A 57671-nucleotide genomic window follows, 5' to 3' on the forward strand; every position below is an offset into this window, starting at 1 on the left:
CATAGCTACGGCTATGCTCCCTCCGTTGTGCCTCGCATAGCACCTGCCCAAGTAGCCAGAAATATGTGATTCCATATGGCCAGCTACTTATGGGAAAAATTTTTCCTTCATTAGTTCTTTTTTCAAAAAATAAGGTAAATCAAAAGAAGATATTGTTCGTTTATCAAACACATCATCCAGACGCCTCTTGCACAAACTTTCCAGACTGAGAGGGGTTTCCCGGGGGTTGTAGCCAAATTTCTGGGTGACTGTGTGGATAACATCCGGTGCCTGGCTTCTTTCTGGACAGGCACCGTAGTAGAGCAGTTCAAAAGCAATTTCCCAGAAGCCTCTTTGGTTGGCCCAGAACAGAGGAGTACCATCTCCAACTGCATGACTATGAACATCCGCCTTATGCCGCAACAACAACAGCACTACCCGGTAATTTCCTGCAAGAGCCGCCCTCGTCAAAGGCGTAAAATAACCAGAGGTATGACCATGAACATCCGCCTTATGCTGCAACAATAACTGCACCACCTTGTCATGTCTTGCATAAGCCGCCTGATATAAAGGAGTACCAAGGGCAGAGGAATAACTATTAGCATCCGCCTTATGCTGCAACAATAATTCCACCACCTTGCCATGTCCTGCATAAGCCGCCCGATATAAAGGAGTACCACGGGCAGAGGAATGACTATTAGCATCCGCCTTATGCTGCAACAATAATTCCACCACCTGGTCATGTCCTGCATCCGCCGCCTGAGTCAAAGGAGTCCAATCACCAGAGGTATGACTATGAACATCCGCCTTATGTTGCAACAATAACTGCACCACCTTGTAATGTCCTGCCGCTGCAGCCCGCGTCAAGGGGGCACCATTACCCTTGGCACGACTATGAACGTCCGCCTGATGCTGCAACAATAACTGCACTACCTGGTCATGCCCTGCCGACGCCGCCATCGTTAAGGGCGTAAGTTCCCCGCAGGTATGGCTGTGAACATCGGCACCGGATTGCAACAGCAGTTTAACAAGTTCAATTTGTCCGAAATCAGCCGCTGTGGCCAGAAGGCTGGGGATAGGGCCACTACTTGGGGCATTGCAATCAGGATCAGCACCGGCTTGCAACAGAAGTTTCGCTAACTCAATATATCCCCGATTGATTGCCCCTCGCAGTGGTGAATAGATACTGAATCTACTGCCGTTAACATTATCCGCATTATACTTCAACAACAATTTTACGGTTTCGATGTCACCATTATCAACAGCTATTCTAAGAAGACCACGCTCGTTTGCCGGGCCTTGCCACTGTGCGCCATGTTCCAGCAACAGCTCCACCACCTCGACATGGCTATAATAGACAGCTGCGATCAGGGCACCCGACCTGTAATAGCCGCCGTAAAAACAATTAACGTTGGCTCCATGACTCACCAGTAGTCGGGCAATCTCAATATCTCCCTTGCTCGCTGCCCTGCACAGTGGCGGCCACCATCCAGAATCATTACTATCAGCGTCGGCTCCCATAGTCAGCAACAGTCGAACGCTTTCGATATGGCCATTTTTGGTAGCCTGAGTCAGTGGCGTTACGCCTCGGCGGGCAAAGCTGTTAATATCCGCCCCATGGGCCAGCAACAGGCTTATCGCCCTGACCTGCCCCATTCTGGCAGCCTGGGTCAGGGGAGTCCGCCAGCCAGTGGTATTGCCGTTAATATCCGCCTGGTAATCAAGCAACAGCTGCATTAGCTCAATGTTACCCCGGGCCGCCGCCGTGGCCAGTGGCGTCATGCCTTTGGCATCCCAGTGGTCAGCATCTGCCCCGGACTTCAGCAGTAACCTCGCAATGTCCACTGACCCATGCATGACGGCCCGGGTTAATGGGGTAAACCCCTCTCTGCCGGGGAATCTGCGGGCTTTACGCTGCTTCCGCAAGCCTTCGTTGCGGCCATCAACCTCGGTGCCATTTTGCAGCAGCCATGCCACCATCTTGATATCCCCGCACTCAACTGCGCAATTCAGCGGGACCCTGCTGGTAGCGCCGGTGCAGTGTACGTCTGCATCACTGCTGTCGCCGGTTCCGGCAGCCAGGCCGTCCGTCTTGACGGCGGTTTGTACGTTCACAGAGCGATTGTGACCATAGGGGGGTTGTAACCCGGTGCTGCCGAAGGAGCCCGAATTGTCGGGGCCAGGACTACGGGGAATCTGGTTGACATATATGGGTGAAGCAGTGTCGTCTATATTATCCGAAGTTCCTGAGGTTCCAGCAGCACCGGCTTGTAGCAAGGCTGGGTAACCACCGGCATTAAGTGGTTGCATGGTAACTTGTCATCTGTCCTGATTGGTGTCAGGTTGCTTAGAACAATCACCATGGAAATAAGTTCCGGCTTGTTACCCGAAGTCGGGGTGGGGGTTAGCCCTGACGTGTCAGAAAACAGGATTTCATTTAGTCACCTACTTATTTATTATTGGACATCGACCTGCTGATGAAGGACAGACTCATTTGGATTCGGCAACGATTAGCTGAGAAATTTCTGAATCATTTTGCTTTTTAGCCAGATTGATAACTTCACTATCAATTTTGATGTCAGGGTGTAAAAGTAAACACCTGATACAATCTGGTACGCCTGCAATTACTGCCAGCATCAAAGCCGTATAGCCATCGTTTTTTTGTGCATTGATCGACTTCTCACCCTGTTCAATCAACACCTGAACGCAGTTGACATCCCCGTTTCTTACTGACGACATTAATGGTGTCAAGCCATGCTCTTCAGGCAGGTCTGATTTAATTCCCGGGTGTTTCAGAAGCACCTTCAGACAGTCCAATCGCCCATTACTTGCTGCGTAGAATATTGCCGTCCGACCTGCATTCGATTGCGCATTCGGGTCGATTTCCTTCTGTGTCAGAAGCTCTTCCAGACACTGCGTTTGCCCTTTTTCTGCAGCATGCATGAGTGCAGTTTTGCCATTATTATCCCTCTCGTCCACCTTAAGTACATTCATTGCCAGAATTGCTTTGAGGCAATCAATCTGGCCATTTTTTACGGCCACCATTGCCAGTGTTAACCCTTTTGTATTACGAACATGGATCAATGCTTTGGCAAAATTCAGCAGTTCAGTCAGTAATGTCAAATTACCACTGCTTGTTGCATTCAGGATCTGTTGAAATTTTTGCCATGGTTGACGCTCTGCTAAATTATTGGCCTCCGCAATCTGCAATGCGGTTTTAAAGTACAAACTTCTTGCATTGATGTCTATATTGGGTTGTTTGAGTAATAACGTGGCACAACGTTCATCCTTTCCTTCTGCCGCCAGCATCAAAGCCGTATGGAATGCCTTCTGTCGTGCATTGATCGACGAAGGATCATGCAGAAGCAACGCCTCCACACAGTCTCCATGACCGTTTTTTGCTGCCAGCATTAATGCCGTCCAGCCACGACTGTCAGTCAGGTTTGCGTCAATTCCCGGTATTTTCAGAAGCGCCAGCAAACAGTCCGTATTACCGTTTGTTGCTGCGTACATTAATGCGGTATAACCGGTCATGCTCCACTCATTCGGTTTGATGTTTTTATGTGTCAAAAGTAATCTCAGGCTGTCCGTATGCCCGTTTTTTGCAGCCAGCATGAGTGCAGTAACACCCCAATTGGCATAACCATTCACATCAATACTTTCGTGCGCCAGCAGTAGTTTCAGTGACTCCTCGTCCCCATTTTTTGCAGCCATGATGAGAGCCGACTCGTATTTATTGCTCCGCTTGTTAACGTCAATTCCTTCCTGTTCCAGAAGTAGTTCCAGGCACTCCGTTTGCCCATTTTCTACAGCAAGCATGAGTGCAGTTTCGCCGTCATTATCTGTCTCGTTCACGTCAATGATTTTTTTCTCCAGAATTGCTTTCAGGCAATAAATATTGCCATGTTTTGCGGCCAGCATTACCAGCGTTGTCCCAAATCCATTACGCAGATGAATCCATGCAGTGTTATCTTTTTTATTGGTTGTATTGCTGCCGCTATCGAATTTCTGGAATAAAAACGAGACGCAGCGTTCATTCCCTCCAATGACCGCCAGCATCAACGCTGTATAGCCTGCCTTGTTTTTTTCATCGATCGACGACGCACCATGGTCAAACAATTTCTCTACGCAGTCCCCATGGCCGTATCTCGCTGCCACCAATAATGGCGTCCAGTGCTTCTTGTTACGCAGGCCTACATTAATTTTTTGCTCTGTCAAAAGTGCTGTCAGGCACTCCAATCGCCCATTTGATGCAGCCAGAATAAGTGCGGTATCGCCATTCTTGTCCTGCAAGTTCACTTTAATTCCTTTCTTTGTCAGAAGTAGTCTCAGGTGCTCTGTTTTTCCATATTTTGCAGCTATCATTAACAGCGTTTGACCATTTGTATTTTTTGAGTTGAAGTCAATAACAGGGTGTTTACAGAGTATTTTAAATTTTTCTGAGTCAGACCGTACCGCTGAAAACAAGAATTTCTTGAATTCAGTTTTAATAAACCTGGTTGAACTCTTGTGTAAACCATGTTTTAGTAAAAAGTCAATGATGCCAGCCTGTTTCAGTTTAAATGCCCGGTGTAATAAGTCGGTGAAGAAAATATTGGCATGCTTTTTAAGAGATCCCACAGGCAGATGCGGTAAAAAGCCGGTTGACCCTGCTGCATCATCGTTCAGGGCATTAATGATTTTTTCTAACATAATCTCCTTTATTTGAGGGTCAGATTTAACCGTTTCGTTCCATTTTTCCGATGCAGTTTTATCAAGGAAAAACTCAAAAAAGTCACTTGGTTTGTTGGCGTTGTTCAAAGCATATTGAAAAAGATTGAAACGTGCTTCATTGGGTAATTTATCAAAATCAACTGTTTTTAAATGACTCAGAGTCAATGTTTGATGGTTATCCCAATCCAGGCTGCAGTTGGCATTCTGTATGAGAGGAGTCTCTGATTCAAAGACCCAAAAATAAAGATTATCCTTCGAGCCAATGTAGGAAGATGGTGCTTCATCTGTATCTGTAACTGTATCTTTACGTTTCTTCGAAAAAAACCGGGAAGAAACTTCGTCATTTTTCTTGCCGATCATAGTGAGTACGTTCGCACTAGGAGTATGATTCAAATAATTATCGATTAACCATACCTGAAATCGCTCCCGACTCTTTGAAAATTCATGGCTCCCATTATCGTAGGTTTTGATGATTGTACCCAGGCTAAGCCCGCTTTTATCACTGGTTTTGAACCTGAGATTTATTGGGGTTATAAAATCCTCTTTAATTCCATCAGTGATTTCATGCTTAAATTCTGAGCTGAGAACAGGACGGGTTAGCCAGTCTTCTTTATTTCGCTTTTTTAAAGAGGATAATAAGTCCTGGTAAAACACATCTGTCAGTTTATTGAGTATTTTGAACTCTGGCATCAGGGATGGCAGGATAAGTTCAAGTCGTCCAATCATATCTGTCAAATCATCGATCTTTACATTGTGACCATAATCTTTAAGGGGGGGCAAATCAAACTGATTACAGAATAAATTGTAAAGTACACTGTGCGTGTGTACTTCTTCCCCTATTAAAAATGCATTCTTATTACCGGCACGCTCTTTTATCAGAAATGATTTGATGCAATAATCCAGTAACCCGTGTCGAATCTGCAATAGCACCTTTTGTGGGTCGCGGGAGTTCTCGATGCTGGTAAATGCACTTTGAATGCGGGCACCATTGCCCCCAAGGCAATTGTCTATCCCTTCGAGAAACTCATAAAATAAAGTGCAAAAACTGTCTCTGTTGAAAGACAATTTATCAGCATCATCAGGATTTTTCGCTTCCAGCTCAAGAAATCGTTCAGTTCGATGAATGATATTATGGAGATAATAACGAGTATCCTTGAATGATATGAGGCTGTCAGGTTTTTTATCGTCATCATTCAGATCATTTGAAATCTTTGTGTGAAAGGTATCAATTTTCTCATCAAATTCATTGCTGATTATACGCTCTGTCAAAGACTTCAGTTTGATAATATCATCCATAAACTGAGTTTTCATTTTGAGGTATATGGTAGGTTCATTCGTTTTAACTTCTTTCAGCTCGCTGAAATCTCCATCAGGGAAGGCAATGTAATCATTTGTTTGCTTATTCAGTTTTTCAGTACTTTCTGAGATTATTAATGGTCTCTGAAATAAAATAGGGTGACGCGGTGATATCATTTGTTATTTCCTGTTGATTATTTAATGTAACAGTTCAGTCCTGACAAAGCGTAATTGCATCTTATATCAAATTGACTTTAGAGTTAATAAAGAATAAAAAAACAGCACGAAGTTGATAAAAGGGTGTTGATAAAAAGGGTAATGGTGATCTTCCACTGCGCGGAGCTTAATTATAAGCGATTTTTTCAATGAGTTGTCATTTAATAGAATTATTTCCACGCTCCCAAAGCTGAATGTTATCATCGGAAAATGATCTTATGCCAGCTTTTCAGCTATCTAATTTTCAGCTACCTAAGTAGTTGGCCAGAAAATATGATTTCATTTGGTTAACTGCTTATAACGGATGTCTCACTGTATGTACTCAGATAAAGTCGTTATTGTTACAGGTGCCAGTCAGGGTATTGGCAACGCCATTGCCAGAGCTTACAGGGAGCAGGGGGCAACTGTGGTTGGCTTCGACCTGCACCAACCGGCAACGGGTGATATGGATTTCTACAGCGTTGACCTGGGAAAACCGGAGATGATTGAAGCAGCCTTTGACACCATTGCTCGCCAATATGGCACTGCACATATCCTGATTAATAATGGTGCCATAAGCCAGTTTAATAAGCCGGTGGCTGAGCTTACTGCTGCCGAGTTCTCCAGGGTGATTGATGTTAATCTGAATGGCAGCTTTAACTGTGCCAGAGAGTTTATCAGGCACCATAGTAATAAAAAGTATGGTCGTATTATCAATATTGCGTCTACCCGCTGGCACCAGAATGAACCGGGCTGGGAGGCCTATGGCGCGTCTAAAGGCGGCCTGGTGTCGCTGACCAATACGCTGGCCGTATCACTGGCACAAACGCCAATTACCGTGAATGCCATCAGCCCAGGCTGGATTCAAACTGAAGATTATGATCAGCTGACCGGGCAGGATCACCGCCAGCATCCATCGGGGAGAGTGGGTAAGCCACGGGATATTGTTAACACCTGTCTGTTTCTGACCCATGAAGAGAATGACTTTATCAACGGTGCCAATATCGTGGTTGATGGTGGTATGACAAAGAAAATGATCTATCTGTAATGGCTCCTGGACTCCGGCAAAAGCAGGGGTTCAGTTTGTGCCAAAAGAGCCTGCCAGACAGGCTCCCCTAAACATCAAGACTGACTGTTGATGATTCTGGCAATATCGGCAGCAGGGCGATAGCCCGGAATAACCTGACCGTTTTCCAGCACCATGGCCGGAGTGCCGTTAATGCCCATCTGGACACCGAGGTTGTAGTGGTTATCAATGACAGTACTGCACGCTGCCTTATCACCTTGAATTTCTGCACTGATGGACTTGCCGGTTTTCAGGTCGGTTAATGCCTGTTTACGGTCTGCTGAACACCAGGCATTGGTCATCTTGCCATGCACTGGCGATTGCTGGCCACCCCGGGGGAAGGCAAGATAGCGCAGTTCAATACCCAGCGCATTCAGCTGGTCGACTTCCCGGTGCAGTTTGCGGCAGTAGCCACAGTCGACATCCGTGAAGGCATACACAACACCTTTGGTTTCACCTGTCGGTGCAAAAATCACCATATCTTCTTTGTTCAGGGATTTCAGCAGCCTGGCGTTTTGCTGGCTTTTCACCTCTTCCGTCAGGTTAACCAGCTGGTTACCGCGAACTTCCAACAGATCGCCTTTAATAAAATACTGCCCGTTTTCGCTGCTGTAGATCACAAAGCCACCTTTGAGTATCACTTTGTAGATGCCGGGCATCGGGCTTTTGGTGATCGACTCAATGGGAACGGCGGCATCAAGTTTTTTCAGCTGACGTTCAATCAGGGTCTCGGGGCCCTGAACGGCACTGTCCTTGCCGGAAGCCTCTGCATGGACGGCCACAGACCAGCCAGCGCTTGTGGTCATCATGGCCGTTAACAGAAGCGCAGAGAATTTAGACATACTGATTCCTTTATAGATTCACAAGATAAGCCCGTACATCTCAGGGGCTATCGGCAAGCCGTTCCAGCATTGGAGAGAAGCGCTGGTTAAAACAAGATAGTCTAGCGTTATTTCTTCCTGTTGTATCGCCTGGACACGGTTATCGGGTGGAGAGTTCTAAAAAATAGTGAACAAACGGTCAGATTACCCCCTGGGATGATGCTCTCGGTGCAGTTCTGACAGCCTGTGGTTGGCAATATGGGTATAGATCTGGGTGGTGGACAGATCGCTATGGCCAAGCAGCAGCTGGACCACTCGAAGATCTGCACCATGGTTCAGAAGGTGAGTGGCAAAAGCATGTCGCAGGACATGGGGGGAAACGTCGGTGGTGATACCAGCAATCGTATTGTAACGCTTGATCCGATGCCAGAAGGTCTGCCGGGTCATTGGAAGTCCCTGACGACCCGGAAACAGGGTTCGGCTGTCATACTGGTTCAGCAGATCACCTCTTGCCTGTCGTATATATTGCTGCAGCCATTCAATAGCATTCTGGCCCATGGGGACCAGCCGTTCCTTCCGGCCTTTACCGATAATACGGAGCACTCCCTGTCTGAGATTAATATTGTCCATCTTCAGGTTGACCAGTTCTGAGATTCTCAGGCCGCAGGCATAGAGGATCTCAAGCATGGCACGATCACGAAGACCAATGGCGGTATCGGTATCCGGGCTGCTGAGCAGTGACTCTACCTCTTCTTCTGACAATGTTTTTGGCAATGCCTTGCCCTGGCGGGGCATGTCAATATTGGCCGTAATGTCAGTGGTGATCTGTTCAGATTGCAGCAGGTAACGGTAGAAGGCTCTCAGGCTGGAGATTTGCCGGGCAGTTGATCGTGGGTGATAACCCTGCTCATAACGCCAGCCCAGAAACCGGCGAAGGTCCTCCTCGCTGGCTGAGAGTAATAGCTTGCCGACGTTTTGTGTGTGCTTTTGCAGCCACTCAGAGAAGAGCAGCAGGTCCCGTTGGTAAGCTTCACGGGTATTTTTGCTGAGCCCTCGTTCAAGCCAGAGGTGTTGTAAAAATGCCTGTATTTCCAGAGAAGCGGGGGTTGGCATGGCAATCAATAGATCCAATATTGCACGATAGTGTAGATAATATCAGTTCTCTTTGCACAGCACCTTAACCAGGAGGCTGCCCGAGCGCAGCTAAGGAGTTGTCTGGAAATAACTTCCCTATTTTCATTGCCTGACTCCGTTCGGACTGAGTGCTGAGCTTGACGAAGTATCGAAGTTCGGTGGCACGACCCTCCGATACTTCGTCAAGCTCAGCACTCAGGGTGAACGGAAATCGGGAACTTATTCAAAGACATAATACCAATACCGTTCGTGCTGAAGCCTGTCGGAGGACCCATAGGGCCTAAGGGCGTACACTCCGGACTCTGATAGATCGTGCCAAGCACCCTTCGACTTCGCTCAGGGTGAACGGAGATTGTACACATAAACTTATTGAAACCATGTACTATCTCCTGCATCGATGCAGTCGTGCGATGTTTTAACGCTTGTCTTATTTTTCCTGTTTTATATTATGATTTTTCTTCCATACTTTTTTGATCCTTCTTCCTTTATATTTATATTCAGCGATGCCTCAAAATCTTCTAACTGCTGGTGATAGACAGACTCAACTGGATTCAGGCTTATGAGTAACCAATAGCTGATAACTTTCCGAATCATTTTTCTGTTTAGCCAGATCCAGTACTTTACTATCAATTTTGATGTCAGGGTGTAAAAGTAAACACCTGATACAACCTGATTCGCCTGCAAATACTGCCAGCATCAAAGCCGTGTAGCCGTCATTCTTTTGTGCATTGATTGACGGCTCACCCTGTTCAACCAACAGCTTAACGCAGTCGACATAACCGTTTCTTGCTGACGACATTAATGGTGTCCAGCCATCCTTGTCAGTCAGGTTTGCTTTAATTCCCGGTTGTTTCAGAAGCGCCTTCAGACAGTCCGTTCGCCCATATCTTGCTGCATGCACTATTGCGGTCCAACCGGCATTGCACTGCGCATTCGGATCAATTTTTTCCTGTTTAAGAAGCTCTTCAAGACACTTCGTTTGCCCATTTTCTGCAGCATGCATGAGAGCAGTTTTGCCGATATTATCCCTCTCGTTTACGTTAATGACGTTCGTCGCCAGAATTGCTTTGAGGCAATCAATCTGGCCATTTTTTGCGGCCATCATTGCCAGTGTTAACCCTTGTTTATTAAGAACATGGATCAATACTCCGGCAACATTCAGCAGTTCAGTCAGAGATGTCAAATTACCACTGATTACTGCATCCAGGATCTGTTGAAATTGTTGCCATGGTTGACACTGTGCTACATTACAGGACTGCGCATACTGCCATGCGGTTTTACCGTAATTATCTGTTATGTTGATGTCTATATTCGGTTGTTTGAGTAATAACGAGGCACAACGTTCATCCCCTCCATTTGCTGCCAGAATCAAAGCCGTAGCGCCATCTTTTTTTTGTGCATTGAGCGACGAAGGGTCATGTGCAAGCAACGCCTCAACACAGTCCCCATGACCGTTTCTTGCTGCCGACATTAATGGCGTCCAGCCATCAATGTCAGGCAGGTTTGCGTCAATTCCCTGTTTTTCCAAAAGTGCCAACAAACAGTCCGTTTTCCCGTTTCTTGCTGCGTACATTAATGCGGTCCAACCTGTACTGCCCCGCGCGTTCACTTTGATGTCTTTATGTTTCAAAAGTTCTATCAGGCTATCCGTATGCCCGAGTTGTGCAGCCAGCATGAGTGCAGTAGCTCTATGTTTGCCCCGAAAATTCACATCAATTTTTTGGTGTGCCAGAAGCAGTTCCAGGCACTTCGTTCGCCCATGATCTGCAGCCAGAATGAGAGCAGTCTTGAGTTTGTTTTCCTGCTTGTTAACGTCAATTCCTTCCTGTGCCAGAAGTAGTTCCAGGCACTCCGTTTGCCCAAATGCCGCAGCCAGCATGAGTGCAGTTTGGCCGTTATTTTCTACCTCGTCCACGTCAATGATTTTTTTCTCCAGAATTGCTTTCAGGCAATAAATATTGCCATATTTTGCGGCCAGCATTGCCAGCGTTAACCCAAAAATATTACGCAGATGAATCCATGCAGTGTTATCGTTTTTATTGGTTGTATTGATGCCACTATCGGATTTTTGAAATAATAACGAGACACAACGTTCATCCCCTGCAATTACCGCCATCATCAACGCCGTATAGCCTTCCTTGTTTTGTTCGTTGATCGACGACGCATCATGGTCAAGCAATGCCTTTACACAGTCCCCATGACCGCCTCTTGCTGCCGCCATTAGTGGCGTCCAGCTATTCTTGATACGCAGGTCTACATTAATTTTTTGCTGTTTCAGAAGCACCTTCAGACAATCAGTTCGCCCGTATCTTGCAGCGAGCTTTAATGCGGTCCAACCGTCATTGGTCTCCATATTCAGTTTGATATCGTCATGTGTCAGAAGTGCCATCAGACACTGGATTTGCCCATTTTCTGCAGCCAGAGAGAGTGCGGTATTACCACTCTTGTCTTGCAAATTCACTTTAATACCTTTCTTTGTCAGAAATAGTTTCAGGTGCTCTGTTTTGCCATATTTTGCCGCTATCATTAACAGCGTTTGACCTTGTTCATTTTTTGAGGTGAAGTCAATAACAGGGTGTTTGCAGAGCATTTCAAATTTTTCTGAGTCAAACTGTAATGTTGAAAACACGACTTTCTGGAATTCAGCTTTAATAAACTTGGTTGAACACTTGTGCAAACCATGTTTTAGTAAAAAGTCAACGATACCAGCCTGTTTCAGTTTAAATGCCCGGTGTAATAAGTCGGTGAAGAAATTACTGGTATGCCCTTTAAGAGATCCCGCAGGCAGATGCGGTAAAAATCCGGTTGACCCTGCTGCATCATCGTTCAGGGTATTAATAATTTTTTCTAACATGATCTCCTTTATTTGAGGGTCAGATTTAACCATTTCGTCCCATTTTTCAGATGCGGTTTTATCAAGGAAAAACTCCAAAAAGTCACCTGGTTTAATGGTGTTGTTCAAAGCATATTGAAAAAGATTGAAACGTACTTCATTAGGGAAGTTATTAAAATCAACTGTTTTTAAGTAACTCAGAGTCAGTGTTTGATGGTTATCCCAGTCCAGGCTGCAGTTGCCACCCTGCATAAGAGGAGTCTCTGTTTTAAAGACCCAGAAATAAAGATTATCCTTCGAGCCAATGTAGGAAGGTGGTGCTTTATCTTTATCTTTATCTTTATCTTTCTTCGAAAAAAACCGGGAAGAAGCTGCGTCATTTTTCTTGCCAACCATAGTGAGTACGTTCGCGGTAGGAGTGTGATTCAAATAATTATCGATTAACCATACCTGAAATCGCTCCCGACTCTCTGAAAATTCATAGCTCCCATCATCGCAGGGTTTGATGATTGTCCATAGATCAAGCCTGTTTTTATTATTGGTTTTGAACCGAAGATTGATTGGGGTTATGAAATCCTCTTTAATCCCATCGGTGACTTCATTCTTAAATTCTGAGAAAGAAACAGGACGGGTTAGCCAGTGTTCTTTATTTCGCTTTTTTAAAGAGGATACTAAGTCCTGGTAAAATACATCTGTCAGTTTATTAAGTATTTCGAACTCCGGCATCAGGGATGGCAGGATAATTTCAAGTCGATCAATCATTCCTGGATTATTATTGAGATTTACATGGTGACCGAAATCTTTAAGGGGTTCCAAACCAAACTGTTCACAGATTAAATTGTAAAGTTCACTGTGCGTGTGTACTTCATTCCCTAATCCAAATTCATCCTTATCACTGGCACGCTCTTTTATCAGAAATAATTTAATGCCATAATCCAGTAACCCGTGACGAATCTGCAACAGCACCTTTTGTGGGTCGCGGGAGTTCTCGATGCTGGTAAATCCACTTTGAAGGCGGGTACCATTGCCCCCAAGACAATTGTCTATCCCTGAAAGAATCTCATGAAACAAAGTGCAAAAACTGTCTCTATTTAAAGACCATTTATCAGCATCATCAGGATTTTTCGCTTCCAGCTCAAGAAACCGCTCAGTTCGATGAATGATTTTATGGAGATAATAACGAGTATCCTTGAATGTTATCAGGCTGTGAGGTTTTTTATCATCATATTTCAGATCATCTGAAATCTTTGTGTAAAAGGTATCAATTTGATTATTATATTCATTGCTGATTAAACGCTGTGTCAAAGTCTTCAGCTTGCCAATGTCAGTCAGAAACTGGGTTTTCATTTTGATGTAGCTGACAGGTTGATCCCTTTTAATTTCTGCCAGTGTTCTAACATCTCCATTAGGGAAAGCAACGTAATCATTTATTTCCTCATCCAGGTTTTGAGTGCTTTCGGACAATAATGGCCTCTGGAATAAAACAGGGTGATATTTTGGTATCATTTATTCTTTACTCTTGATTATTTAATGTGACTATTCAGTCCCAATAAAGAGTGATTGTATCTTATCAAAAAGTTATATGGTTAGCTACTTGCTGGTTATGATGCAAAATCATAACATGTTGGCGTAATCCAGGCGCGCTGATAATGCACCATATCCGAGATTTACGGGTTTTTGAGAATGTACAAATTAAACCCATTTTATATCGATTGATTCAGGGTATTGGTTATGGAAACGTACATTGGAAAAATTAGCAGGCACCATAAAAGGGGGCTGAATGCTATTATCGAAAAATGATTTTATGCCAGCTTTTCACTGTTGTGCCAGGAGAGCCTGCCAGGCGGGCTCCCCCATACATCAAGACTGGCTGTCGATGATTCTGGGAATATCGGCAGCAGGGGTTGGCATGGCAATCAATAGATCCAATATTGTACGATAGTGTAGATAGTATCAGTTCTCTTTGCACAGCACCTTAACCAAGAGGCTGCCCGAGCGCTGCTAAGCGTTGATACCAATACCGTTCGTGCTGAAGCCTGTCGAAGGACCCTTAGGGCCTAAAGACGGAAACTCCGGACTCTGATAGATCGTGCAAAGCACCCTTCGACTTCGCTCAGGGTGAACGGAGATTGTACACGTCAAACTTTTTGAAACCATGTACTATCTCCTGCATCCATGCAGCCGTGCGGCGTTTTAACTCTAGTCTTATTTTTTCTGTTTTATCTTATGCTTTTTTTCTTCCATAGTTTTTCGATCCATCTTCTTTTCTTCCTTTATGTTTATATTCAGCGAAGCCTCAAAATCTTTTAACTCATTTATACCTTTCCCGTAAAATTCTGAAGGTGTACCACCATTGCTGTGTAAATCCTCCCCATTTGATTTTTTGTATTGGTTATAATTTATTATTGGAGGTATGTATTCCCCCCCAGCGCACATTGCTCCCTGGCTCTTTGGCCAGAACTCATCTTCTATTTTCCCCCGACTTTCCTTCAAGGTGCATCCATGTTTGATTAATTCAATCAGTGTTTCTTTATTGTTTTTGTGCGCTGCAAAATGGACAGGCCTGGCACGTAGATTAGTCTCTATGAATTTTGATGCGCCAAGATCATTTATCAGGTACGAGATAAGTGTATGTTTGCCCAGGTAACATATCAAATGAAGCGCGCAGGTACCATTAACAGATAATGTTTTATTTATGTTGGACATATTTTTCAATAACAATTTGCTGATATCATCGTTGGCATGTGTGAAAGAGAAATAAAGCAAAGAATCTGTTGCGTATTTACCACACCTGTCCGAGACGGCTCCAGTATTCAATAATTTTTCAGTAGTGTTAAGATTATTGTTTTTAATACTGGAATAAAGTGCAGTTTGTGCGTATCTAATTGGGCCCAGCTTCAGATTCGCTAATAATGCATCTATAACCTGATCGTTCAAATTTAACTTACATGCAGTAGTAATAGGGGTATTACGTTTGGAATCCGACACATTGACATCAATGCCAGGTTGTTGGCAGAGAAAAAGTATGGCGTCCTGGTTGTTCATGCGAACAGCCAGGCTAAGAGCGGTATCACCATTTCTCATGCGAGCGTTAATATGAATACCGTCCAGCTTACAAAGATATTCTAACACTGCCCACTGATTATTTAAGGCAGCCAGAGGCAAGGGATGAAGTAATACTTCTGGATCATTTGGATCTCTCAGAGAGTCAATCATTAACTTGGGGTGAGTTTGCTTCAGGCGCATGATAGTGTCTAAATCACCTGCCACGCACGCATCATAGTACGTTATATTGAAATCGTCACGGCTAAGTGGTGCCTGCATTATAGTTGGCAGTGCTGATGCCCCGCAGACGTCGTCCGGATCGATATTTTCGGGATTCCTGTTTGTTTCATCACCACTTGTATGTGTGTTGGCAAAGCCAGAATGATCCGAGCCCGGTATAGGCTGTTCAGGTGCTGGTAGCGCACTTGGTGTAGTGTCTGTGGAAGCAACAGCTTCGGTTGTTTTTTCAGGCTTTTCTGTAGGCAGTAATTGTAATTTTTGTACTAATTTCTGGAATATTGTTGTTGGTTTTGTATCTTTTTCATTGTTTTTAATTCCATGTTTCTCCTCATAGTTCATCATCTGTACTTTATCACCTTCATAAATTTCCAAAGGTGTGCCACCCTCATTAAATAATTTTTCTCCGTTTGATTTATTTGCCTTGGTAAAGTCTATTTTTTGTGTATGACGACCATTAATTATTTTCTTTTTCCAGAAGTCTTTTTCTATTTTTCCTTTTCCTACAAACAGGGTGCATCCATGATCGATTAATCTGCGCAATGTTGTTGCGTTATTGTCATGCGCTGCATAATGAACTGCCATGGAATTATATTTATTGGTCAAGGATTTCGAGGCTTTGCGCCTGTCTATCAGGTAAGTAATGATGTCATCTTTACCTGTTAAAGCAGCAAGATGCAGCACACGAGCCCCGGCTTCGGATATTTTTTTATTTATGTCTGTCAAACAACTCAATAACAAAATACTAATCTGATCGGAGGCATTTGTGAAAGAAATGTAAAATATGCTGTCTTTTCCATCACTATGCATGGTGTCAACAGGTGCCGCCCCGTTATATATTAATATTTCAGTAGTTTTCAGATTGTTGTTTTTAACGCTATGGGAAAGTGCAGTTTCACCGTTTTTGTTCGGGCCCAGGTACGGCTTTTTTTCCAATAATGTTTGTAAAATACGATGGTCTGAGTTTTTTTCACAGGCTAAAATAATAGGTGTGCAACCGAGGCTGTTTTCCACATTTACATCAATGTTTTGTTGTTGACAGAGAAAGTGTACGGCTGCCCCCTGGTGATTTCTGATGGCAAAGTGGAGAGCGGTATTTTTATCAGGCCCACAAGCATTTATATCAATATATGGATTTTGGCAAAGAAATCTTAACACTCTCCGCTGATTACGTTCGGCAGCCAGATGCAGGGGATGAACTGATATTGTTGGGTTGTCCGGATGCGTCAGAAAATTATTCATTGACTTGGGATCAGCAGACTGGCACAGCTGTAAAATTGTCTCAATATCATCACTCAGACAGGCATGAAAGTATATATTATTGAATTCATCCTGATTTAATGGCTTGGCAGTTACGGGTGGCAATGCACATGCCCCTTCAAGGGAGTCCGGGAAGGGATTTTCGTTAATCTCGTTTTCTTCTGGCCGGGTCATGGCCATGTTTGTCTCATGACCTCGAAACAAGGGGAACAGCTCATCATACGTTGGCAGATTGAAATATGGACCGTCAGACCTGTGGGGGTAGTCTGGTGGTTGATCTGACGGTAGTTGATATTCATCAGCAGTATCATGCCCGGTTTCTTGACCGCAGGGCGGGACAGTCATCGTGCTATCAACAGGATGCGGCAACATGGTTCTTTGCCCGATGCTCATCGCCTGAGGAGGGGACGATGGTGAATATGACAGATCGGTAAAGAGTGAGGTAGAAGATAAACTCTCGTGAATGTGGCGGTTATCGAAGTCACCTGAATTCCCGGGAACACCACTATTATTAGTGGTTGTGTCTGGAATTTGATTCTGTGGGTTAGTTGAAGTAGCAAAGAAAACTGTATCTGTAACAGTAACCGGATTGCCAACGGAGTAGTACATGGTACATGCCTTATGTCTAATTGGGTATTTCCAAAGCCAGTTTCGGTTTCGTTGTTGGCCTTTGAATTTCCTGATAGCGCATCACTATAGTACTACTGTTGGGATAAGCCATAAGAGAATCTGAAATGCCGTGCAAAAACTGAACGTTAACGAACTTTGTTAATTAATGCCTTTGTTCAGACCGTAAAGCTAATCAATAGTTCAAATGCTGCCTTCTTTGACTGCATTAGTCACTTGATTATGGTTTTCAAATTTACCAGATCAATTATGGTACAAGATTTCAATGTGATTGATGAGTTCCTTTTATCTTCTATCAATGGCTCCCAAGCTCCGTTCGTCCTGAGCAGAGCCGAAGGGTGCTCAGGGTGAACGGAGATTGTACATATCAAACTCATGATGCACTATGCACACCATTGCTACTTGCATAGCACCTGAGCAATGAGTTTTAGATCACTCAAATATATAAGTTCTAATAGGTACTCATATTTTTCTCAAAATTCTGATAAATGGGTTTGTCTTTTTCCCCCCCTCTGGGCTATGCAATTCTGTCTCTAGTTTTGCTCCTTTTTCCTTCAGTTTTTCTCCTTCTAAATTCAGTTTATTCAGTTCTTTTTTTAATTTTTTCAGTTCTTTTTTTCCTTTGCTTGCTTCCTTTTCTTCCTGTTTTATTTGTTTTTGTTCATTTCTTTTCTGTTTCTGTTTTTCTTCTATGTATTGCTTATGCTGTTTTTGTCTTTCCTCCATTCTTGCTTTATCCTTATTTTTTTCTTTATTTATGTCTATATTTAGTGATTTTTCAAAGTTTTCTAACTGAGTTATATCAAACATTCCATAAATCTCTGAAGGTGTACCACCATGGTAGTATAAATGACACGCATTTGGTTTATTGTAACTTTTAAAATCTACAGTTGGAGGCACGTGTCCAGCCAAAAAAGAATAAAATCCATTGTTTTTCTTTCGCCAGAAATCGTCTTCTATTTTTCCAGGACGTTCGTTCAAGGAACATCCTAGTTCGATTAATACATACAGTGCTTGTGAATGATCATGATGTGCCGCATAATGAACTGGCATGGCATGATCTTTATTTTCTAAAAATCTGGATGCTTCACAATCCTCTATCAAGTGCCTAATAAGTGTTCTTTTGCCTAAAAGAGAGGCTAAATGAAGCACGCGAGTATCTTTTTTAGTTACTGCTTGATCTATGTCGGGTAAATAACTCACTAATAATTTACTCATCTCTTCGTTGTCATCCTGGAAAGCGATATAGAACACTGAGTCTTTCCCATCTTCTTCAACCTTGCCAACGTCAGCTCCAGCCTCTAATAACATTTTAGTAACGGTAATGTTACGGTTTCTAACACTGAATCCAAGTGCAGTTTTTTGATAATTATTCGGCTTCAGACTCGGTTTATGCGCTAATAATGCTTCTATAACCTGATCACTCAAATTTAACTCACAGGCAGAAATAATAGGGGTATTTCTGGTGGCGTAATCTGATAAATTGACGTTAATGAGTGGTTGCTGACAGAGAAAAAGTATAGTCTCCTCCATTTTCTCGCAGACTGCCAGATTAAGAACTGTCTCGCCATTACTCATGCGAGTATTGATATTAATTCCATCCAATGCACAAAGAAATTTTAACGCCACCCACTGCTTATTTGAGGCAGCCAGATTTAAGGGATGAATAAATGCATTTCGATCCTTTGGATCTACCAGAGAGTCTATCATTAAATCGGGACGAACTTGTTTCAGGTATTTTAAAGTGTCTATATCACCTGCCTGGATTGCATTAAGGTACATGTTTTGGAATTCTTTGTCGTCTAATTGCTTCTCCATCATGGCTGGCATTGCTGATGTCCCGGGCACGTCGTCCATGTTGGTGAACCCTGGTGGAAACCTCCTGTCATTTACATCATAACAGGTCAACTCACTGTGCATTGCTAAATTTCCGCTTTGGTGCGTGTAAGCAAGAGCAGAGAGATCTGAGTCTGGAGCAGGCTGTTCAGGTGTCGATGGTGTACTTAATGTAATGCCTGTGGCAGCATCATTGTCAGTTGTTTTTTTATTATTTTCTTCAAGTATTCTAATTTTTTGTTTCAGAATTTCTGATTTCCTTTTTTTGTCTATTTTTTTCTTCTCCAGTTCTTTTTTTTGTTTAATATTTTGCTCTATAATTAGCGCTTTTTTTCTATCTGATTCTTTTGCTGCTTTAATTGATTCTTTTGTATGGCCACATTTTTTCTGGTGATTTATCATCTGATAGATATCACCTCTAAAAAATTCCGAAGGTGTGCCACCCTCTCTAAATAACGTATATCCTTTATCACCATATTTATTTCGGTCTATTTGATATCCAGCCAGACGGGTTTTTACCATCTCCCAAAAGTCTCTTTCTATTTTTCCTTTTTCTTCATACATGTTGCATCCAAGATAAATTAATGTGCGAAATGTTGTTGCATTATTTCCAAACGCTGCATAATGGACTGGCATTGATTTACCTTTATTAGTTACAAATCTTGAAGCATTAAGAGTTTCAATCAGATAAACAGCAATTTTAGTTTTTCCTGTGAAAGCAGCCAGATGCAATACCCGGGCATTATTGATGGATATTGGTTGATTTACGTCCTCCAGAGAATCCAGTAGCAATATACTGATTTCGTCAGCGGCTTCAGTGAAGGAAATATAAAATATGCTGTTTTTTCCATCGTTATGTTTCTGGTCAACCTTTGCACCAGATTCTAGTAATTTTTTAGTGGTTTCCAGATTGTTGTTTTTAACGCTGAAGGAAAGTGCAGTTTCGATTTGTTTTTCCTCGTCCAGAACCGGTTGAGTATTCAATAAGGCATCTATTATCTGAGCGTCTGCGTTTTTTGAACAGGCTAACATAATAGGGGTGAAGCCGCTTTTATTCTTCCGATTTACATTAATATCATGGCGTTGACAGAGAAATTTTACGACTGCCACGTTATTGTGATCGATAGCTAAGTGGAGAGCAGTATTCTTTTCAGGTGACGGGGCGTTTATATCAATACACGGAAGCTGGCAAAGAAATTCTAACGATGCCATCTGATTTTTTGCGGCAGCTATATGCAGGGGATGATATAAATATTTCCGTGATTCCGGATATTGCAAAGGGTCGATCATGCGCTGGGGATAATCTCGTCTCAGGTGCTCTATAGCATTTAAGTTACCAGTCGCTAAGGCTTCATAGTAGGCGTCATTGAATTCTTCCGGACTTATTGGCTTCTCAGTAACTGGTGGCCATTCACATGCCCCTTCAGGGTAGTCCGGGATGGGATTTTTGTTCATCCCGTTTGCCTCTGATGGGGCAAAATTGTTCGCTGCCTCCAATAATGCATCATGAGGATATAGAGTCTCATAATCGGGTGGTGGAGCTGAAGGTGAAGGTGAAGGAATTAGTGGCAATGTTGTTGTGTCTGTATCTGTGCCTGTGTCATAACGGACCCACCTGTCATTACTCGGCATTGCAAAAGTATCTTCATGGTTTGTGCCAAAGAGGGCAGTAATATCTGAATTTGATACAGGTGGTTCATTAGTATCATCTATAACAGCAGTTTCAGTAGTTTCTACCGGTAGCCCAGAAGTATTATTTATGGCAACGTCTTCAGGAGTGATTGTGCGTAATTCAAATGATTCTTCGGCAGCAGCTTCTTCGGGCAATTCAGTAGAGTCCTGGCCAACAGCTTCAGGAGTTTCTTCGTGCACTTCAGTAGAACCCTGGTCAACAGCTCCAGGCGTTTCTTCGTGCAATTCAGTAGAATCCTGGTCAACAGGTTCAGGAGTTTCTTCTAGCAATTCAGTAGAATCCTGGTCAACAGCTTCAGGCGTTTCTTCGTGCACTTCAGTAGAATCCTGGTCAACAGCTTCAGGCGTTTCTTCGTGCACTTCAGTAGAGTCCTGGTCAACAGCTTCAGGCGTTTCTTCGTGCAATTCAGTAGAATCCTGGCTAACAGCTTCAGGCGTTTCTTCGCGTAATTCAGTAGAATCCTGGTCAACAGCTTCAGGCGTTTCTTCGGGTAATCGAGCAGTATCAATGGCAGCATTAACTTCATCTATGGCTTCAGCAAGTTCAGCTGAACCACTTGCAGCCGCATCTTGCCCGTTTTCTTCACTGGAGGGTGTGTCAGTGATCGTGGTATCAACATCAACATGGAGCGGCCACAGGGTTCTTTGCCCGAGACTCTGTCCAGGGACCGATGGTGAGTCTGGCGGAGGATTGCAAATAGATTTTGTGGCCGATGACTTCCAGCATACCTCGCGACGACCGAAGTCACCGCGAAGCTCCAGGGTGTCACCATTGGTTGCGTCGGTAGTTGGATTCTGTGGATCAGTTGCAAGAGCTGAAGAAATTGTATCTGCAACACTCGTAATCAGTACGCCAAGATAGAACATTTATCAGGTCCTTTTTTTAATTAAGTGTTTTCAAAGCCTGTTGAGGTTTCCCTGTTGACCTTTGAACTTCCTGATAATGCATTACTATGGTGCTACTTTTGGTAAATGCCGTAAGTGAACCTGAAATGCTCGGCAATAACTGAAACTTTAACGAACTTTGATAATTTCACTTTTATTCAGATCGTAAAATTGATCAATAGTTCCAATACTATCGTTCTTTTTTTTCAGCAGGACCGGGGATTTGGTACCTGTACTTTTGTTCTAGTACATGGTTTTAATGATTTTGATGTGTACGATCTCCGTTCACCCTGAGCGGAGTCGAAGGGTGCTTGGCACGATCTATCAGAGTCCTGAGTTTCCGCCCTTCGACAGGCTCAGGACGAACGGAGTGCGGAGGCAAGACAACCCGTCAAACTCATTGAAACCATGTACCAGTTGTTTCCCGGGCAAAGCTGGTCATTGTGATTGGTCCGGCTGAGTTGAATGATTCAGTGGTGCAATAAGCTTTTTGCAGTGGGCTTAATGATGTTTTTGTAAATCATGATTTTTTTCGGCTGCGTAAAGGTGTCTTCAGTGGTCTTGTACTGGTTTGCGTGGTGTCTCTGTATGGAGCCAGTACCTCAATGAACTCTCTGGTAAGATGCTTCATTTGGGTCTTGTGATGGTCGTTAAAATTCAATTCATCCGGGATCAGGTATTTTTCGTATTTGTGAGATGAGCGGATAAGGCAAAACGAATTTTTCAGGTATCGTTTTGTGTATCGATGGATGATTGCTTCTGTTTCTGATGCCTGATCTCTTTTATTCATGAGTTCAAGTGAATTTTTTAAGCCAATGCCTATGATTCGTTTACAAAGCGATGTATGAACCAGGTCAATTGAGTTTGGATCCATTAATACCGGCGGAGGGAAACCAAATTTCATAAAAATATATTGCACTAACATGTAATTTGTTCTGCAGGTGCCATCCATCGGTGTATGTAGCTGCTCAAGTCTGGGCCAGTATGTGGCAACTGTTCCAATCAGTTTTGCCAGCAGTTCAGGCTTCTTGATTTTCTTGTGCTGTAGTGATTCCAGTTGTGTATTCAGCGGCGTGATTATTTCTTTCTCAAGAAGGGCGATGAGTTGGTATTTGAACAAAATTTTATCAATCCCGTTTGTTTCTGATATTGGACCATTAGGTCCTAATGCCCTGAAAGAAATGGTGATACCTTTAAGGTCGGTATAATTTGCAATCAGTCTGGTATCAGAAATTATGCTCCCTTTCGGAGAAGTGGCAATGGTTGCACCATGGGTGCCACGGCAAAGCTCATAGCTTTCTTCCAGTCGTTGCTTGTACAGCAGTGCCTGGATAAAGCCTTTTTGGGTATGTTCACTGGAGGGGTAACCCACGTGCCTTTTTCGCACGGTTCCGGGAATATGGCTGTCAAGCATGTTTTGCACGCCTTCGGTCAGTAAGGCGTTGATCTGCATATAGCGTTGTCGGGAAATCAGGGGAGCCTCTGCAGGGTCATGCTGAATCCACTCTAACACCTGGCTAATACAGCGGCACCAGGCTGCTGTGCATCCTGGCTCGTTATCTTCATATTCCTGTGGGGAACGACTGGAAATAATGTCATCCGGATCAGCAAAGAGCAGGAAAAGGTGTTCTTCGGGAAAGCGCAGAAGAAAGTCAGGCCCTTCAGGCAGTGTTGCCATATCCTGAGTTGCCGTTGACGTGAGTGGTGAGTGGGTTGTGGCGGTATTAGTCGAGACGTGCCTGTGACTGATTCTGGTGGAGTTCGAATCGCCAATGCCGCTGGTAACTGTTGTTCTGGTGGAGGGTAGGTCTGACTCCCTGAAGTGGGTGGCACTGCTGCTATCTGCAGTGTTATTGTCACTGAGTGGTGCTGTTCTTACGGCAAAGCTGGAATGGCAGGGTTGGATAATATCCGGCATAAATATGACTGTCTTTATAACTGCTTCTTGGCCTATTAAGACAGCGAAAGACAGGATTTGTTCAGATAAAAAAAAGCGGCTTTCGCCGCTTTTCCCGGATCAGGTGTTTCACCAATCCGCTCTTCTGAGAAACTCGTGTAAAAATCAGTTGCCGGAAAATTAAACTGAATCTTAGTTGAGCTTTTCCTTGATACGAGCAGCTTTACCGCTCAGCTCACGGAGGTAGTACAGCTTAGCCTGACGAACGTCACCACGACGCTTCACAGTCACAGAAGCGATCAGCGGAGAGTAAGTCTGGAAGGTACGCTCAACGCCAACACCGCTGGAGATTTTACGAACGGTGAAAGCAGAGTTCAGGCCACGGTTACGCTTACCGATGACAACACCTTCGAACGCCTGCAGACGCTCACGGTTGCCTTCTTTTACCTTAACCTGTACGACTACAGTGTCACCCTGGCTAAAAGCAGGGATCTCTTTGTTCATTTGTTCAGCTTCAAGCTGCGCAATGATTTTGTTTTTGCTCATTGATAATTGCTCCTGGTTAGTCAATTCTGTCCCGCTCAAGCTGTGTTTCACTCAGATGGCCCATCCGAAACAAGCCGATAGCACAATCTGGTTGGCTTGAGAGTCAAACTCTCAGGCACAGTCGTCGCTCCTGGCTGAGTGTTCAGCAATAAACTCCGACAACAACCTTTCTTCCTCGCTGGTCAGTGACCTGGTTTGCTGAAGGTTCTCCAACAGGTCAGGCCGTCTCAGCCAGGTTCTGCCCAGAGACTGTTTCAGTCGCCAGCGCTCAATCAGTGCATGGTTGCCTGATAACAGTACTTGCGGCACTTCCTGTCCTTCAAAAAGCTCAGGACGGGTATAGTGCGGGCAGTCAAGAAGACCATCAGCAAATGAATCTTCCTGAGCGGAATCCTTATGACCCAGGGTGCCCGGTACAAAGCGTGATACTGCATCAATCAGAGTCATGGCAGCGAGTTCGCCACCACTTAACACGTAATCACCAATAGACCATTCTTCATCGATTTCGGTCTGGATTACCCGCTCGTCAATACCTTCATATCGCCCCGCGACCAGGATCAGTTTCTTGCTCTGGGCAAGCTCCTCTACTCCTTTCTGGTCGAGCATGCGACCCTGGGGAGAGAGGTAAATCACTTTGGCCTCGGTTCCTGCAGCTTTGCGGGCTGCATGGATGGCGTCACGCAGAGGTTGAATTTTCATCAACATGCCGGGACCACCGCCATAAGGTCGGTCATCCACAGTTCGGTGCCGGTCATGGGTAAAGTCCCTGGGATTCCAGATCTGTACCTCAATCAGCCGTTCCTTAACCGCGCGGCCGGTAATACCGTGCCCGGTTATGGCCCGGAACATCTCCGGGAAGAGGCTGACGACACCGAACCACATTCCGATGTCCATGGCGCTCTTGTCTGTGTCCTGATGAGTTTCTGCCAGTGTTTCTCCGGCTGGCTCATCAAGGGGTGAGTGTTGAGTCGTCATGGCCAGTTAAAACTCCGGGTCCCAATCTACCCGGATAAATCCTTTCTCAGGATTGACGTCTAGCACCACTGATCCGGTAAGCCAGGGTACCAGACGCTCTCGACGGTCAATGCTGCCTTTTGTGGGGCGAATGACCAGTACGTCGTTGGCACCTGTCTCCATCAGGTGGCTGACTTTGCCCAGCAGAACATTGTCTCCCTCAGCGTTGCGGGAGAAAACATCCAGCGATTCCAGTTGATGCCAGTAAATTTCGTCATCTTCCGGTTCGGGCAGATCATCGGCGCTGATGGTAATCTGGTAACCGCAGTAACTGCGGGCCAGCTCACGATCGTCACAACCGACGATATGGGCAATCAGACCTTTCCCGTGTGGCCGGGCCTGATCGATTTCAACGGTTTTAACATCACCGCTCTTTTGGCCAGCAGGGTCAAGAATCCAGCGTGGGTAGTTGAGGATGTTTTCCATCGGGCTGGTGTTGGAGTGAATCTTCAGCCAGCCTTTGACCCCGAATACGGAGGAAATATGGCCTAACGCAATGCGCTTCACAGCGCCCTCTACTGCCGTTGTCACTGGGTTGTTAACCTCACGCAGCCTTTTTGGCTTCTTTCAGAAGCTGGGCAACGCGGTCAGATGCAGTAGCACCCTGGCCCAGCCAGAATTCTACACGCTCGTTATCAACACGCAGGCGCTCTTCCTGGCCACGAGCACCAGGGTTGAAGAAACCTACGCGCTCAATGAAACGACCGCCGTTAGCGTTACGGCTGTCAGCCACGGTCAGGTGGTAAAATGGACGCTTTTTAGAGCCGCCACGTGCAAGACGAATGGTTACCATGGAATAGGGTTTCCTATAGTTGTTTCCGGCAACTGGTTTTCTGGGTTTACTGGCCAGACGCACAGGACGTATGACTGTAACCCAGAAGAGTTGAGACAGATTTGAGCGAGGAAAGTTCCTTTTTCATCATCCATCAGCCAATCCATGATCGGATTCAAGCCAATCATAAAGGGCGCATATTGTAGGGAAAACCAGAGGAGGAGGCAATATGCTGTGATAAGTATGTTCCCTATGCGGGCGCTGTGCTTACCTGTCTTGGGAGCGGTCTGAAATAACCTCCGTATTTCTGCAGACGCTACCCGCTGCCCGGCAAGCTGGAACCACTTGTGCTTTTGCGGGCATCGGGTGGCGTAAGCGTTCAAGCAGGGGGCAGACCCACCCCTGCTTGTCGAGATTGGCTTTTAATGGATTGGCCCCGAATTTCTCTTTCCAGAGTCGCAGTATCAGTTCCCTGATATCACGGGCCGGGCGGAGGCTGATACGCGGAAGAACATCAACAACCAGGTAATTGTACACATCAAACTCATCGAAATAATGTATGTTAAAACAGGCTGATATTAGGTTTCGGTTGATCGCATTGTTCTAGCTTATATAGAGAGCGCTCCCCCCAATAGCCTGTATCAAAATCATCCAGTTTTTTATTTTCTATTCCACTATCGTCTGAATCGTAAAGTATGTAGCTTCCATCACGAAGCATAAAATAGTAGTCGCCGGCATAGTAAAATGCTCCGGTAATTTGAAACTTATACTGCTCCATATCAGTCCATCTGGAATTGTTAACAGGTGCTGGATAGCCATCCAGGACATAGTCATTAGCGATTGAGTACTTAATGTAAGTCCCATCAGCGAGGAAGAAGTACCAATAGTCACCATCTGCTGATGATAAACCTGCACGAATAAGGAATCTATAATCCTCAAGTCCAGGCCAATTATGATTGTTTACTTTAAAGCGATTGTTGATGTATTCAAGCCCCCAGCCGTCGGTTTGAAGTCGATAGTAATCACCTAAAGAAGTAAAGACATAGCGTACGTCATCGTTCTTATTAATGGATGCTGATACCCAGTGGTCATCAAAATGGGGCATTCCGTAGGTGTTAGATGAATAATTATAACTTTCGTACCCATAATAAATCGTATCAGCTTTCTCTAAGTTCAACTCTTTCTTTATATTTGGTCCTGTTGCTTGTCGGCTACGATATTGTGCCTGACCAAGGGCGTTTGATAGCAACCCACCGTTTGTATACCAGGCTGAAAATCTTCTACCATGTGATTCTCTTTTGTTTGTTACCTTCTTGTTACTCATGAAATTGATTTTATGTCCTCCTATAAAGAAGTAATCCATATAATGAACAGCTGTTATATAGCCATTCTCTGGTGAATTTTTGTCATTCCATACAGTCAAATTAGTCGTGTGTTCTGCATGCCCAGGTTCATTTAAATAGGCATCTAAAACCTTAAGGTATTGCTTTTCAGCATCTTCGTAGTCTTTAAGGGATTGTTGCTTGATTATTTCAGGTGGCTTGAAGCCGTACATATCTACAAGATTGCTGTTTTTTTCATCAGCCCAAGACCAGCCTAAATCAATAGATATTGTGTTAGCATCTGATTTTCTTTTGGTCCACACAGCATTGCGATGATTGGATTGGCTATTATCGTCAGAAAGATAACCGACCTTTGACTTTATCTTAAACTGAAGACTTCCATTATAGATATGGACATCATCAAGATAAACAACATCAGCAGAGCTAGGGTCTCGATCACCGTCACAATCCCACTTGGCTTGATGTTGGTCGTAATTAATGGGGGCATTCCCGAACTGATCATCTCCAGGATGCGCATCCCACTGCAAGCCGCATCTCCTTCCATCGGAGTCTTTTGTCCATATCTTAACTAACCCTGTCTTGTTACCATCCCCGAATGATTCTATATGCATTCCATATCCATTGCCATCACAGTTCCACGTTGTGTTTCGTTCACCGCTGACAAGTGAAGCCTCCACATTCAGTTTGCATGAGCCATTATCGGTGGTTATGTATTTATTGAAGAATAATGTTTCGTTGTGCAGTTCATTGATTAGCTCAAAGTTTGTACCAATCCATTGCTTGACAATGTCTGTCTGTTCGTCGGCAATGACTGTGTTTGTCATAAGCAAAAAACCAGCCGTATAAATTATATTCTTCATAAAAATCTCTAAATTTAATACCAGTTTATGTTATTTAAGACTCACGTCAGCAAAGGAAAGAAGACCATCTTAGGATAGATCATAAACTTGCGGATATTCTGCTCTTCATCATCATCACACGAGTAGTTGCTACGGTTCTTAAGGTAGACATTAAGCCTCGCCCACAGCACTGCCTCCTGGGAGGCTGACCGAGAATAGACTGCCCTACGCGGCAACTGCTCCTGCGTTGCTCTAGCTCCTGCATCCATGCAGTCGTGCGGTGGCAGCAAATTGGTCTAAAAAGTCGGAAATTTTTAGCAAATAGAACCACTATTCACTAAAAATTTCCGACTTTTTATCCTCAATTTTCTGCCATCCTCGCTACGGGCGCTATTCTCGGACAGCCTCCTGGTCTTGTGCGCCCTGAACAACCATCTCGTGTAAGCGTTCAAGCAAGGGGCTGGCACTCCCTGCTTGTCGAGGTCGGCTTTTAATTAATGGATTGGCCCCGAATTTTCCAGTCCAGAGTCGTGGAGTCAGTTCCCTGATACCGCGATCCGGGTGGAGGCTGATACGCTGTAGAACATCAACCGGCTCGGGCTCAGAGTAACAACCGCCTGTGAGAATCGTTTATGAATCAGGCTTTTGTGTCAGAATAACCAGAGCTGCTGATTTCCCCAGATTGGCGACCCTTCGGCTTGCCGAGCAATAGGCATCGAATTGACTTTCACTGTCATTATTAGCGGCTTGTAACATTTCTTGAGTTTCTTCAGCCCCGGTCAGCGGCATTTTGACGACTAAGGGAACTGTCTCAGTGCCTTCCATGTTTCCCATGGAGTCAGCATAATGAAGGACGTTGCCTTCTTTACGCCAGCCCACAAAATGGCCTGTTTCAATAGTGACCGCGCCAGCGAATTCGTAATCCTTCTTTTTTCCGTTGGCAGTGGGAATAGAGACATCTTTCCACCACTCCAGCTCGGGTCTGATCTCGGTTCCAAAGTTGGGGATGGTTACCAACAACACTTCCGGGGAGTGATGGTTATCAGGTAACAACTCTTTGAATGCACAATCATCAAGTTCCATTCCTTGCTTAGTGTTCCTGAGCCAATTATCGATCAGCTCTTGCAGGGTTGTTGCCAATCGAGAAGAGGTTGCGGTTATTCTGCCACTTACAGGTTCGTCTTTGTTAAAGCCGGTTAGCTTATGATTAACGAATATCTGCACTCCCTGGCTATTGATAAATGATGAACTAACGGTACGGGGAAAGTCGCCATAGAGATAGTGTTCTTCAACCTCGGCTGCCATCTCCCTCGATTTATTCACCGGGTCACCAAAATATACAAATTTTCTACCGACCAGATTGCCTGTGCTGCTTTCATATTTATCCGTACATTTTATGGCAAGTTCCTCACCCCGTTTGTATTCGTCGACAGTCCAAAAAAATTTTGGCGGGTTGGAGTGGGGTGGTCCTTTTGGTTGTTCTTTATTGTTCACTACTTTGGTCAGGCCTGCTGGTATTGTAATTGAGGGAATTCTATCATCCCTGAGACTGCTGACTGGTTCCTGTGTGTCACTGATAGTGACGAAGCCATCCCCGGCTTCAATCGATACTATTTTGTGCTTCAAAGAGGACTCTGTATATTTAAGGATATCGAAATTTTCGGATGGGACTTTTCCAGCATCCGGATAATCATAGATGCGTTTGAGGATTGTGGTGATAATATCCGATATTGAAAGGGGCATGCTGAGTGTTCCATTGCGGAGTTGGAACAGTGTTCTTATGCGGTCCAGGCCCTCATCGGCAATGTAGCCTTTATTATTTTCATCAAAGTGAAAATGTTCGCATATCGGTAAAAATTCATCCAGAGTATTGGCATCTTGCATTTTGCCTTTCGATTTTAGTTTACTGGCTCCGGCACCAATCTCGCCAATCAATGTATTCAATGCGCCTTTGTTTGATAGAGCCATAAAAAAGGCAGCCAGTGCACAGTTGTTGTTTTTTGCCTGGATGCCTGAATACATGGTTAATGAAACATTGCCGAATGAGTGTATTAGCTGTGGCGTCGGAGAAGGGCAGGCCGTGCTGGTTGGGCTCTCCGGTTGCTTCTTAACTACTTGCCCCTCGGATATATCTCTCTGGGGAAGTTCTTGCGCTTGCGGGATGCGTTTTCGCTGTTTCGGATCAGGTTTTTGCGTCTGCGGGAGAGATTTTGAGCCAATGGATTTTCGAGGTTTTGGAACAGGCGTTTGTTTTCGTGGATCAGACTTTTGCTCTTGCGGATCAGACTTTCGCTCTTGCGGATCAGCTTTTGGCTTCTTCGGATCAACCTTTGGCTTCTTGGGATCAGGCTTTTGTTTTTGAGGGATAGTTCCTGTGTAGTACATCATTAAGCCATAGAAGGCAAGATGCGAGCCATTAATGGATGTTGGGGGGGGGCTATCCGGAGGAGATGATGAGGGCGAGTCTTGATTGGGGCTAGCTGATGCCTCTTCCGATCCGGTATCAGTCTTTGGAGCAGGGGGGGGGGTTGGTGTGTGCTGGTTAACGGGAATTTCGATCATTCGATTTCGAATCGGAATGTCACCGACATTACTCTCGCTGGTGCAGTTGGCACCATCTCTTGTCAAGCCGAATGAACCCAGGCAAACACTGTTGCTGCGAGGACGGCCAGCTGTAAAGTCTTGATGTTGCGGGTCAGGTTGGCTTGCTGGCAAGCTTGAATAATCATGGTTGGGCCGGGTAATCTTATCCACTTCGAATACTCCATTATGCTGATGGTCAAAATTTAATTTTTTATAAGGTCATTGCTCGTTTTGGTTTATGAAAATAAATGCCTTATTCATTTGCCCGGATTTGGGTCTCTGAACAGGAGCAGTGATTAAAAACAGAGGTCCTTTACCTGACCTGATTTCTAATTGCACAGAAACTTTGACAGCAAAAATTCGTAAATGTTCGGAATGTGGATTTTATTTATTATTCGGGATTGAAATAAATTATCGATTTCAATGAAAATTGTTATTAAATTCAAATGGCCAGCCCTGTTTTTGGAGCTGGCCATTAATGGGTTGTTAAAACGGAAACTTTTTGCCGCCACCGGGAGGCATCATGCCACCCATTCCGCCGGGTAGCTGGCCTTTCACGGACGACATGCCTCGCATCAGTTTGCTCATGCCGCCTTTTTTGGTGACTTTTTTCATCATTTTACTCATCTGCTTATGCTGCTTGATAAGTCGGTTGATGTCCTGGATCTGGGTGCCGGAACCAGCGGCTATGCGCTTTTTACGGGATCCGTTCATGATGTCCGGGTTGGCGCGCTCAGCCGGGGTCATGGAGTTGATGATGGCTTCCATCTGGACAAAAATCCTGTTGTCCATCTGACCCTGAAGCTGTGGTGCCATGCCGCCCATGCCGGGCAGTTTGTCCATCATGCCGCTGAGTCCACCCATTTTTTTCATTTGCTGCAGCTGGTCACGGAAATCTTCCAGATCAAACCCTTTGCCTTTCTTCAGCTTGCTGGCCAGCTTGTCCGCCTTGCTGCGGTCCAGCTTGCGCTCGGCTTCCTCGATCAGGGAGAGAATATCCCCCATGCCCAGAATGCGCGAGGCAATACGGTCCGGATAGAAAGGCTCCAGGGCATCGGTCTTCTCGCCCATACCGATAAACTTGATGGGCTTGCCGGTGATCTGGCGCACCGACAGCGCTGCACCACCACGGGCATCACCATCCGCCTTGGTCAGGATAACTCCGGTCAATGGCAGGGCATCACCAAACGCCTTGGCGGTATTGGCTGCATCCTGACCGGTCATGGCATCCACCACGAACAGGGTTTCTATGGGGTTGATGGCGCTGTGCAGCTGCTGGATTTCAGCCATCATATCGTTATCGATATGCAGACGACCGGCGGTGTCGACAATCAGGACATCCGCGTGCTTGATGCGGGCCTCATGAATTGCACCATTAACAATATCCACCGGTTTCTGGTCAGCAGACGACGGGAAAAAGTTAAGGCCGGTTTCCTGGGCCAGGGTTTCCAGCTGTTTGATTGCCGCGGGACGGTAAACATCGGCACTGACCACCATAACGGATTTCTTCTGGCGCTCTTTCAGCCATTTACCCAGTTTGGCCGCGGAGGTGGTTTTACCGGCACCCTGCAGACCGGCCATCAGGATCACGGCCGGTGGCTGGGTGGCCAGGTTCAGTTCGTCGTTGGACGAACCCATCACCTCAATCAGTTCATTCTGGACAATTTTGACAAACGCCTGGCCCGGGCTGAGGCTGGACTGAACCTCCTGCCCGATGGCCCGGTCCCTGATCCGGTTGATAAACTCTCGAACCACCGGCAGGGCCACGTCTGCTTCGAGCAGGGCCATGCGCACTTCGCGCAGGGTGTCCTTGATATTGTCTTCGGTGAGTTTGGCCTTCCCGGTTACGGTTTTCAGCGTACGGGACAGGCGTTCGGTTAAATTTTCGAACATTCTGGGAATTACCCTGATCTAAGGTGTTTATGCGGTTGAACGCACAGAATGTCGGCCATTATATAGGAATCAAAACTAAAGCGGCATCCATTTCAGTGGATCCGGTGAAAGGTTGTTTGTCTAGCGCCGGGTAATATGACAAACTGCCGATGCTGCTTTACGTTGAAGCCCTGGTGTAGAAAAGCGTTGACACCCGTACACTTCGTTCATCCTGTGCTTGTCGAAGGATGGTGCCACCGTACTTCGACAAGCTCCGCACGAACGGTATGGGTAACAACGCTTAGCTGCGCTAGTACATGGTTTCAATGAGTTTGACGGGTTGTCGTGCCACCGCACTCCGTTCGTCCTGAGCGGAGTCGAAGGGCGGAAACTCCGGACTCTGACCGTGCCAAGCACCCTTCGACTCAGCTAAGGATGCACGGACGAAGGGTGATTGGCACAGTACTCAGGGTATGGCGTTTACGTCTTTCGACTCCGCTCAAGACGAACGGAGTTTGGAGGTCAATAAAGGATCCCATCAATTACATTGAAACCGTGTACTACTAGAGGGCTTCCTGCTTTTTTTGCTGCTTTGGGGATAAATAGGCTTTCGCTAATGAGTGTCATGTTCGTCAGTATGGGTGCGCTTGGTTGCTATCTGGCAGGCACGGTTGGGCAGGGGTTGCGAAACAGTGGGCGTGAAATGCCCAAATCGCTGGTTCTGTTGATTACCGCCCTTGGCCTGATTTTCCACATTATTGCGTTATACATTTCCATCCATACTGATCGGGGCATCAACCTTGGCGTGTTCACCATGGGGTCGCTGACCTCTATGATGGTGACCATGATGGTGCTCCTGAGCAGTTTGAAAAAACCCTCGGAAAGCCTGCTGGTGATGATTCTGCCGGTCACCATGCTGGCCATTGTGCTGGCACTGCTGGCCCCGGTTGAACATATTGTCTGGAACACCGCATCATCCATGGTTTCCCATGTGCTTCTTTCGGTTATGGCCTATGGCATTCTGATGGTGGCGGCATTTCAGGCCATTCTGCTCTCCTTCCAGGAACACCAGCTGCGCACTCACCGGCATACCATCAGAACACTGCCGCCGTTGCAAACCATGGAGCGGCTGCTATTTGAGTTTCTGGTCCTTGGGGTTATTTTGCTGACACTCTCGCTGGGCAGTGGGTTTCTCTTCCTGGAAGATATGTTTGCCCAGCGGCTGGTGCATAAAACGGTATTATCCATCACCGCCTGGTGTCTTTTTGCCGCACTGTTGATTGGCCACTGGCGATTTGGCTGGCGTGGGCAGACGGCTGTTCGCTGGACTCTGGCCGGTGTCCTGTTTCTGGTACTTGCTTACTTTGGCTCAAGACTGGTGCTTGACTGCGTGGTTTCCGGGCAGTCCTGCTTTTGAAGGGGCTTGTTCCGGAGAGTTATTAAAAACGGGGAGGCGTTGGGATGGTGGGCGTGCTGGAGTGTCGCCAGGAGGTTGTCCGGGAATAGACCTGGTGCATGGTTTCAATGTCATTGATGGGTTCTCTTTATCAATGGCACCCAAACTCCGTTCGTCCTGAAGCCTGTCTAAGGGCGGAAACTCCGGGCTATGATAGATCGTGCCAAGCACCCTTCGACTCCGCTCAGGGTGAACGGAGATTGTACACGTCAAACTCGTTGAAACCATGTCCTGGTGCATGGTTTCAATGTATTTGATGGATTCTTTCTATTAATGACTCCCAAGCTCCATTCGTCCTGAGCGGAGTCGAAGGGCGTAAACACCACACCCTGAATAAAGACTGTGCCAATCACCCTTCGTCGCGATTTCAGCTCTTGAATCCCGATGCCGTCTTAATTCGTGGTTGGCAGGGATGTGTCAATCACCGTCCTGTCACGCAACCATGAATCAAAACGATCCGTAATCAACTGATTGCACGCCTGCTGGTTGTTTATATGCTTTGCCATGTTGGCGTTATAGTTATCCAGCCAATGTTTTTCTTCGGGATTATTTGCCAGCAATAATTTCATAAACTCCCTTGTGGTCTGGGGGCTAACGGCAACATTGTGCTGACTCAAACAGTGTTTGGCGATTGCTAATTTACGCTCTTCAGAGCACTCTTCCCAGAGTTGATCAATATATTTCCGATAATCTTTGAGGTGATACCGACAAAGATGGGCTCTGTAACTATCCAGATTATAAAGAGGCAGGACATTGGATACCGGGTGCGATGTCGTGCTATTTTCTGTGCTTTGGCTGCCGGACTCAGACATGCTATTCCGGTCATTGTTGTGATCATCCGGGTTGTTGATATTGACTCCAAATTCCCGGTATTCATTTTCGGATTGAGGGAACATCACAAGGTTAATCATATTTAAAATCAACGCCAACACTGCTTCCTGGGGCAGATCATTGCATTCGTCCGGTTTGAAGGTAATTAATTCATTCAGTGGGCCACTTTTCCCCCCGGGATAATTTCCTTCTTTCAGGAGGACGGTTCTGAAATCAAAGAACAGATCTCTGAGATCGTTGATTTCGCCAGTATGGAATTCTCGATTATTCCTGATAAACCGTATTGCATGGTCAATATTTTTGAATTTAATGTTGAGCAATTCATTGATCATGCCAATAAGTTGATGTGGATAATCCCGGATAATCTCTTCCATGTGTTGTGACAGGATATCCCGGCTTAAACGATCCAAAGGTACTGAGGAACGGCGCAGAAAATGATTGTTCATCATCAACTCCAGCCATTGTGCCAGATTGAACTCACCCTGCTGATTAACACACGACTTATAAATGAGTTGGGAAAGCTGATTGATTCTTTTAGATTGGTAGCCATCGCACTCAGTTTCAGGGCCAAAACTGGCATTGTCCAATATCGACGATGAAAACGGCTCACCTTGAAAATAACAACTGCTAAATGAAATGTTGTCAACGGTCAGGCGGTTTAACACCTCTGTGTTGAAGGTGCAGCTCTTGAAGTTAACGGATTGCAACACGGTAGCGTTCATGGAACAGTTGCTAAAATCAATGCCATATATTTCATAATCACCCCTCAGCTGCAAGCCATCCAGCGAATCCAGCTTTCCCTCCAGCAGATGGGGGTTTTGCTCAACCAGCAACTGAATGCTCTCTTCGCCACACGCCTTGATGAGATTTCTGATGTTTTCGTCAACCTTGCTGTATTGATAGGTTAACTCATGGTAACAGTTGGACCAGGATTGCTGAAAAAGCTGTTCCAGCGGTCGCCCGTCGGGCCAGTGGGTATAGCGTTTCTTCAGGGTATGCAACAACTGTTGCTGATCTTCAGGAGAACTGATCTCAAGTTTGTTCAACTCATCATGCAAGGACAGAGGATTGGAAAACCAGGTTTCCTGATCCTCATCTCCCTGGATCAATTTCTGGTAATCATCCACTGACTGCGGAATGACTTTCTGATTCTCGATGTAGGCTATCAGTTCGGGGTATTGGTCTTTATTAAAATGCTGGTGATCTCTAAAAAATTTTGTATCCAGGCGGCGAAGTGCTTCAGGTTGCAGGACCACAGACATGGCGCCTGTGTATTCTTTTTTGGACTGATCCGCCAGATTATTTGCCTGCTCCAGGTCCATGATTCGGGTAAATACTTGTTTGGTGTTGAAATTTATTCTGAAGAACATACCCCCGGCATTCCCGGACGGTTTTATCCCTATCTGAGAACGTCGCCCAAAGGAGATCAGAGCCGCTTCATTTTGCAGGCTCTCGTTGACAAACTTGCTACTGCTCCGGTACTGGTCTGGACAAAAGTTTATACTGTGGCCGGGGCAGAACTTCCTTGCCGGGTCTGCCCCAATGCCATGGGGAAACCCCGGGCGGTTATGCACCCGACGTCCTGCGCGAATAAGGGAATGGCTGTCGCAATCGAGCAGTTGTTCATCATTGACGTTCAGCGACTGTTTAAGAAACGCTTTTTTGCTGGTGTTTACCGGAATATTGGTATCCGCTGCCACGGCGAGGTTCATATCACCAAGGCAGCCGTGGAAGTCGGCCAGGGCGTCCAGCCATTGCTCTTCCAGGTCAACAGTATTTGGCCGCTCGCCATCAATGCCCAGCCCTGCCAGTTCCCTGAACAACGCCTCAACCACGGATTTATCGTGTCCTGGAAAGGTGATGATCAGTTGATTTTCAAAGGTAAGGGCATCAGGCAGGTTCGGAGGAAAAAACAGTAGACTGCCGCCCTCACAGACGTCCGCTTCGAGTTCAACCCCATGTACCGGTGAGGCAGTCAGACCGCCTTGATCCAGCTGTTCCTGATTCAAGTAACTGACGCTCTGGCCTGTCAGTTTGGCAAAACCGTGGCTGAATTCAGCCAGTTGTATTTTTGCATCAACTTCTTCGCCGGTTCTTGAGCTGACTCGTGCAGGAAACTCAGGAGCAGGCAGGGGAAGTTTAATTGATGGCAGTTTTTCAATGGACGGCACGTCGGCCGTTAGCGCTGCCCGGCACTTGTCAACAATGTCCTGCAGAGTCACCACGGTCTCGTCAATGGTATCGTGATGCTCATTACACCATCGTGTTTTATCGTTGGTCAGCTGCCTGGCCAGGCCGTGACAGTCATTGGCCAGGCTGGTCAGCTCACTGCGCCAGTCGCGGTAATTGCCGTTCAGGGCATGGTTGGCATATTTAACCCGGCTGGCCAGAAGGTGTAATCCCCGTTCCAGGGCCAGGTTATCCGCCAGTTTGTTGCCGGCTTCGGGGGATAACTGGAGGGTCATCCGGGTAATGGGTTGGCCATTGGCATCCAGTAATTGGCTAATGCCGATCTGTCCGCCCTGGATATCCCGGCCTTTGACCGGCAGCCAACCGCCCCGGATACCCGCTGCCGCAATCGCCTGGTATTCCGCCATGGAAACCCGCTCACCTGCCGCCACGGTATGGGGCAGGCGGGTGGTCAGCCAGGCAATACGATCGTGAATGGTTTGCCGTAACCAGCTGCGGTCGCCGGGCAGAAAACCGCTGTGTTCGATCAGTCGGTCCAGGGTCTGCCAGTCAAGCTGGTGCAAGATATCTTTCAGGGTATGGCCCAGCAGGTCATCATCCAATTGTGCCAGAATATCGACGCAGGGGTTGTGGATGGGCAGCGAGTTCATGGAGGGTGCCTGAGGGTTCCGCAGTTTATTCAGCAGCACCGGCATGGAGGAAAAATCATCCGCTTTGGGAGTGGGCTCTGGTTTCTCAGGACACGGGTAGCGAGTTGCCATCCCGGCAAAGTCCCAGTGGAACATCACCGGCTCCCCTTCCGGGGTCAGTTCAATGCCCTCCCAGTCACTGTTCACCATATTTTCGTTACCGACAATCACATTGATCAGCAGCAATCTGGCCCACTGCTCGGAAGATAACGAGCGCAGGGTTTCCTCCCCGCCTTTGAGCTTACCCTGCCATTGTTCGGGGACAGGACTGACCAGATAAAAATGACCCTGTTCCTGATGGACAAAGCTCTCGGGTACGGTGATGCCCAGCAGTCGGGCCAGGTTGCCCATCAGTCGCTGGTTTTGTGCACTCAGCTCACCGCTGGTCGGTTTGATGTAATAGACCTGTTGGCTAACGGGATCGCTATACAGCCCCTTTGGCCAACTGCCCTGGCACTCTTTTATATCCGCACCGGTCAGTTGTGCCAGGGAGAAAGAGGGTGCCAGTGGTTCTGCCGGGTGTTCGGTATAAGGGGAGATTAACTCCCGGATAACAGCGGACTGTTCACCTATGCTATAAAGCTGATAACTGAATGGCGAAGGATGGTGTTCCCACCGTTTTTTCCTGTTTTCACACTTGCTGGCGGCACCGATGCTGAAGAAGTGTTCGCGATCTGTGGCGCTGTCCTGCAACTTGATCGGAAACCAGAGATCACCCTGCCTGGCAATCACCCGGCAGACTTCTTCGGCCAGCTTGCGCCACTCTTTCCTCTGTTGATCATCCTGACAGGCAGCAAAACATTCCAGCCGGTCCATGTAAAAACATTCCCTTACCCGCATAACCTCCAGTGTATCCGCATCATGGAGCAGACTGCGCAGGGTCTGTATCGCCTCTGGCAGAAGCTCGCAGCCCTCAGGGTTATCCTTGTGGCATATGGCTTCACCACACTGCCAGGCCAGAGACTGCGCCATGCCGCAGTTGCGCAGGTGTTCCATCAGGTTGTCAGCACTGGCTCGCTCCCACTCCTCCGTATCGAGCCCATCGCCTTCACGGCCGGTGTCGTGAAACAGACAGGCTTTGATCAGCAGCGGTACCATGTGGTCGGGAAATGCCAGCGCCAGGGGATCGCGGTGCTGTTTGCGCTGTTGCAAGAGGGCTACGGCCCAGATTGCCGTCCGGCAACTGTGCTGGACACCATGAACGGGGCGGGCAATGGTCTGGGCATCAGGTGAGACACTGGATGGAAAATAATGCTGTAGCAAGGTCGTTTTCGGGATATCACTGGAGTCAATCAACGATTGATCAATGATCGGAAGATTGGACGACTCAGTTTCGGCTTTGGCTGTTTTCGGAGGGGTTTTTGTTGGCTCTATAGTTGGGGTTGCCAGTGCTGTCTCAGTGATTTTCACAGCCGGGTTATTAATGACTGCTACTTTAGGCTCTGGCTTATTGGTGAAATCAACATTGGTCTTCAAAGCCTGACTGGAAGAACCAGTAATCGGCAGGATTACCTCTTTGCTTTTTCCAACTTCTCTGGCAAAGGCGGTGCTTGTCTTAACCATTTGGTTAGATAAACTAACACAACGTTGATCAGGCAACTCTTGTTCTTTTGTTGCATCTATTGTTTTAAAGTCGAGTGTTCTAATACCGAGCGGATCCATGCTTGTTACCTCCTCTGGCAATCCTTGCCGTTTCGATGTGATTAAGTTAAACCGAAATAATAATAATTTGGACAGTTCACCCATTAATTAGTTCAACCAAAGCGTCCAATGCACCTGCTGGCTTTTCATGGTTCGGTAACCATACGAAGTCAGAAAAGTACAGGCTCACTTCATATTGGCAAACACCAGGGCTTGGGACTTCGCCCTGAAGCAGGTAAAATAGGTAATTTTACCGCATCGGTTCTGACAAAAGGCGACAACTCGTTGAGTGAAGCACCCTTAAGCGCATTGATTGGCGCACTGATTTTTCTTCTGCTGTTTTCTGCATTTTTCTCCAGTTCGGAAACCGGGATGATGGCCATCAATCGCTATCGTCTCCGGCACCTTGCCCGCAAGGGTAACCGGGCAGCGAAAAGAACCAGCAGCCTGCTGGACCGACCTGATCGACTGATTGGGGTCATTCTGATTGGCAACAATTTTGTTAACATTCTGGCCTCTGCCCTGGCCACCATTATTGCTGTCCGTCTCTGGGGAGACAGCGGTATTGCTATTGCCACCCTGGGGTTGACCTTTATTGTGCTGATTTTCGGTGAGGTGACGCCCAAAACCATCGCTGCCATGTATCCGGAAAAGGTGGCCTTTCCTGCATCCATGGTGCTGGTTCCTCTGTTGAAGGTGCTCTATCCGATGGTGGTGCTGGTGAACTGGATCTGCGCTTTGCTGATGAGGCCGTTAGGGATACGTCCGGGCCAGGAAGGTGAGGATCAGCTGACCAGTGAAGAGTTGCGGACGCTGGTGAATGAGTCCGGCCTGCGCCTGCCGAAGAAGCGCCGTGGCATGTTGCTGGGCATTCTTGACCTGGAGAAAGTGCGGGTTGATGACATTATGGTACCCAGAAATGAGGTCTACGGTGTCGATATTGAGGATGATATTAAAGAAATTATTCTTCAGCTAAGGGATTGTCAGCATACCCGCCTGCCGGTGTATCGCGGTGATATCAATAATATTGTCGGTATACTTCACATGCGCAAGATTGCCCGATTGCTGACGCTGGAAAAGGTCAACAAGGCAACGCTGTTGCAGGAAACCGCTGAACCGTATTACGTTCCGGAATCTACGCCTCTGCATACCCAGTTGTTCAATTTCCAGAAGGCCAAGGAGAGAACCGCCCTGGTTGTGGACGAGTACGGCGATATTATGGGCCTGGTGACTTTGGAAGACATTCTTGAGGAGATCGTCGGTGACTTTACCACCGATGTTTCTGACAGCAGCCAGGATATTACGCCCCAGGGGGATGGCAGTTATATCATCGATGGCTCAGCCTCCATTCGGGATGTTAACAAGGCGCTGGGCTGGAATCTGCCAACGGACGATGCCCGAACCATTAATGGCCTGATTACGGAAGAGATGGAAGCCATTCCCGAGGCCAGCGTGTGCTGGAAAATCAAGAATTGCCGTTTTGAGATCCTGCAGGTGAAAGATAACCGGATCAAGAGTGTCCGGATGTTTATGGCGAGATGAATACCCTCTTTTTTTGACAGAATGGGAAACTTTATGCAAACACCACAGTCAGAGTTCAGGTAAATAAACTTAAGTAAGGTTGAGGTTATGAATGCAACAGGCTGTATGGCAACTATTCGAAGTGCTTTTTCGGAAATTACGCCAGCGCAGGAGAATGCTATTGAATATGTGGCTTTAAGCGCTGGCATGATCGGCGCTGGATGTGGCGCTGGTGCAACATCCGCGTATCTGATCACTTTGTGTACAAATGCTGGAATCCTGAAAGCATTATGTCTGGGTGGTGCTGGTGGTGGCTGTGCGACTTGTGCGGCTTTAGTGGCTGAAGATTTACTCTGGTACCGTAGTATATCTGTGCCTGAGGATGCCACCCCCAATCATTTGCCAGTGGTGAATCAGCCAGGAAGTACCTCGGTGCTTGACGTAAGCCAGGCCAATGAAGCTCTCAATAGTGGTGTTTGCTGTGAAGGCGATGACCAAAAGACAAAAGGTGTACCTAATTCTTCAATTGTTTTGACGGAACCACTGCCCTATGAAGAGTCACCCTTTAAGAAGATAAATTAGAGTGTATTTGCCCAATAACCTGTGAATCCTTTTGGCGAATTTATTCGTATAGCCAGATAATAACTATTCAAAATAAGGCAAAGGTTTCGCCATGAAAAAAAATGGAGTCAGTTTCTACGTTGCCGGTCTTTCCAACGTAGCCATTTTGCTGGTGCTTTTGATACCCCTGTTCTCTGCAAAGAGTTTTGCCCGGGACACTATAAAAAATGATAAACAGGATTATCCTGTCTGGGAGCAGTGGCAGACGGTTGGGCATTCAACCTTGAAATGGGGCCTATGGGATATTTACGATGCCCAGTTGAAAACGCCCTCCGGCCGTTATGACGTTGCTGAACCCGCTTCCACTGATGTGGCGCTGCTTATCGACTATCGACGAAAGATCAGTAAAAAACGGTTGCTTTCGGCAACAGACCAACAGTGGGCTCACCTCGGGGTATCCCGGGAGAATAGAAAACGCTGGCTTAAGCAACTCAGCAAAATATGGAAGGGCGTTCGTGCGGGTGATCGCCTGGTTTTTGTGCTGTCGGCATCCGGCGGACGTTTTTATTTCGGCCACCGTTTTCTGGGCAGGATTGACGATGTGAGGCTGGCCAGAACTTTTCTGGATATCTGGCTTTCAGACAATACCGCCTACCCACAACTCCGGCAACAGCTTATCGGGAGTAAGCGGTAAACGCCCAGTCAAAAGTTACTGATTGCTCTGTCGATGATAGCTAATGAAGAATTTCATTAGTTTGATTGCTATGAACAATAAAACCGTATTCTTTTATCTTGGCGTTGTCTTTTTTGGGCTCTCCCGGTTTGCAGACGCTGACCTGTTAACGGATATCTCAGACGCATCCATCGGAAAGTTGCTCCGATCCCATCAGATTACCGGCACACCTGAGCCGGATACACCTGTGGAGCCGTTCACCTCTCCAGTGGTGAAGTTAGGCAAAAAGTTATTTTTCAGCCCCGATTTAAGCCTCAGTGGTGCCGTATCCTGTGCCAGTTGCCATCATCCCCAAACCGCTGGCGGTGATGGTCTGGCACTGCCCGTCGGCGTGATCGTTAACGACCACAGGCTGTTCGGGCAAAAGCGGCTGGATGCCCTGAAAGGTTTATATCCGGACCAATACGAAGAGCTGCTGATCCCCAGAAACTCACCGACGGTATTTAATGCATCGCTGTACAGAGAGAATCTATTCTGGGATGGTCGTTTGCAGTACCTTCAGGAAGCGTTACCCGACGCTGGCATGGCCTCACCTTCCTGTGGTGTTGGTGGTAATGGACGGCTGGTGCGTCTTGGTAATGGCTATTCCAATCTGCGACCGGAATGCTATGAGGAGAAGAACCTGTTGCAGGCACAGGCCCGGCTGCCGATGGTCTCTCCCTTCGAAATGAAGGGCCTGAAAGATGCGCATTACAATCACCATGAACTCTATGAAATCATCATACAACGACTTCAGTCTAACCCGCAGTGGTGCAGCATTTTCCGGCAGGCATTTGCCGAGTCAGAGGCAGCCACTTGCCAGGAGATGATCCATATCGACCGGGTTACCGAGGCATTATCCAGGTTTCAGGGGCACCTGGTGTTTATCGACAATGCTTTTTTTCGTTACGTAAAAGGCAAAGGTGATTTGACACCCCTGGAAAAAGAGGGGCTAAAGCTCTTTTTTACTCCAGTGGTTCGCAATGGTGCCGGTGCCGGTGCCGGTGCCGGTTGCGCAGGGTGCCACAGTGGCAATCATTTGTCCGATGAGCGGTTTTACAATATCGGTGTTGCGCCCTACGGACGGGGAGCGAATGGGCGCGGCCTGGACTACGGTCGTAAAAATTTCAATTTCAGGCAGATGCCCTATTCGTTCCGTACCCCAAGTCTGCTGAATGTTGCCTTGACAGGGCCTTATTTTCACAATGGTTCAGCCGGGTCTCTTTACCAGGTAATAGAGGCACATACGCTGCACTGGCAATTCCAGCAGATGGCTGACAGAAAAAATAAGTCGTCAATAGCTCAGACTATCCGCAATATAGCGAAGGAAGGTCCGGGTTACCTGCGGCTGCCTTACCATTTGAAATCGTCTCAGATTGAGGCATTAATTGCGTTTCTTAACACATTGACAGACTCGTGTGTGAATAAACGTCAGTGTATAGACTATCTGGTTGACCGGCAGCCTATTATTACGGAACAGGTTAAAACGGATGATGTAAAGCAATCGGCGCTGCCTTTGGTTCCAGCGCCAGAATTATCAGGTGAGCGGGTGGCTGTAGCACCACCTCTCGTTCATGGCTGTGGGCGAAATGCCACAGACATGAAATCTGATAATGCTGTTACCACACCGTTGACGAATATCACCCGGTCCAGCGGTCTGGACCATCGGCGGGTTATTGGTCTGATTAAGCCCGGGTGGATCATGGATATCGTCAACTGGTCTGGCGTGTCGGCATTTGATATTGATAACGATTGCCTGGACGATTTGATTTTCAATGATAATCAGGGGAATGTCATTGTCTACTATCAGCAGCCATCCGGTGGGTTTCGAAAAGAGATGCTGCCGCTTGAGAAAATCAATACAACCGGTGCCATTACTCCGCTGGTGGCAGATATTGATGGTGACTACAAGGCCGATCTCTTTCTCGGGAACAGTGGCAGTTACTTTCCCCAGATTATTTTCAATATGGTCGAAGCGCCATCATCCATGGTGCTGAGCAATGTTCAGGGACCGACGTTAAACGCCAGTTTTGGTGATCTTGATCAGGATGGGCATCTGGATATGGTGATGGCCTTCTGGCGTAGCTACAAGTCAGCACGTCAGCCACAGGTGTGGCGCAATCATGGCTATCGTAACCTGCGGCCTGAGGGCATCGCCTATCCCGGGCTGAGGGGCAGCTATGGAGAGCTATTGCATGGGGATGGCGTGATTCACCAGCAGCATGATCTGCCGTTGTTTGGGGACAGTGATTTTACCTTTACCCCCAATATGGTCGATTTTGATAATAACGGTGTTCCGGATGTGCTGTTGACAGCCGATTTTTTTACCTCGCAACTGTGGCAATCAACGTCTGAAGGCTTGCAGGATATTACGGATATTAATGTCATTAATGGCAGTTTTGGCATGGGGGCAGCCATCGCCGATTTTGATAATGATGGTGACATGGATTGGTTTGAAAGCAGTATTTACAGCTCTGAGCGGAATCGGAAATACACCGGAAACCGGCTATATGAAAATATCGGCAATTTTAACGTCCGGGAAGCGACCGAAAAAACAGGTTTGCAAAAAGGAGGCTGGGGCTGGGGCAGTTGTGCTGCTGATTTTAATAATGACGGTTTGCTGGATATCTTTCATGCCACCGGTTATGGTGCCCTCCCGGAAACCGCTGTTTTTAATTCCGGGTTGGAGAAACAGCAGAACCTTCAGTTTTTGCAAAGCCACGAGGCATTTAATAACGCCAGACCAAGGCTGTTTATTAACCAGGGTGGCATGACATTTTCAGAGGAGTCTGCCGCATGGGGGTTAACTGAGGTGAATGATGGTCGTGGCATTGTCTGCTTCGATTATCAGCAGGATGGTGATATTGATATTGTCATCAGCAACTGGGAAGGCAGGCCAACGTTCTATCGCAATAACAATACAGAGAACAATGACTGGCTATCGGTAAAGCTAGTGGGTTTGCCGGGAAATACCGAGGCGTTGGGAGCCAAGCTTTATCTGCATACTGATCAGGGGGTGCAGTATCGGGAGTTGCGCTTTGAGAACAACTACGTATCGGCCAACCCCAGGCAGTCTCACTTTGGCCTGGGGCGGGACAGGAGCATTGACAAACTGGTGATTGAGTGGCCTGCACCTGACCGGGAATCAACAATAATAACTACACCGGACAAAAACCAGCGACTGGTTATCTATCACCCGGCCCTGGAACAAAACTAAATCATCCCTTAAGTAGCTGGCCATATGGAATCGAATATTTCTGGCTACTTATGCCGGGGGAAATGGCTGTTGAAGTGAGGAGCGTTCAGTGAGATGTCGGCATCCAGGGTAATATTCAGGAACTCCACCAGCATCACGGCAGTCAGCCCCCAGATCAGATACTCGCCATAGTAAAAGGACGGCATCATGTAGTCATGGTTGCGCAGTTTCCAATGGTTGAACGTCAGGTTGTCCTTGTCCAGAAAGTAGCTTAACGGGACTTTAAAAATACGATCCAGCTCCGCCATATTGGCTCTTAGTGGCGTGTCTGCGGCAATAATCCCGACAATAGGGGTGACTTCCAGACCAAAGCGCGAGACCACCGAGCCGGTTTGACCAATGATTCTGACGGCTTCCGGAGGGAGGGCGATCTCTTCAAAGGACTCCCTCAATGCGGTCTGGACCAGGTCTCTGTCGGATAAGTCCCGCTTGCCTCCCGGGAACGCAACCTCACCACTATGGGTGCTCATGTGGGGAGCCCGCCGGGTAAACACCAGCTCTGGTTCCGGTGCATTGGTAATGGGTATCAGCACTGCGGCTTCTGGCAGTTGGGCATTTATTGTTCTGGGCTGGTGGTTTTGCAGCCGTTCTTCAACCTGGTTCAACATCATGGTGACTTCAGAGGCATCCTTGCAAGGGACTTGAATTTATCATAAGTAGCTCAGCCGGATTTATCCAGTGTTCTTGGGGGCTATTAACATTTTGTTGCCTGCACAGAGTGAGTGGTCATTCTGCCCTTTATTAACTCTTTGTCGTGTATCCAGCATCGACACGCAGAAGTCTCTCTTGCTCAAAAAGCATCCTGACTCAGAATTTATCGGTGACATTGCCAGTGCTTTCAACTTTAAACGAGAAGGACTGCAAACCATTCTGGAATCCGCAATGCTCGGGAATCCAACCCTTGTTGTGGTTACCACAAAAGACCGACTCGCAAGATCAGGACTCTACTAACTATTTGGAGTACTCATCTTGTTCAGTCTTGATAATTGTTTCGAAGCTTTATTGTGGCTGTAGAAATGTGAAAGTTATTTCAGGACAGTTCCTAATAATGTCTACCCTAAGAGATCAGTTTCACCTTGAGGAACTGATTATGCAAAATGTAAACTCTGGAGCCACTTCATCACAACTCACCGGTTATGTTACCCCACCGGTTGCGGTTGGTCGTTCACCATCTCCCCCCGTCGCCGCAGTTGCCAGCGTGCCTCCGACTCCTGGCCTGAGTCCGGAACTATGCCTGCAAGAAGAAAAAATGTCGACCAATGGTACTAAACCTGTAACAAACAGAAATGTGGCACTTTCGGCACCGAGTGCTCAACGTGATGAAATCAGCAAACCTTTTCGAGACGGTGGTAACCCTGATACCGCGGGTATTTCATCCACAAATACCGAAAAGAGGATTATAAGTGACATGAAGGATGAGTTGATAAAACTCGTTGGCCCTCTGCTTTGGAATAATGCTCGCATTTGTGGGCTGGCACTCACTGGCAAAACCAGAGACCAACTTAAGTTCAAGGTGACGGCGGATTATGATTGCAGCCCGGAAGAAAAGCGGATGTTGCTCGCCGAAATAGAGCGCTTCATGCAAGATAATGTTCCGCAGAGGTTGCGAAATGAGTTCAAACTCGTAATTGATTACATTGGGCCTATAGAAGCCTTGAGTTCTGGCCCTGTAAATTCATAAGCGAAAAATTTGGCAGCAATCAGGATGCCTCCCTTAGTTCTTGTTCTTAAGGTAGACATTAAGGATTCTTCATGATGGTAAACTGAACCCTGTCCTCTTTCAGTGTTTGATGAGGGGGGCTGGTTGACAGGTGTTGCGGGTCTTGCATTGGAACCTCAAAGGAAAAGAAAAGCTTTTCCCGTTAATGAAGCAAGTAGATCGACAGTTTGTTCATCTCTGAGGTTTTGTTACTCTGTTATTGTCCTTCTTTACCCGTCTGCCAGAAACAAGGAGTGAACGTTGATGACAGGATCCTCTATGCATTACTGCAGTGTCTGCGGTCATAAGACTCAAAGAAAAGTGCCTGAAGGGGACCATCGCCTGCGGGATGTGTGTAATCACTGTCACACGATTCATTATCAGAACCCCAGGGTTATCACCGGGTGCCTGCCCGTTTACCAGGATAAGGTATTGATGTGTAAACGGGCGATCGAGCCCAGAAAGGGGTTCTGGACACTGCCCGGTGGTTTTATGGAGTTGGGCGAAACCATCGAAGAGGGAGCGGCACGGGAAACCCGCGAAGAAGCCTGTGCGGATGTTACTATTGAGTCACTGTATACGCTGTTTAATGTGGTGCATGTAGGTCAGCTGTCGGCTTTTTTTCTGGCGAGACTGGAACGGCCGGACTTTGCCCCGGGGGAGGAGAGTCTGGAGGTGGCCCTCTTTACAGAAGATGAGATTCCCTGGGACCAACTGGCATTTTCTACCATAAGCCGGACGCTTCGCTATTATTTTGCCGATCGTCGGGAAGGCGTATTTCCCATGAGGCTTGAGTATGTCACGCCTCCGCAGCGGCAAGACTGACCGGGTGAAAATCGAAGGCAGGCATTTCATAAGGGTGCGCCCGCAGTAGCGCCTCAATGGCGGGTTTTAAAAACCGCTCCTGACAAAGCATTTCTACTTTCCAGGTTTCTTCTGAATGGATTTCGCCGGGTTGCCCGGAGAAGGGCTGGCTTCCCGGCAAGGGGCGAAACTGGCCGGTTCCCGGGGTTTGCCAGCAACAGCAATCATAGGTTCCATAACGACCAGCGCCGGCAGCGAACAGGGCCTCCTTGACTGTTTCAAGCCAGGGGGAGGGAATCATTACACTGACTTTGTACACCTGCGTTTCAGACTGGTGAGAAAGGTGCGCTTCATGTTGTGCAGATGATTCCTTCATGCTTATGAACCGTAGCGGAAGCGATTAATCACCGGCTGGGCATACATCTTTAGGAACCAGGGGCGGTATGGCTCAGGGCAGCGCTGCAGGTGTCGGGTAAATTCATCGCGCTTTTTCTGCAGATCGATGGCCGGGAATAACTGTTCGATCCCCGGAACCTGAATAACCTGCTCATGCTGGTTGATCTCACTGCTGATCGCTTCCCAGGCAAACAGGTTGGATGTCTGCAACTGATAGTTATGGTGAATCTGATGGTTAACCTCTTGAACCACCGAGGCGGCATCTTCAAAGTCTTCTGTCAGCGGTTTGCCAAACGCAACATGCACATGCCCTTTGTAACCATCTATGCCGGTGACGATGCTTTTCAAATCTTCATCGTCGGCTTTCTGATACTGACCGGTCTGTTGTTTCTCATAGAGTTCCCGGGCCTTGTCGCAGTCGCATGGGTCGAACTCGTAGGAGATGGAGACCGGTACAATATTCAGTGAGCGAATATTGTCAGCAAAAGCGCCCTGCCTGCCACGACGGCTCAGGTTAAACATCTTGATAATGGCCGGATCGGTCTGGTCATTACCATCCTTGGCCCGGCCTTCGCTCTGGGCAATCCAGACCGGCTGGCCTTCATCGATGCAGTGATGAATGTAGGCCGAGAGGTTCTGGAAGGCGAGCAGCTTTTCCCGTCGTCCGGACAGTGAGCGTTTGACGATAAAGCTTTTGTTCAGACGCATCAGGTCACTGACAAAAGGGCGTTTGACCAGGTTGTCGCCAATGGCAATCTGGCAGGTTTCCATATCGTTAAGGTAGAGCGCGTAGTTGACCAGGGCCGGATCCAGAACAATATCCCGATGGTTGGACAGAAACAGATAGGCCTTGTCCTTGTTCAGGTGCTCAATGCCGGAAAAAGACACCTTATGGGTGGTGGTTTTGATCACCCGGGTCAGATAGGGCTCGATGATGGCCTGAAAATCCCGGACATTATGGATATTCCGTGTTTTGTACTTTAACGCCAGAGAGGTGATCCAGGCCATGGCTCCGGAAAATTGCCGGGTTAAACCGGGGTAACGGTGCTTTGCCAACACATGGAGCAGGTCTTTATCAGTTAACAGGCGAGCCAGTGTAGGCCGGACCTCATGGTCATGGTAAGGGCGGATATCGTCAAAAGCTTCCATTTGTGCCAATGCTTTGAGGTCAGATAAGGAAAAAATCGTTATTGATCGACGGGCTATTATATTTCATGGATTGACTGCCGGTCTGTATAGACACTGTCGCGTAATGTAACTGAGGCGTATGGAGGATGCAAACCAGAGGTTGTTCATCAGTATGTGTGCGATTGAAGTGATAACGAAGGTGGAATTGGTTGCCGGGTGACGTTTATCGCTGGAATGGGAATCGCTGTGAGGAATACCTGCAAACCGTTCCCGAACATCATATAATCCAGGTTTCAGGTTCCCGGAACCTGACCATTTATAAAAATGCCAGGCAGGAATTATTCATGTTGAAGCAGTTTAAAAGTGCTGTCAGTTTGGTGGTATTGCTGGTCACGGTGGCGGGGCCGGTCTGGGCTACCACCCCTGTTAGCGGTGTTGTGGCTCAGAAAGAGCAGAAAGAACAAAAAGAGCCGTCGGTTTCTGGTAAGGTTCAGGGACAGTTAAGCGAGGCGATTCAAATCCTCCACTCAGGCCAGGCAACAAACCCGGCTAAAGCCATTAACGCTTTGCAGCGCATTGCCCGCCAGGGCGATCAGAAAGCCCGGGCCGAAGCCATGCTCTGGCTGGGCAGGGCTTATCGTGACGGGCTTGCCGGGACCGCTAAGGATATTGGCATGGCCTTTGACTATTTCCAGCAGGCTGCCGGGCGTGAAGGGCTGAATCCTGAAGCACAGTATGAGCTGGGACGGGCCTATCTCAATGGTGAAGGCACGGACCGCAACCTGATCGCGGCTTATATGTGGACCGAGCTCAGTCTGCAGGCCCCGTCGAACATATCAGCCTCTGCCGAAGCCCAGAAAGCCAGGCTGGAGACTCTGCTCAATACGGTTCAACTGGAAAAGGCCAGGCAGCTGGTGGATCAGTTGGCCACTCTTTATCTGCAATAATCAGGCTCTTGATCGCAAATGATTAAAGTGAGTTGGAGTAATTTATGTGCAGCCGTTACTCATTCAACCTGCCCAGGGTTGACCTTGGCTTTCTCGGTATCAACGATGTGTTAACTCAGAAACCCGTGCAACAGGTGGTGCCGGGGCAGCAGGTGTGGCTGGTTCGGAACAGTGACTGTGGTGCCCCTGAACTCGCCCGGGCCAAGTGGGGGCTTGTCCCTTCCTGGTTGCAGGATTTATCTCGGGCCCAGATCAATGCCCGTGTGGAGACCGCCGCTGAGTCACGAATGTTCAAAAAAGCCTGGCAGGACAGGCGTTGCCTGATTCTGGCGGATAGCTACTACCAATGGCATATGGCTCCGGGCAACCGTCGTCAGTTGTGGCGTATCGGCGCAAAAGATGGTTCGCTGCTACTGATGGCCGGATTATGGGAGCGGTTCACGGTGGACAGTACTCTCTCTTTCGATTCCTGCGCCGTGTTAACCATGCCGGCAATGCCACCGTTAATGTTGATCGCTGAGCGCATGCCGACGTTGTTGACGAAGGCTCATGCACAGCGCTGGCTGTCCGGGGAACCTTTTGATATTGAACGTTTTTCTGCCTTTCTAGCCAGCTTTCCCTGGCACAGCCAGAATATTCTGAAAGGCTGAGGTTGCGTTGTTCAGAATCTCCATTCACTGCTGAAATGCTGGTCTATCATTAGCGTTCATTGTGGCCGTGTGCAGTGAACCCAGTGCAATTTTCTATCAGGAAAAAAATCATTTTTTTTACTGTCGTGCCTGTCACGCTGCTGTACAACCTGATCTTTGGAATCCACCTCTACCTCTCACTCAAACAGGCCACGGACGCGGTCGCAAAAGGGCTGATTGAGCAGGTCTGGCATAATGCGGACAAAATTGACAGCCATACCCGGCAGCTGATGACCATGACCTCGTTTATGGGGGATATGTTGAGTCGGATGCCAGTGACTGACCATGCCATGATCAAACACTTTCTCACGGATCTGGTGGCAAGAAACTCTCTGGTTCGCGGCTTTACTTATGTGAAGCTCGGCAGCAGCCTGCAGCACTGGGATGTTTTTCATGCCTACAGGAATCAGTGCCGGGTCCGGCTGGATGAAAGCGTCGATACCGGCCTGTTTCCAGCCCAGTTCTGGTGGGCCAATCAGGATCAGCAGAAAGGGGGATTCTGGACATCGCCAAGAGGGTCTGCGGATAAAGGGTGGATTGTCAGCTATATCGTCCCGGTCATTTCAGAGAACACCCTTTATGGCTATTTCTGGATGGATATCAGCCTGGCGGATCTGCGCCAGCAGCTGGTGGAAAACACCACGGGAAATGCCAGTTTTTCCATTGTTAATGGCGCAGGAGAGTACCTGCAGACGGACAGTGAAACGCCGAAGCGCTACCAGTTAAACAGCATTCATCAAAGCCAGTTCTATTACGGTTCACCGGGGTTATGGCATGACCTGGAAGAGCTGATTGAACGAGGTGAGCCCGCTTTCCGGCATAAGTGGGTGCCGGTGCGGCAGAATGAGTACTGGTTGATGGGGGCACCCATTAAATCGGCTTCCTGGTGGATGATCAGTTATGCCCCAAGGGAAACCGTACTGGCTCCGGTTATTGACCAGGCGCAGATTAATGCATTGCTGATGCTACTCTCCCTGACACTGATATTTACCTGTGCCAGCCTGGTGTCGGTGAGAATTACCCGTCCGATTATCCGTTTGAAGCGAGCCATGGATGATTTTACCTACCGTCGGGTCATGCCGGTGATTACCCATATCAGCCGGGATGAAATGGGCAGTTTGACCGAAAGTTTCCAGCAACTGGTGACCAGGCTGGCGGACCGGGAAAAAGCACTGCATCGGGCCAGAACCAGCAATATCGGTCATTTGCTGGAGCGGCTGAGGGGGAACTATTTCTATTTCAACCTCAATAAGGATGGGTGCGTTACCCATGTCAGTCCGTCAATAGAGGCCATTCTGGGCTACACACAGAAGGAGTTTCTGCGTCCATTGATCGGGTATCTTGCTAACCGGGACAGTAAATTATGTTTTCGGGATCAGTTTCGTGAGGCCAAGCAGGGGCGATGGGGCGATACCTTTGAGCTGGATATCCGGCATCTGAATGGCAGCATCCGCAGGCTGGAAATCTTCTGGAGCGATATCGGGGATCTGGAAGACAGGCAATATCTGGTGGAAGGGCTGGCCAATGATATTACTGATCGGGTCAGCGATACCAAGAAATTCAAGCTGCTACTGGACAGCGCGCCGGACGCAACCATCATTGCCACACCGGAAGGCATTATCGGCATGGCCAACAGCAGGACGGAAGATCTGTTTGGCTTTCACCGGGAAGACCTGGTCAATATGCCCCTGAGCCTGCTGACGCCACTGGAAAACCGTCCGGGGCACCCTCTGTTGGGTGATCTGGAAAAAGCCAGTTGGGAGCAGTTGTGCCTGGTGGGTTATGAATCCCGGGGTATTGATCGTAAAGGCCGGATTTTCCCGGTAGAAATCACCAGCAACCCCCTGAAAACCGGCGATGGCCTGCTGATCTCCATGGTGGTTCGTGATATCACGGAGCGCAAACGCATTGAGCATGAGTTGATGCGGGCCAAGGAAGAGGCAGAGCGGGCCAATCTGGCCAAAGGTCTGTTCCTCTCCAATATGAGCCACGAGTTGAGAACACCGCTGAATGGCGTGCTTGGCAATGCCCAGCTGTTGTTAAGAAACCTCTCGTTATCGTCGGCCCAGCGAAAAAGCCTGAACACCATTGAGGCCAGTGGCCAGCATTTGCTGTCACTGATTAACGATATTCTCGATTTAACCAAAATTGAGTCCAGCAAGATTGAGTTACACCCTTCTGCGGTTCGATTGCTGGAGTTACTGCGAGGGGTGCGCAATATTCTCATGGAAAGGGCGGTCAGCAAGGGGCTGGATTTACGCCTGCTGCCCATTGGCACGTTACCGGAAATTGTCATGCTGGATGAAATCAAGGTTCGTCAGGTGCTGCTGAATCTGCTCAGTAACGGCGTTAAGTACACGGTTAAGGGATGGGTTGAATGCCGGGTGTCCGTGGAGGGCAATGATATTGTCTTTGAAGTCCGCGACACCGGTGTTGGTATTGCCCATGAGGACCTGGAGAGGGTCTTTGAACCTTTCCGGCAGGTCCATCTGGGGTTGCAGATCGGTGGCACTGGCCTGGGGCTGGCGATCAGTCGGCGGCTGGTTTCGGCCATGGGTGGGGAGCTTGATGTTATCAGCGAGCCCGGCAAGGGGAGCCGTTTTATTTTTGTCCTGCCGCTGGTTCTGGGCAGTTTTGCAGCGCTGAAAGAGCATCAGCGTCTTTTGCCCGGTTCCATTTATGTGCATTTGGATGAGCGCTTCCAGGGGGTTCGGGTTCTGGTGGTGGATGATGTTGAAAGTAACCGGGATATGATGGCCGGGTTGCTGGATTCAGCGGGTTTCAGGGTTGATACCGTCGGCAATGGCCTTCAGGCGGTGGAAGCGGTGAAGCAGGTGGATTTTGACCTGATTTTGATGGATATCTCCATGCCGGTGATGGATGGGGTGACAGCGATCAGGAAAATTCGTGAACTTCCCGGAAAAGTATCGGTCAAAGCTGTGGCTGTGACCGCCAGTGTCAGCCATGAGGCCAGGGAGCGGTTGTTGATTCAGGGGTTTGACGAATACATTGGCAAGCCCCTGGATGCCGGGCTGATGTTTGATAAAATCCGCTGTTTACTGGGGGTGGATTATGTCACTGCGCTGCCAAAACCTGAGTGGAATGAGAATGCTTTGCTGCAAAGTCTCAAAGAGATGCGCATGGACAGCTTTGTTCATGCCATCATTACTGCTTTCGAGCAGGGCGATCTGGAGTCGCTGGAGCAGGCGCTGCACTCATTTGAGAACGACCCGGCATTGGCCGATGTGATTGGCTTCCTGCTGATGCTGACGGCAGATATGGATATTGCCCGGCTGGAAAATTTTATTGGCCAGCTGGTAGAAAATTTTGACCATAGACGTTGAGGCATTATCAGTCAGTTTTATTGATATGGATTCATTACCAAAAGCAGTAAATTCATTCTCGACAGCAGGGTTTGCCAACCCTGAGAGTTGCCCGGTGCCACCGGGCAAACAGTCAAACCCTGAAACTGCACACTGCGAGCCTCCGGGTAACAGAGAACAGCTAAGACAGGAATTGCTCGATGCTGTGAAGGCAGGCACGTTAGGCGCTCGACAGATCAGGATGAGCTCCGCGAAATCAGGCCATGCAAGATTCAAAAAAGAGTCGGATTATCTTGACCATAAGGATAAGTTACCCAAAGGACCAAGGCCCGTCATCCTGATTATGGAAGATGTACCCACGATACTCAGGCCGAACCATGTCACTGTTGGTCTGATAAAACCCGGTACGCTCGCTGCCTATAAAAAAAATGCCATTACATCCTTTCTAGAGAACAATGCGGTAAAGCCGGATGAGCTTTCTGCCAAATGCCTGCCTGACCACAGTTCACTGCAAAAGAAAATGGAGGAGAGAGCTAAACGGATCTGTACCGTTTATCAGGGATCTTCATCCGGTAAACTGCGCTGGAATGGCACATTCAAACCGCCTGAATTCAGGGAAAAAGATTATGAAAAGTTAACATGCCATTCAGAATGGCTAACCACCGGGTATAAAAAATCACAAATCAAGTGCTTTCTTACTGCAAAAGAGGACCTTGGCAAAGACATTACCGATCATTTGCAGGATAAACACCAGTTAGAAGAGACTTTTGGCATCGACCCATTGCCCTGGCTGGTTTATTCCCAGCAAAGCGGCTCGGCAGAGGTTTATTTTGAGGATGAAGTCAGTGGCCATCTGTCAGCGCTGCATAAAGCCAGGCTCACTAATTTTTCGATATCCCATATCATTGCTGAAGAAACCTTCAGGCAGGTATTGAATTTTCTGCCAATGCCGTTAAGAGCAAAGACCCTGAATCAACAGCATCTGCCAGCGATGCAGTATCCATGTCAGGACATTATAAAACTGGTAACGAACCCGGACTTCAATCATCAACACTTAAGGGAATTAATAGACCAGATCTGGAAATTAATAGACCAGGATTTCCCGGTTGAAAAAACGTTTCTTTACAAGGGGAAGTGGCAGACAGTACTTGATTTGTTGATCCAGTCAGCAACAACGTTATGGTTACAAGATCATCATCGTAGTATGTCTCTGTATTATAACCAACAAGAGCATAGGGGAGAGAGAGCTGACGAGGAAGATGTTTTTTTCCAGTTATCTACTGAACTGGCCAGACGCGGGGTGTCTTTTGATGAAAAAAATGGCAAGCATCTGTTAAGGGAATTTTATTCGATTAGACTGTGCTGTCGTTTAAAGGCATTGGGATTATCCTACAAGGGGGGCGATTTAGGGTATTTAATTACTGATGTCCCCTTCTTTAATGATCCGGCTGTCATGCTGGAATTTCATCAACGTTGCCAGAGACTCAGTTCAGCAGAACTGCAAGAAGTGTTTGACTACGTCCTTCGACGACCTTTTCAAGGGTATCACCCCTATGACCAATTAAAGAACTATTTATTGGCTCTGTTTCGTTTTGGTGAACCCGATGAGCAAATATTCAGCGCTGTGAGAGAAAAAATAGCAGACACCGGAGCTGATGGCATTGAACAATCCCTGGGAACACTTTGTGCAGATGATTATATCCACTGGGCTAAAGAACTCCGGGAGCGGCGGGATCAAGAGCCCTTTTATCAGCAGTGGCCAGAAAATATCAAAAAAGGGCAACAACAAATAGACGAACTGCGAAAGTCCTTCGGCCTTACCGGCAGTCAATCTGCCCAACCTGCCTCATTGATGCAACCAGCAGCGTTGCAATTTATCGTCGACGCCTTCAGCCAACCGCCGGTTCTGCCCAATGCCAAAGATAACGAAGAGACCATTCTGAGAATCTTACAGCACTATTACCGACGTCCCGGACCAGAGCGAGTCATCCAATGCCTTGGCCGTGAGACATTGCCCGTGGTGTGGAAGTCTGCTCACAGCTGCAGTCATGTATTGCGGGCCCGGAACAATCTGTTGTGGTATATCGAGTTGCTGGACAAATTCGATCCGATGCAGTTCTCTGACATTGAAAAGAATCTGTTGTCGCTGGCCATCATCTATCATGACGCCGCAGCGGAAGATGTCCCCAAACGAGATGAAGAAGCCAGGGCGGCTGACTATTTCAAACGGGATCTGAAGGGGCAGTATCCACAACAACAGCTGGAGGATATTGCCGAGGCGCTGGCCAGCAAGGAAGACGACGTACATGGCAAGAGCGACCAGGCTATTTCCCCATCGGTTCGCCGTTATCTGCGGGTACTGCGTTTTGCTGATCGTATGGACTTTATCCGATGCACCGGGGTTGATGCCTCGTTCCCGGGATTCTGCCCAGGCCGACACCAGCTTACAGTGTTTGACCCCCGGCGTTTGGATCTGCCGTCGCAACTCACCAGGGATTTCACCGGTGACCCTGTCCTGAAACCGGACTTCCAACGCCAACTGGAAGCTGCCATGCATGGTGCCGCTGATCTGTTACAGGTCACTGGCAGCCATAGTGAAGACTGTCGGGCGGATTCCTATATCCAGACGTATCATCTCAAACCTGACAGGACGGCCATCAAAGAGAAATTTGAACTGACCCCCTTGCCACTGCAGAACATGGAAAACTGCCTGGATGATAATGTCCGGCGTTTTATTGCCAGCCGTGCAGGCATTCACACCTGTTCTAGCCCTGACCATAAAGACTGCAAGACTGACCGGCAAAACGGGATTACCCGTGGCATCCATAATAGCTTCCATGATCTCAGGCAAGTGCAGGTGCCAACAGGGATGACCCGGCTGGAAAAGATGCAGTGTCGCCAGGGTTTCAGTCTGCTCAGCATGGCAACACAAGAGGCCATCGCCCAGGAGGTGCAACGACTGCAATCCGAAGGGATACTTATGAGCCTTGGCACATTAACCCAGCAAACCCTGAAATCACCCCCGGCAAAACAAGTGCTTGAGCAAAGAGGCTTTGCGGTGATCAGTGAGAAGCGCTTCAGGGGATATGACGACACTGGCAAGGTAAACCTGCAGGAAATGCTGGTGCCCATTCCTGTGGGTTCTGTCGGTTCATGATGCTTTTGTTCAGGAGGCTGTGGTCGCAATGATCATCAATGGTCTTCATTTTTTTCTCTTCCTTTTTTTTCTTTTTGGTTGGTCGGTGTGCTCTTTTGAATGTTCTTCGGCGGTTGAGTGAAAGTAATCTGAGGGTTGCCTTCCTTTATCGGTGGTCATGTGTGCCTCATCTGCACGCCTTCTTTT

General features: G+C 47.3%; 34 protein-coding genes (1 of these 34 running past the window's edge). 13 read left to right on the forward strand and 21 right to left on the reverse strand.

The window, feature by feature from the left end:
• Positions 1-87 precede the first annotated feature (87 nt).
• Positions 88-2289, reverse strand: a complete 2202-nt coding sequence (locus ACO6UY_RS13525) for an ankyrin repeat domain-containing protein (protein WP_422490241.1) — start codon at positions 2287-2289, stop codon at positions 88-90.
• Between the two features lie 180 nt (positions 2290-2469).
• Positions 2470-6165 (reverse strand): ankyrin repeat domain-containing protein, encoded by a 3696-nt coding sequence (locus ACO6UY_RS13530; protein WP_422448726.1) that lies wholly within the window; start codon positions 6163-6165, stop codon positions 2470-2472.
• A gap of 355 nt (positions 6166-6520) precedes the next feature.
• On the opposite strand from ACO6UY_RS13530, the gene ACO6UY_RS13535 reads away from it, so the two are divergent.
• Positions 6521-7231, forward strand: coding sequence for an SDR family NAD(P)-dependent oxidoreductase (locus tag ACO6UY_RS13535; protein WP_422448724.1), 711 nt, complete (start codon positions 6521-6523; stop codon positions 7229-7231).
• Positions 7232-7305: 74 nt separating this feature from the next.
• On the opposite strand, the gene ACO6UY_RS13540 is transcribed toward ACO6UY_RS13535, so the two are convergent.
• The 14 genes from ACO6UY_RS13540 to ffh all read right to left on the reverse strand — a co-directional run bounded on the left by ACO6UY_RS13540 (position 7306) and on the right by ffh (position 32506).
• The gene (locus tag ACO6UY_RS13540) at positions 7306-8091 is read right to left on the reverse strand and encodes a thioredoxin fold domain-containing protein (protein ID WP_422448722.1); all 786 of its coding nucleotides are present in this window, start codon (positions 8089-8091) and stop codon (positions 7306-7308) included.
• Positions 8092-8274: 183 nt separating this feature from the next.
• Positions 8275-9183, reverse strand: a complete 909-nt coding sequence (gene xerD, locus ACO6UY_RS13545) for a site-specific tyrosine recombinase XerD (RefSeq protein ID WP_422490265.1) — start codon at positions 9181-9183, stop codon at positions 8275-8277.
• A gap of 562 nt (positions 9184-9745) precedes the next feature.
• Entirely contained in the window at positions 9746-13501 is a 3756-nt protein-coding gene (locus tag ACO6UY_RS13550; protein WP_422490243.1) for an ankyrin repeat domain-containing protein, read from the reverse strand.
• A 741-nt stretch (positions 13502-14242) separates the two neighbouring features.
• Positions 14243-17188, reverse strand: coding sequence for an ankyrin repeat domain-containing protein (locus tag ACO6UY_RS13555; RefSeq protein WP_422490244.1), 2946 nt, complete (start codon positions 17186-17188; stop codon positions 14243-14245).
• A gap of 480 nt (positions 17189-17668) precedes the next feature.
• On the reverse strand, positions 17669-21601 hold the full coding sequence (locus ACO6UY_RS13560) for an ankyrin repeat domain-containing protein (RefSeq protein ID WP_422490245.1): 3933 nt from the start codon (positions 21599-21601) through the stop codon (positions 17669-17671).
• A gap of 538 nt (positions 21602-22139) precedes the next feature.
• On the reverse strand, positions 22140-23072 hold the full coding sequence (locus ACO6UY_RS13565; protein WP_422467290.1) for a hypothetical protein: 933 nt from the start codon (positions 23070-23072) through the stop codon (positions 22140-22142).
• Between the two features lie 636 nt (positions 23073-23708).
• Positions 23709-24062: a 50S ribosomal protein L19 gene (gene rplS, locus ACO6UY_RS13570; RefSeq protein ID WP_101745198.1), complete on the reverse strand. Its 354-nt coding sequence runs from the start codon at positions 24060-24062 to the stop codon at positions 23709-23711.
• Between the two features lie 111 nt (positions 24063-24173).
• Positions 24174-24944: a tRNA (guanosine(37)-N1)-methyltransferase TrmD gene (gene trmD / locus ACO6UY_RS13575; protein ID WP_422449562.1), complete on the reverse strand. Its 771-nt coding sequence runs from the start codon at positions 24942-24944 to the stop codon at positions 24174-24176.
• Positions 24945-25043: 99 nt separating this feature from the next.
• Positions 25044-25607, reverse strand: a complete 564-nt coding sequence (gene rimM, locus ACO6UY_RS13580) for a ribosome maturation factor RimM (RefSeq protein WP_422448709.1) — start codon at positions 25605-25607, stop codon at positions 25044-25046.
• 13 nt (positions 25608-25620) lie between these two features.
• On the reverse strand, positions 25621-25869 hold the full coding sequence (rpsP, locus tag ACO6UY_RS13585; RefSeq protein WP_269673688.1) for a 30S ribosomal protein S16: 249 nt from the start codon (positions 25867-25869) through the stop codon (positions 25621-25623).
• A 246-nt stretch (positions 25870-26115) separates the two neighbouring features.
• On the reverse strand, positions 26116-26385 hold the full coding sequence (locus tag ACO6UY_RS13590) for a hypothetical protein (RefSeq protein ID WP_422490247.1): 270 nt from the start codon (positions 26383-26385) through the stop codon (positions 26116-26118).
• A gap of 25 nt (positions 26386-26410) precedes the next feature.
• Positions 26411-28051 carry a hypothetical protein gene (locus ACO6UY_RS13595; RefSeq protein WP_422468967.1) on the reverse strand — a complete coding sequence of 547 codons (1641 nt, stop codon included), beginning with the start codon at positions 28049-28051 and terminating at the stop codon, positions 26411-26413.
• Positions 28052-28660: 609 nt separating this feature from the next.
• Entirely contained in the window at positions 28661-30784 is a 2124-nt protein-coding gene (locus tag ACO6UY_RS13600) for a hypothetical protein (RefSeq protein WP_422490248.1), read from the reverse strand.
• Between the two features lie 315 nt (positions 30785-31099).
• Positions 31100-32506: a signal recognition particle protein gene (gene ffh, locus ACO6UY_RS13605; RefSeq protein WP_422461342.1), complete on the reverse strand. Its 1407-nt coding sequence runs from the start codon at positions 32504-32506 to the stop codon at positions 31100-31102.
• A gap of 595 nt (positions 32507-33101) precedes the next feature.
• Between ffh and ACO6UY_RS13610 the strand changes: the two genes are divergently transcribed.
• The gene (locus tag ACO6UY_RS13610; RefSeq protein WP_422448698.1) at positions 33102-33902 is read left to right on the forward strand and encodes a cytochrome C assembly family protein; all 801 of its coding nucleotides are present in this window, start codon (positions 33102-33104) and stop codon (positions 33900-33902) included.
• 431 nt (positions 33903-34333) lie between these two features.
• On the opposite strand, the gene ACO6UY_RS13615 is transcribed toward ACO6UY_RS13610, so the two are convergent.
• On the reverse strand, positions 34334-39313 hold the full coding sequence (locus ACO6UY_RS13615; RefSeq protein ID WP_422490250.1) for a hypothetical protein: 4980 nt from the start codon (positions 39311-39313) through the stop codon (positions 34334-34336).
• Positions 39314-39577: 264 nt separating this feature from the next.
• Between ACO6UY_RS13615 and ACO6UY_RS13620 the strand changes: the two genes are divergently transcribed.
• The 4 genes from ACO6UY_RS13620 (at position 39578) to ACO6UY_RS13635 (ending at position 45303) form a co-directional block, all read left to right on the forward strand.
• Entirely contained in the window at positions 39578-40834 is a 1257-nt protein-coding gene (locus tag ACO6UY_RS13620) for an HlyC/CorC family transporter (protein WP_422490267.1), read from the forward strand.
• Between the two features lie 87 nt (positions 40835-40921).
• Positions 40922-41395, forward strand: a complete 474-nt coding sequence (locus ACO6UY_RS13625) for a hypothetical protein (protein WP_422490251.1) — start codon at positions 40922-40924, stop codon at positions 41393-41395.
• Between the two features lie 91 nt (positions 41396-41486).
• The gene (locus tag ACO6UY_RS13630) at positions 41487-42068 is read left to right on the forward strand and encodes a chalcone isomerase family protein (protein WP_422490252.1); all 582 of its coding nucleotides are present in this window, start codon (positions 41487-41489) and stop codon (positions 42066-42068) included.
• Positions 42069-42138: 70 nt separating this feature from the next.
• A complete protein-coding gene (locus ACO6UY_RS13635; RefSeq protein WP_422490254.1) occupies positions 42139-45303 on the forward strand; it encodes a cytochrome c peroxidase in 3165 nt (1054 codons plus the stop codon).
• A 44-nt stretch (positions 45304-45347) separates the two neighbouring features.
• On the opposite strand, the gene ACO6UY_RS13640 is transcribed toward ACO6UY_RS13635, so the two are convergent.
• Positions 45348-45953 (reverse strand): CoA pyrophosphatase, encoded by a 606-nt coding sequence (locus ACO6UY_RS13640; RefSeq protein ID WP_422448688.1) that lies wholly within the window; start codon positions 45951-45953, stop codon positions 45348-45350.
• Between the two features lie 67 nt (positions 45954-46020).
• Here ACO6UY_RS13640 and ACO6UY_RS13645 point away from each other — a divergent pair, with 67 nt between their 5' ends.
• From ACO6UY_RS13645 to ACO6UY_RS13655, 3 genes are all read left to right on the forward strand, one after another.
• A complete protein-coding gene (locus ACO6UY_RS13645; RefSeq protein ID WP_422448686.1) occupies positions 46021-46293 on the forward strand; it encodes a hypothetical protein in 273 nt (90 codons plus the stop codon).
• A 139-nt stretch (positions 46294-46432) separates the two neighbouring features.
• Entirely contained in the window at positions 46433-47023 is a 591-nt protein-coding gene (locus tag ACO6UY_RS13650; RefSeq protein WP_422448684.1) for a hypothetical protein, read from the forward strand.
• A 297-nt stretch (positions 47024-47320) separates the two neighbouring features.
• A complete protein-coding gene (locus ACO6UY_RS13655) occupies positions 47321-47866 on the forward strand; it encodes an NUDIX hydrolase (RefSeq protein ID WP_422449560.1) in 546 nt (181 codons plus the stop codon).
• Here ACO6UY_RS13655 and ACO6UY_RS13660 read toward each other — a convergent pair.
• Complete coding sequence (locus ACO6UY_RS13660; RefSeq protein ID WP_422448682.1) at positions 47841-48221, reverse strand: hypothetical protein; 381 nt, start codon at positions 48219-48221, stop codon at positions 47841-47843. The two genes, ACO6UY_RS13655 and ACO6UY_RS13660, sit on opposite strands and share 26 nt — an antisense overlap.
• 2 nt (positions 48222-48223) lie before the next feature.
• Positions 48224-49390 carry a 1-acyl-sn-glycerol-3-phosphate acyltransferase gene (locus ACO6UY_RS13665; RefSeq protein WP_422448680.1) on the reverse strand — a complete coding sequence of 389 codons (1167 nt, stop codon included), beginning with the start codon at positions 49388-49390 and terminating at the stop codon, positions 48224-48226.
• 188 nt (positions 49391-49578) lie between these two features.
• Between ACO6UY_RS13665 and ACO6UY_RS13670 the strand changes: the two genes are divergently transcribed.
• The 4 genes from ACO6UY_RS13670 to ACO6UY_RS13685 all read left to right on the forward strand — a co-directional run bounded on the left by ACO6UY_RS13670 (position 49579) and on the right by ACO6UY_RS13685 (position 57485).
• Positions 49579-50316 carry a tetratricopeptide repeat protein gene (locus ACO6UY_RS13670; RefSeq protein WP_422448678.1) on the forward strand — a complete coding sequence of 246 codons (738 nt, stop codon included), beginning with the start codon at positions 49579-49581 and terminating at the stop codon, positions 50314-50316.
• A 44-nt stretch (positions 50317-50360) separates the two neighbouring features.
• Positions 50361-50966: an SOS response-associated peptidase gene (locus ACO6UY_RS13675; protein WP_422448676.1), complete on the forward strand. Its 606-nt coding sequence runs from the start codon at positions 50361-50363 to the stop codon at positions 50964-50966.
• 74 nt (positions 50967-51040) lie between these two features.
• Positions 51041-54349: an ATP-binding protein gene (locus tag ACO6UY_RS13680; protein WP_422490256.1), complete on the forward strand. Its 3309-nt coding sequence runs from the start codon at positions 51041-51043 to the stop codon at positions 54347-54349.
• Entirely contained in the window at positions 54333-57485 is a 3153-nt protein-coding gene (locus ACO6UY_RS13685; protein WP_422490258.1) for a hypothetical protein, read from the forward strand. Before ACO6UY_RS13680 ends, ACO6UY_RS13685 begins: the two co-directional genes overlap by 17 nt.
• Positions 57486-57530: 45 nt before the next feature.
• On the opposite strand, the gene ACO6UY_RS13690 is transcribed toward ACO6UY_RS13685, so the two are convergent.
• Positions 57531-57671, reverse strand: the final stretch of a protein-coding gene (locus tag ACO6UY_RS13690) for a DUF1601 domain-containing protein (protein ID WP_422490260.1). The gene runs 2751 nt beyond the window's last position; the window shows 141 of its 2892 coding nt (coding positions 2752-2892); its start codon lies beyond the right edge, outside the window; it ends in the stop codon at positions 57531-57533.

Source organism: Endozoicomonas sp. ALE010 (genome assembly GCF_049310165.1).
Classification (GTDB): Bacteria; Pseudomonadota; Gammaproteobacteria; order Pseudomonadales; family Endozoicomonadaceae; genus Endozoicomonas.

Coding starts and splice junctions, on each gene's coding strand:
- ffh (WP_422461342.1), bottom strand. CDS start 32,506: ATGTTCGAAAATTTAACCGAACGCCTGTCCCGTACGCTGAAAACCGTA.
- ACO6UY_RS13640 (WP_422448688.1), bottom strand. CDS start 45,953: ATGATGTTGAACCAGGTTGAAGAACGGCTGCAAAACCACCAGCCCAGA.
- ACO6UY_RS13530 (WP_422448726.1), bottom strand. CDS start 6,165: ATGATATCACCGCGTCACCCTATTTTATTTCAGAGACCATTAATAATC.
- trmD (WP_422449562.1), bottom strand. CDS start 24,944: ATGTGGTTCGGTGTCGTCAGCCTCTTCCCGGAGATGTTCCGGGCCATA.
- ACO6UY_RS13660 (WP_422448682.1), bottom strand. CDS start 48,221: ATGAAGGAATCATCTGCACAACATGAAGCGCACCTTTCTCACCAGTCT.
- ACO6UY_RS13540 (WP_422448722.1), bottom strand. CDS start 8,091: ATGTCTAAATTCTCTGCGCTTCTGTTAACGGCCATGATGACCACAAGC.
- rplS (WP_101745198.1), bottom strand. CDS start 24,062: ATGAGCAAAAACAAAATCATTGCGCAGCTTGAAGCTGAACAAATGAAC.
- ACO6UY_RS13650 (WP_422448684.1), top strand. CDS start 46,433: ATGCAAAATGTAAACTCTGGAGCCACTTCATCACAACTCACCGGTTAT.
- ACO6UY_RS13665 (WP_422448680.1), bottom strand. CDS start 49,390: ATGGAAGCTTTTGACGATATCCGCCCTTACCATGACCATGAGGTCCGG.
- ACO6UY_RS13655 (WP_422449560.1), top strand. CDS start 47,321: ATGCATTACTGCAGTGTCTGCGGTCATAAGACTCAAAGAAAAGTGCCT.
- ACO6UY_RS13630 (WP_422490252.1), top strand. CDS start 41,487: ATGAAAAAAAATGGAGTCAGTTTCTACGTTGCCGGTCTTTCCAACGTA.
- ACO6UY_RS13675 (WP_422448676.1), top strand. CDS start 50,361: ATGTGCAGCCGTTACTCATTCAACCTGCCCAGGGTTGACCTTGGCTTT.
- ACO6UY_RS13595 (WP_422468967.1), bottom strand. CDS start 28,051: ATGAAGAATATAATTTATACGGCTGGTTTTTTGCTTATGACAAACACA.
- rpsP (WP_269673688.1), bottom strand. CDS start 25,869: ATGGTAACCATTCGTCTTGCACGTGGCGGCTCTAAAAAGCGTCCATTT.
- ACO6UY_RS13555 (WP_422490244.1), bottom strand. CDS start 17,188: ATGTACTACTCCGTTGGCAATCCGGTTACTGTTACAGATACAGTTTTC.
- ACO6UY_RS13625 (WP_422490251.1), top strand. CDS start 40,922: ATGAATGCAACAGGCTGTATGGCAACTATTCGAAGTGCTTTTTCGGAA.
- ACO6UY_RS13615 (WP_422490250.1), bottom strand. CDS start 39,313: ATGGATCCGCTCGGTATTAGAACACTCGACTTTAAAACAATAGATGCA.
- ACO6UY_RS13525 (WP_422490241.1), bottom strand. CDS start 2,289: ATGCAACCACTTAATGCCGGTGGTTACCCAGCCTTGCTACAAGCCGGT.
- xerD (WP_422490265.1), bottom strand. CDS start 9,183: ATGCCAACCCCCGCTTCTCTGGAAATACAGGCATTTTTACAACACCTC.
- ACO6UY_RS13535 (WP_422448724.1), top strand. CDS start 6,521: ATGTACTCAGATAAAGTCGTTATTGTTACAGGTGCCAGTCAGGGTATT.
- ACO6UY_RS13560 (WP_422490245.1), bottom strand. CDS start 21,601: ATGTTCTATCTTGGCGTACTGATTACGAGTGTTGCAGATACAATTTCT.
- ACO6UY_RS13635 (WP_422490254.1), top strand. CDS start 42,139: ATGAACAATAAAACCGTATTCTTTTATCTTGGCGTTGTCTTTTTTGGG.
- ACO6UY_RS13565 (WP_422467290.1), bottom strand. CDS start 23,072: ATGCAGATCAACGCCTTACTGACCGAAGGCGTGCAAAACATGCTTGAC.
- ACO6UY_RS13610 (WP_422448698.1), top strand. CDS start 33,102: ATGAGTGTCATGTTCGTCAGTATGGGTGCGCTTGGTTGCTATCTGGCA.